Raw genomic sequence first — 56,458 nt, forward strand, 5'->3', positions numbered from 1 at the left:
TCAAAGGTAAATCGTGACGGCATCAAAATGGCATTTTAGTTTTCGCGATGTCACCTACGCCACCTGAAGATGGCCCATTGGCAATTCGCCTTGTGCGCTTGGGTGACGAAGTTCCCATAGAGTTTCTTTTGCGGAAACTCGGCGCATCCCCTGCAAATGCCTGCTCACCATTGCTCTCGGGCTCCCAAAAGCAGTCCAACCGCGGTCCTGTAATAGTGCGTTGGCACGAATGGCGGCTAAGGGCCGAAATTCCCCGTCTTCTTACTCTTTTCAGTGCGACTTCAAAATCCCCCATAAGCGCGCCCGTCCGTGAGCGGATAGAAGTGCCTCTATCGCTTCCTTTTCCTAATATGTCCCGAAGTCCCGCGCTTTCGTTAAACGACTGACTGATCCTTGTGCCATGTTTTCGCCATTGATAACAGAGGCTTGCCCTCTTTCGCCTGCACATGGGGTTTTGCGCGATGTGCAGGTAAACCGGTTGTGCAGACAAGGGGTTAGGGTGCTTTTGCACCATCACCTTTTATCTTGCCCTCACTAACCGGGCTGTTCCTGTCAAGCCCATTTCCAGTTCGGTGCGCTTTAACTCCTGCAATGCTGTCATCGCTTTTGCCTCCTTTCATTGCTGTTTCGCCTTCATTTGTCTGCACATCGGCGGCGCGTTCTGGCGGTCCATGCCCTACTTCGTGATCGGATTATCCCGTCACATGCTGTTGTTTGAGGGGTGAAAGGCCCAAGCCCTCAGCGTCGTGGTCGATCATCAAAACGATGTTTTCACATGCAAGATAACGGGCTCTTTCCTCCCGCGGCCCCGCCAGGGGACGCTCCGCACGAGGGCGGATTCGGGTGTTAAATTGTTGTCTATTTCCTCTTTTGTTTCATCAAAATCATGTTCGTCTCCACGCTCATGCGGCGGCTTTTTCAGCTGAAAATTGGAACTCCGTGCCGTCGACCCACATGCGATGCATGATCACGGCGAGCTTACGGCCAACGGCGACACAGGCGCATTTGAAGCCATTTCGGCGTTGGATTCTGAGCCCCCAGGACTTCAGTGCGGACCACTTCTGCACACGGCACAGGATGGAATTACCAGCTTCGAACAGCAGCGTTCGAACCTCGCCGTCACCACATTTTGAGATGCGTCCTTCTTGATCAACCGTGCCGGATTGAAAGCGTTGCGGCGTCATCCCGAAATAGGCGCCAACGGTTTTGGAGTGTCGAAAGCGCTTCGGATCATCGATCCCGGACATGACAGCGACGGCCGTCATCGGGCCAACACCAGGAATGGTCATGAAGCCGCGCGTCACAGGATTAGCTTTCGCCGCCAGCATTATCAGGCGCTCGCACCGGGTAAATTGAACGAGCAGAACGCTGCGCGCCTGCAGCATGGGGTCAATCATCTCGTGCAGAAATGGATCTTCATTGCACAATAACTCACGCATTCGATGATCGAACTTGGCTCGCGAGATATGACCCGTCTTGATGCCAAAGACCTTCAACGTGCCGCGAATGGTGTTCTCGATATCGAGAAACTTACGCTTCAGCATGCGCCTGTTGGCCAGCAGAATGCGCAAGCGATGGCTCTCATCGCTCTTGACGTGGACCTCGCGAAACCAGCCCGTGCGCATCATTTGCGCGATGCCCTTGGCGTCGTTCCGGTCGGTCTTGTTGCGCATGGCGCTCAGCGCCGTTTGAACGCATCTTGCCTCGAACTTCGGCAGACCTAGACCCTGGGAGATTACGTCGGCAGTCATTTGCCGAACTCTAGGTGCGGGTGCTCCCTCTTTCCAATCCCATTCGCTTTTCTGTTCGGTGAAGGTCTTGAGCAACTCCCGCACTTCTCGAGCGTCTTAGCCCGCGATCTTATCAGGAATGTCCATTTCCGCTCATATTCTTACGCCTGAGATCGACGGTGACCTATCGTGGTCAACTGGTCTCTTTCAGATGTCAGTACCGATCTGAAACTTGTCGCCAGCCACTTGGGGATGCACGCTCACGAGCTTTTCTATGAACAGATTCAGCAGCTGGCTTCTCTTATTCGCTGTTTTAGTAGTGAACTCGTAGAGACAATTGTAGCCAATCTTTTCAGGCAGGATTGGGCGTATCTCGTCCGTTTCCACCCAGTGGCGGGCGTAGTGGTAGGGAAGATAGGCAGTATACTTTCCAGACAGAATGAGAGTCACGAGCCCTTCGACGGTGGAGGCAGATGCGCCAACAAGGAACTTGCGTTCGAACGATGGAAGCTGTGTGGTAGAGACATAGCCGCGGGCAGCGTGTTCTTCGGTGAACACCTCTTCCAAGTCAATATTGTCAGGAGCCCTTTCAAACAATGGATGTTGACGGCCGCAATAGAGGTTCATTCCAGAGGTGAACAAGGGCTGATATTCCAGTCCCTGTCGTCTGGCGGGAAAGAAACCGATACCCATATCACAAGCACCATCGAGCACCATCTGCTCTACTTCGTTTGTTGCTACAACATAAAGAACAACTTCTGAGTTGTTTCCTTGCTCCTTGAAATCACGAATAGCCTCATGCAACCGAAGGTTCTCACTAAACACCGAGCCATCAACGACACTCACGTGAAGTCGACCACTCAGCCGTCCAGAGGAGGCGGCGACCGATGACCGGAACTCATCGATCGATCTAAATAGGGTCTGACAGGCTTCAAAGACGTCCTTGCCTTCGCTGGTCAACCAGAAGCCTGAACGACCTCGGTGGCAAAGCGTTACACCCAAACGCTCCTCCAGCTGTTTCATCTGCATACTAATATTGGCTTGAGAGACATTGAGTGCGGACTGCGACGCTGCAAATCCCCCACAGCGAACGACCGTCATGAACACCCGCAACAGCCGGATATCGATATCTGACACTGAACCGCGCATTCGAATCCTTACTTCAGTCAGTACTTAAGTGAGGTTAAGTTAATTTACATGGTTCGGCAATCAATCCTCCTCCAATATCTATATTGTTGCATCCGTAAGAGAGCGGATTGGCAATTCATATGCGAAGAATGGAACGAATGGACATTTTCTTTACTGTCACGCTCAATGCGATGACACTTATAAGTATCCTGATGTTGGTGGGCCTAGGCCTTGGCATCATTTACGGGTTGATGGGAGTGATCAACCTGTCCCATGGCGAGTTCGTCACTATCGGCGCGTTCAGTCTGGCATTCGTTCAGGCCATGGGTGGCAGCTTCTGGCTGGCCCTGCTCATCGCACCCATTATCGGCGGTCTGGTGGGTTTGCTGATCGAGCAATCCATCATCAGACATCTCTACACCCGGCCCCTTGCAACCATCATGGCGACCTGGGGCCTGTCGCTGATCATTCAGCAGATGCTTCAGCTCATCTTCGGCGCTTCTCCGCAGAAGGTCTTCTCGCCAATCTCCGCCACCGTCTCGATCTTCGGAGCCAACTATCCCGTTTACCGGCTGGTCCTGATTTCTCTCGCCATCTCACTGATGGTGTCGTGCTACCTTCTGATGAAGAAGACGCGTTTTGGTCTCGATCTGCGTACGGTTATTCAGAACCCGGACATGGCTGACGCCTTGGGTATCAACACCAAGCGGGTCTATGCCATCGCCTTTTCACTTGGTGCTGCGTTCGCTGCCATCGCAGGTGTGCTGATCGCGCCGCTGACCGCAGTGGTTGCTCATATGGGAGTTAACTACCTGGCGCGTTCCTTTTTTGTCGTCATCGTTGGTGGTGCAGGAAGTGTGCCCGGCGTTGTCGCTGGCAGTACCTTCGTCGGCGGTATTGAGACACTTCTCAACTACGCGATACCTGCCACACTTTCTCAAGCTCTCGTGCTCGTCTTCGCCATCGTCCTGGTCCGCATGAAGCCAACCGGCTTGGTGGAAAGGTGATGGCCATGGATCATTCTACAAACAAGTCCCGCACAACGCGGGGCCGGTATCTCGCGCTTCTCACGGTTCTTGCTCTCGCCGCCGTCCTGGCCACACCATTGTTCGTTGGCGTCTATTCAGCGTCTCTCATCCGCGATGCCCTTTTGTTCGCATTGCTGGCTCTGGCGCTGGACTTCCTTTGGGGCAAGACAGGCGTTCTCAGCTTCGGTCATGCCGCTTTCTTCGGAGCTGGAGCTTATGGCGCGGCGATCATCTCGACACGGTTTGGCCTCGACCCCGCACTGGGCTCCTGGGCCGGCCTGCTTGCTGGCATTCTGATCTCTGCGACCATTGCTCTAATCGTTGGATACTTCCTGATCTTCGGGGGCGTGCGCGATTCCTATTTCACAATCGTGACGCTCGCCCTTGCCGTGATTGCCGATCACGTTGTGACCGGCTGGTCCAGCGTCACAGGCGGAGATGCGGGCATCCTCGGAATACCGCCCCTTCACTTCCCATCGTCAGATGGTTGGGCCGCGCTGTCTCCCCTGGCACTCTACTGGTTCATCGCAGGCATCGTGAGCGTGGTCGGGTTTTCCGTCTGGTGGGCATGTCGCGGACGCTACGGCGCGGTTCTCAAATCCATCGAGGACAACGAGCAGAGGTCCCAGGCGCTCGGTCACAACACCTCTCTGCACCTGTTGATCGTCTTCGTTCTCTCCGCATCGATCGCGGCGCTCGGTGGCGGTCTCTATGCCTCGACGGTGGGCTTCGTCGCGAAGGATACCATCGGACTTTTGCTCTCGACACAGGCGATCATCTGGGTCGCGATTGGTGGCCGTGGCACCCTGATCGGACCCGTGCTTGCGACCATCCTCGTCATCTGGCTCGAACAGGAAATCACGAGCATCGACACCAAGTTCTGGCCGCTGGCGATGGGGGGCTTGTTCATCCTGGCCGTCTTCGCCTTCCCCGATGGCATCCTCAAAACACTGGAACGCCTCTTCAACCGCCTCCGCTCGTCTGCGGAGCCAAAGGAGGCAAAAGGAAATGACTGACGCATTGCTCACAGGAACCGACCTCAACAAGCGATTTGGCGGTGTTGTAGCTGTCGACAACGTGTCGATCTCGATTGCACCGCTCGAAGTCAAATGCATCATCGGCGCGAACGGGGCGGGCAAGAGCTCCCTGTTCAACGTGCTATGCGGTGCGCTGAAGCCTGATAGCGGCGAACTGCTGTTCGACGGTCAATCCATTCTGGGGCTGCCGCTCTACAAGTTCTCCCGCGTCGGCATCGCACGCAAGTTCCAAATCCCCAGTGTCTTTGACTCTCTTACGGTCGCTCAGAACCTGGAAACGGCCATTCTTGGTCGGATGTCGTCCGCCGAGGTCGCATCAAAGACTGCTGACATCCTTCGGCAGGTCGATCTGACCGATATTCAAGACCAACTCGCCGGCAACCTAGCCCATGGTCAGAAATAATGGCTCGAGATCGGCATGGCGATCATGTCGAACCCGAAGCTGCTTTTGCTGGATGAGCCGACAGCGGGGATGACTCTAGATGAAACCCAAAAGACAGCCGAGCTGATCCATCGACTGTCCGAGCGTATGGCGGTGATCGCCATTGAGCATGATATGGCCTTCGTCCGCGCGCTCGCCTGCCACACCTATGTGATGCACCAGGGCAAGATCATTGCTGAAGGTGACTTCTCCGATATCGAGAACAACGAGCTTGTTCGCGATGTCTATCTGGGGAGGGCCTGACATGCTTGCCGCGCGCGATCTCAAGGCTGGCTATGGCCATGTCCCCGTACTCCACGATGTGTCGTTTTCGCTCACAAAGGGCGAAACGTTGGTGCTCTTGGGCCGAAACGGAGTCGGCAAGACCACCCTGCTGAAATCACTCATCGGGATCACAACGCCAACTTCGGGTGAAATACTGTTGAATGATGAAAACGTCACCGGTTGGGCACCCCACAAGCTCGCCTATGCCGGCGTTGCCTACGTACCCCAGGGCCGCGGGATATTCGGAAAACTTACCGTTGAAGAAAATCTGCTGGTCGGCTTGCGCAGTCGTAATGACGGTCGCAAGACCATTCCCGACGAAATCTGGGACATGTTCCCGATCCTGCGCGAACGCATCGACCAACTGGCGGGCACGTTCTCAGGCGGTCAGCAGCAGATCCTCGCGCTTGCACGGGCGCTTTGCGGTGCACCCGAACTGATGCTGCTCGATGAGCCTTCGGAAGGCATTCAGCCATCCATCGTCCAGCAGATCGGCGACCTGCTCAAAACCTTCAATCAGGACTTGAACCTCACCGTCTTGCTCGTCGAGCAGAACCTTGAATTGGCCAAGCGCTCAGCCACCCGCTGCCTCGTGATGGAGAAAGGGAGAATCTCCGGCCAGCTCAGCAAAGAAGATCTCCAGGATGAAGACAAGGTTTTCAAGGCCTTGGCGCTTTGATCGTCCAAAACAGCAGGGAAAGGATTACCTATGACTGACAACACCAAATACAAGGGGAGCATTGGCAGACGCTCCGTTCTGAAAGCAGGCAGCGCGCTTGCAGCGGCTGGCATCGGCACACTCGCCATGCCATCTATCTTGCGCGCCGCGGAAGACAAGATCAAAATCGGCTTTCACTCGGGTCTGACGGGTCTGGAGACACTTCTCGGAGAGACACAGGTGAACTGCTTTAAGATGGCGGTTGACGAGATCAATGCCGCAGGTGGTGCTGCTGGACGCGAAATAGAGTATCTGATCGAAGACAACCAGACATCGACGCGCGGTGCGATCGATAAGACCCGCAAGTTCATCCAGCAAGACAATGTCGACGTCATAATCGGCATGATCACGAGCCTAGAGCGTTCCGCAGCGCTCAGCGTGTCGGTACCCGCAAAAAAACTTGTGATCTATCCAACCTATTATGAAGGTGGTGAATGCGAACGCTATCTCGCATGCACCGGTCAGATTCCAAACCAGTCGGTCGATCCGTTCGTGCCGTGGATCGAGAAGAATGTCGGCACATCCGTCTACATCATAGGTTCGGACTATGGGTGGCCGCGAGAAACCGCTAAGGCGATTTCCGCTGCTTTTGAAAAATCGGGTAGCACAACGCTTGGAACGGAGTTCTTCCCGTTTGGCACGCAAGACTTTGGTCCGGCACTGGATCGGGTTCGAGCGGCTAAACCGGACGTTGTCTGGGAACTCTGCGCAGGCGCTGACGCGCTGACCTTCCTCAAGCAGTTCGCCAGTTTCAAACCAGGTGGTCAGTTGCTCACGAACGGCCTGGATGAACTCTTCACGACCGCGATGGACGGGGCCGATGTGGAAGGCATCATTGTCAACCAGTCCTACTTCTCGTCGCTTGATACAGAGGCCAACAAAACCTTCCTTGCTAACTACCGCTCGAAATATGGCGCGGACAGGCACGTCAATTCGATCGCGGAATCAACCTATGTCGGCACATGGCTTTATGCGAAAGCCGTCGATAAGGCCGGAACCACCGATACGGAAAAAGTCATCGACGCCATGGCCGGACTGAAATTCGGTGCGCCGCAGGGCGAAGTCACATTTGATGGCACGAACAACCACCTGGCTGTTCACAGCATCATTGGCCGGTGCCGCAATGATGGTCTCTACGACATCATTGAAGACTTCGGTGCCATTACACCATCGGTCCCAGGCTGCAACCTAACCTAATCGAGCAAGCCTTCGACCCCTGGTCGTCCCGGACAACTCCCACCGGGACGGCCACTTCATTTTTGAACCTTCAATTCTTGCCGGATGACCTCGCCGGCAATCCCATAGGCGCGTGTTTTGACATCTGACATCCAACATAATGATTGCATTGCATCCCTACGCGTTCGTCTGGATAAACGCGAGGTCAGCGCCGCTGAAGTTTGCGACAAGGCATTGTGCCGCATCAATGACTGCAACGATCGGCTAAATGCGTTTTCGATGGTGTTTGCTGCGACCGCTAGAAGCGATGCGCATGCCGTTGATCAGATGGTTAGGGCAGAACACCCGCTCGGAGCGCTCGCGGGTGTTCCGATCGCAATCAAAGACAATATCGATACCTTGCCCGGGCCCTGCCGTGCCGGACTTGAACTCTTCAATGACCATGTGCCGGCACGGGATGCTGCAATCGTCAATTCTTTGCGCAAGGCGGGCGCCACTGTTCTTGGTGTTACCCGCACAGACGCAGGTGCGTTCGGCGTGACCACGCCGGATGTCATTAACCCCAAAAGTCCCTCGCGCATTGTCGGCGGATCGAGCGGGGGCTCAGCTGCGGCCGTCGCAGCGGGTCAGTGCTTTGCTGCCATTGGCACGGATACAGGCGGGAGTATTCGTATTCCGGCTGCTTGTTGTGGTGTCTTCGGATTCAAGCCGACCTTAGGTCGTATCTCGCTCGATGGCGTACGTCCGCTTTCGGATTCTTTTGACCATGTCGGACCGATCGCAAACTGTCTCGATGATGTGATTGCGGTTATGGACGTCATTGATCCGGACCTGACTCAAACCGACGACAAATCTCTCCAAAAACCCTTGGTTCTCGGTGTCCCTAGAAACTGGATACATGACGCTAGCAAAGAGGTTCTGGAGAACTTCCAGGCTTTCCTGAGAGCCGCTAAAGCCTTTGGCTTTGGCGTGCTGGATTTGGAGATCCCGACACCGGCCGAAGCCCTACCCATTCACATTGTGCTGTCGCTTCATGAAGCCGCCCAACACTATAGCCACCTATCCTATGACGCGCTATGTGCTCTGCCCGATCCATTGTGTGAGGGTGTTGAGGTCGGACGGGCAGTTACGCCATTTGAACTCGAAAACGCTAGAGACAAAAGAGCTGCTCTTGTAAGTCGGATCGACGCTGCCCTTGAAACGGTCGACGCATTGGCCATGCCAACACTGCCGATCGAACCTCCGGAACGTGGGTCAACAGCGGCTGTTATTGGTGCGGAAGTCTTCGACCTTCTTTCAGCTTTGATCCACTACACAGCCACCTTCGATCAAACTGGGAACCCCGCTCTTGCCTGCCCTTGGGGGCAGTTATCCTGCGGCATGCCCGGCAGCATCCAGCTGGTCGGGCGCAGGGACGAGGATCTCCGTTTACTCCGACTGGCGAAGGAATTGGGGCTATGAGCACAACCAAAAAGCAATCGCGAACCGCCTTCCTTTGGGACGAAAGGTGCTTCTGGCACTTTGGAGGTAATTACGCACAGCTTGCACCGGTTCGTGAGCATGTTCAGCCGATGGTCGCCGGCGGCCTACCCGAAGCCCCGGAAACAAAACGGCGTCTGAAAAACCTTCTCGACGTGACCGGACTCAGCGATGAGCTGATCATGCGCAGCGGAGCCCCTGCGACCTACGAAGACGCATTGCGTGTCCACACGGCAGACTATCTTGAACAGTTCAAAAACCTCTCCGATGCAAATGGTGGAGAACTCGGCTTAAGAACCCCGTTCGGACCCGGCGCATTTGAAATCGCGCTTCTGTCGGCGGGTTTGGTCAAGGATGCGATGAAAGGTGTCCTTTCTGGTGATTATCACAATGCATATGCTCTCTCGCGCCCGCCAGGACACCATAGCCTGCCCGACTGGCCCAACGGGTTTTGCCTGCTGAACAATATCGCCATCGCTGTCGAGGCGGCAAAGGCAGACAAATTGACACAGCGGGTCGCCATTCTGGATTGGGATGTTCATCACGGCAACGGAACCGAGCATATCTTTCTCGAGCGATCCGATGTGCTGACGATCTCTATTCACCAGGACCGATGCTACCCTTGGGACACCGGGTTCATTGATCAGATTGGTTCTGGTGAAGGTAAAGATGCCAATATGAACATCCCGCTCCAGCCAGGGGCCGGTCATGCCACATATTTGGAAGCCATGGAGCGGCTCGTTCTGCCAAAGCTTCGCGACTTCGCTCCGGACGTGATCGTTATCGCTTGCGGTTTTGATGCCTCGGGTGTCGATCCCCTGGCTCGAATGTTGTGCACCTCCCACACGTATCGGGAGATGACCGCGCTCCTGATGGAGTTTGATCAAGCCCGATTGGTGGCAGCCCATGAAGGCGGCTATTCCGAAGTCCATGTCCCGTTTTGCGGCCACGCAATGCTCGAGCAGATGTCCGGCAGTGCCATCCGGGCCATCGATCCGCTACAGGAGCGGCTCGAAAAGCAGCAACCGGATGCAGGCCTGCAGAACTATCACTCCGAGCAAATCACCAAAATGGTGGAGCACTTCGGAACGAGTTGAACCGACCAAAAAACACAAGACCGCATGCGCGCATCACCGTGTGATCGCGCCAGGACAATAGATATGAAGGAGACTGCCAGATGGGCACCAATGCAGCCGTTCAGGAGAGGAAGACCAATAGCATCGCCCGCGGCGTCGGGATGATGACGCAGGTTTATGCGGACCGGGCCGAGAATGCTGAGGTCTGGGATGTCGAAGGCAATCGCTATATCGATTTTGCCGCCGGTATTGCGGTTGTGAATACGGGCCATCGCCATCCCAGGGTCATTGATGCCGTCAAGGCGCAACTGGATCGATTTACGCATACCTGCCATCAGGTCGTTCCCTATGAGAACTATGTCGGGCTTGCCGAAAGACTCAATGACAGCGTGCCGGGTGACTTCGAGAAGAAGACCGTCTTTGTGACGACAGGCGCGGAAGCAACTGAAAATGCGGTCAAGATCGCCCGGGCAGCGACCGGCAGATCGGCGGTGATCGCCTTTACCGGCGGTTTTCACGGGCGCACATTCATGGGCATGGCGCTGACCGGTAAGGTGGTCCCTTATAAGAAAGGCTTTGGCGCCATGCCGGGGGACGTGTTCCATGTACCGTTCCCGGTCGAGCTTCACGGCATTTCAGTTGGCGACTCGATCGCGGCGCTCGACAAGCTGTTCAGGGCGGATGTCGATCCGGCGCGGGTTGCTGCCATTGCCATTGAACCCGTGCAGGGTGAGGGTGGTTTTTATGAAGCGCCGAAGGAACTCCTGGTCCATTTGCGCAAGATCTGCGACGAACACGGGATCCTTCTGATCGCGGACGAGGTACAGACTGGATTTGCACGGACCGGCAAGGTGTTTTGTATGGAGCACCATGATGTCGCCGCGGACCTGACCTGCATGGCCAAGGGGCTTGGCGGCGGTTTTCCGATCGCCGCCGTGACGGGGCGAGCGGACGTCATGGATGCGGCGGATCCGGGCGGGCTCGGCGGTACTTATGGCGGAAGCCCCATCGGCATTGCCGCCGCACACGCCGTTCTCGATGTCATTGAGGATGAAGGCCTGTGCGAGCGGGCAAATCAACTGGGCGCCCGTCTCAAGCAGCGCCTTGCAGCAATGCGTGAGACAACACCGGAGATTACCGACATTCGCGGTCCCGGCTTCATGAATGCGGTCGAGTTCAATCTTCCGGACGGTTCGGCGCCGCATCCCGGTTTTGCCAATGCGGTCAAGGCACACGCCCTTGAGCGAGGGCTTATCCTCCTGACCTGCGGGGTCCATGGAAATGTCATTCGTTTCCTTGCGCCTTTGACCATTCAGGACGATATTTTCAATGAGGCGCTCGACATTCTTGAAGCATCGGTTGGTGATGCCAGAGCGGAACTCGGAGGCTAGTCATGGATTTACCGCCAAAACTATCGAACGGTTCGTTGCTGTTGACCAGTGCCTTTATTGGCGGGGAATGGATGGATGCCTCTTCTTCGGGGGATCGTTTTGACGTGCGCAATCCGTCAACAGGCGATGTGATTACGTCGTTGCCGGATATGGGTGTTGAAGAAACCCGGGCCGCGATTGATGCCGCCCATGACGCTCAAAGGGACTGGGCCGCCAGGACAGGCAAGGAACGCGCCGCAGTCCTGCGCAAATGGCACGATCTGATGGTGGCCAATGCGGATGATCTCGGCGCCATCTTATGTGCCGAGATGGGAAAACCGCTGGCCGAGGCCAAGGGTGAGATCCTCTATGGTGCGAGCTTCATCGAGTGGTTTGCCGAGGAAGCCAAACGCGTCTACGGCGATGTCATCCCCGGCCATCAGCCCGACAAACGCATCATCGTGCTGAAACAGCCTGTCGGTGTGGTTGCCTCGATTACGCCATGGAACTTCCCGAACGCCATGATCGCGCGAAAGGTCGGACCGGCGCTGGCGGTCGGCTGTGCGTTCATTGCCAAGCCTGCCGCCGAAACACCGCTTTCCGCGCTGGCAATGGCCTATCTTGCAGAACAGGCCGGCCTTCCGAAAGGTTTGCTGTCGGTTGTTACATCCAAGCGGTCCTCGGTGATCGGTAAAGAGTTCTGCGAGAATGAAAAGGTCCGCAAGCTGACCTTCACCGGTTCGACGGAGGTGGGCCGGATCCTGATGAAGCAATCCGCCGACCAGATCATGAAGACATCGATGGAGCTCGGCGGCAACGCACCCTTTATCGTGTTTGATGATGCCGATCTCGATGCGGCCGTTGAAGGGGCGATGATCTCCAAATACCGCAACAATGGCCAGACCTGTGTGTGTGCCAATCGCATCTATGTGCAAGCAGGCATCTACGATGCCTTTGCCGAGAAGCTGGTCAAAGCCGTCAAGGCCATGAAAATCGGCGACGGGTTTGAGGAAGGGGTCACGGCTGGCCCGCTCATCAGCGATGATGCTGTGGCCAAGGTGGAAGAGCATATTGCGGATGCCACCTCCAAGGGCGCATCGATCATAACCGGTGGCAGGAAACATGCGCTTGGGGGCACGTTCTTTGAGCCGACCGTTCTTACGGGCGTCACCAAGGACATGCTGATCGCGTCAGACGAGACCTTCGGTCCCGTCGCCCCGCTGTTCAAATTCGATACGGTCGACGATGTCATCGAACAGGCCAACGATACGATCTTCGGCCTTGCGTCCTATTTCTATGCCAAGGATCTTTCCAGGGTCTGGCAAGTTGCCGAGGCGCTGGAATACGGCATGGTGGGTGTCAATACGGGTCTGATCTCCACGGAGGTCGCGCCGTTCGGTGGTGTGAAGCAATCCGGGACGGGCCGCGAAGGATCGAAATATGGCTGCGACGATTATCTGGAGATGAAATATGTGTGTTTGAGCGGCGTCTAACTCGAAGGCAGCAAGCAATTGTATCCCAGATGCTGGTGACGGATTCTTATAGAGGGAATAGCGTTGTTTGATGGGATAAGACAGGTGTAAACACCTCATTCCTGTTTGCCTCCGGCGGACGGCGCTCGACGTTTCGCGCAGCGGTGGCGCCCAACCACCGCGCCTGCGCGTCATTTCACTCGGTGCCGGCGTTCAAAGTACGACACTTGCCCTGATGGCGGCCCACGGTGAGATCGGCGCAATGCCGGACTGTGCGATCTTCGCTGATACCGGCTGGAAGCCGCGCGCCGTCTATGACCATCTCGTATGGCTCAGCTCGGGAAACGTCCTTCCGTTCCCCGTCCATATTGTCTCGGCCGGCAACATCCGCACCGTTCTTCAGCCGTGAGATTTTTCCGGCCGGATCCAAGCAACCAGTCTTCGATGAGGATGAAAACGGCGATCGCATTCAGGTTGGAACACGGACCTTGACGCGCGACGAATATCGCGACGGCATGGGCAAGTGTCAGTGCACCTACGAATTCGACATAGCGCCGATCGCCAGGTGTCAAGATGCCCTTAATTGCTGGACGCTCGCTCTAAAAAGCTGAGCAAAATCAGTTCATGGCTGTGCCGTTAATCTCTGGACTGTATCGTTATTTGCAGGACTGTGCCCATTATTCCCGGACTGTATACATTGCAGAGACTTGATCCGGAGTTTCTCCAACGAGCTGATTTTGTGACTGTTTGGCTCGCGTGATCCTTGCTGCTGTCCAGCAAATACGGGCACAAATCGCAGCAAAACCTGCCTGAATGTGTCTACGTCCGAGAAATAGCGGCACAGTGACAGCGAGATAAGCTTGTAACTGGCGACCAGGCGAAGTTCAAAAGTCCAAGACGCCGGCTCTCGCTTTAACTAGAAGCCAGAGTTGAAGGGATTGACTGTCAGGCATTCTTCAGAAGCCACTTCTCCAAAAGTAACGCACCTCTCGATGCGGTGGAGGGTTTGTTGACATCCATATAGTATTGCTCCCTTGAGCGGATGGGGCGCACAATTGGAATGGTCGCCAATCCCAAAGACTCGGCAAGCGGTTCGCACACGTCTCCAAGGGAAATTGCCAGCCCCAGACCTTCACGCGCCATGGAAAATGCGATTGGGGTGTTGTCGACCGGCATGAGGTCGACGTCACTGACCTCCGCATGAATTGGCAGCTCTGTCAGAATATGCTGCCAACCGATGGAATGAGACGCCACATCCAGAAGACGATACTTCAAAATGTCCTCGATCTCGAAGATACTACCAACGACTTCCGGCGCACCCACAACGACATAGTTCACGGGTATCAGCGGTTTTGCATTCGCACTGAACTCACTCTTTCTTCCGAACGTGATGGTTATGTCCGCTACGTCCTCGCCGTCTGGTTTTACGAAATCGTCGGAGCGTACAGATATTCTGATATTTTCATTCTGAGCTTCAAATTTCGCTATCTTCTGTGGCAACCAACTCATCGTCAAAAGCTGGCTGCTCTCCAAAATCACATGTTGATGAGACTTGGTGTGAAAGAGGCTGGTGAGCTTAGCTTCAATGTTTGACAAAGAACGTTCAACCGTCGGCAATAAGGAGCGTCCGGCGTTGTTCAACTCGATGCGATTGCCTTTCCGAATAAAGAGAGCCTCTCCAAGATGTGTCTCCAACGCGAGGATCTGCTGACTGACAGCGGCCGGCGACACAGCCAGTTCAACACTAGCTTTTGCGAAACTCTCATGCCTGGCGGCGGCTTCGAAAACACGAAGCCAATTCATGGATGGCAGTTTATATCTCTTCATGTCACTGATTAATCAAAACTTACGCTGAGTGGCAAGAACAATAACTTTTCTAATTGCAAAGCGTCATGGATAATCTCGGAGTATCGCTCTGCCAATCATGGCTTGCCAACTCCGGGAGGTTTACGTGAAATTAAGAAAAACAATCCTTGCCATTGCAGCAATAGCTTGCGTCTCAATTACGGGTGCTGTGTCTGCTGAAGACCGGCCGACTTCGATCACCATCGCGACAGAGGGCGCCTACCCTCCATGGAACTACACCGAGGCTGACGGCACACTTGTCGGCTACGAGATCGAACTGATTGATGAAATCTGCGGGCGGCTGAAAGTCGAATGCGAGGTTGTTGCCCAAGACTGGAATGGGATCATACCTGGCCTTACAGCTGGAAAATATGACGCCATCATCGCATCGATGGGTGCAACTGATGAACGGCGGAAAGTAGTCGATTTTTCTGATCCATATGCGCGTGCACCCAATGGTTTCCTCGTCTCATCAAGCGGAAGCCTGGCGGATCTGCCTTTTGCAGGACAGACGTTCAACCTAGGTGGTGACACGTCGGAACTTGAGGGCGCCCTGGCTGAACTCAAACCGTTCGTGCAAGGCAAAACTCTGGGCGTTCAGGGTGGATCGACCGCCGCGAATTTCGCAAATGAAGTCCTGAAGGGCATCGTTGAGATCAAGGAATACGGCACTGTCGATCAACACAATCTCGACCTCACAGCAGGCAGGATTGACTTGGTCGTTGGCAACGTCACATCCCTCGCCGCTGCCGCGGAAGACATCGGCGATACCGTCAAGATCGCAGGACCAAGTTTCACTGGTGGCGTCCTTGGAGCCGGGACGACTCATGTAGCGGTTCGAAAGTCTGAGCCGGCGCTTCTCGAGATGATGAACGAAGCAGTGGCGTCCATCATTGCGGATGGAACCAATTCCAAACTTACCAAGAAATGGTTTGGCGTTGATATCGGTAATCCGAACTAACGAAACGCCAGCCTTCGGAGGCGGCGAGATTGCCCGCCGCCTCCCGCTTCCAAAACACAAAATGAATCTGGTCCATGTAATTGGCGGCCGGGGAGGCTTAATGTTCACGCGCGCGAAAATTGCCGATGCTCCTGCAGTTTCCTTCTACTTCGAAGGCGAGCTCATGTCGGGCCGAGAAGGCGACACAATTGCTGCAGCTCTGCTTCTGGCTGATGAACCTGTTCTTCGCAATTCGTTCGTTTCTCATTCGCCGCGCGCGCCCTTCTGCATGATCGGCAACTGCTTTGAATGTGCGGTTGAAGTCGACGGTATCGACGGCGTTCAAGCATGTCTGACGCCGTTGCGTGAAGGCATGCGGATCAACCGCTCGCCGACACAACCTATAAAGGCCAAGACGGCATGACCAAAAAAACGCCTCGATTGAACTATGAGCTCGTTGTGATCGGTGCAGGCCCTGCCGGCATGTCTGCGGCAGTCGAAGCGGCAAATCATAGACTGGATGTCGCTGTTTTCGACATGCAACCGGCACCGGGCGGCCAGATTTATCGCAATCTTGAGGGAAATAGCGCCTACCAATCAAACCTAACGGGGATATTGGGCTCATCCTATTTCGACGGCGCGCCCCTCATCTCAGAATTCCGTTCTGCAAAGATAGACTACTTTCCGCGCTCAACCGTTTGGCACCTGCGGGCCGACGGCGCTGTTGGTGTAACCGTGAACGAAGCCTGCCATTTGATCCGAGCGAAATATGTCCTTGTCGCGAGCGGTGCGATGGAACGACCAGCCCCATTTCCCGGATGGACACTTCCGGGCGTCATGGGAGCTGGCGCGGCACAAACCTTGATCAAAGCAAGCCACGCTATACCGTCTGGTCCAACAGCGATCGCAGGCACCGGGCCATTGGCCATCTTGGTTGCTTACCAACTCATGAAAATGGGGTTAGACCTCCGCGGCCTCCTGCTGACGTCTAACTTCAGCATGCGGCCCGGGAAATCCGTAGCCCTACTCCAGGCGTGGCCCGAGATCCGCGAGGTGTTCAAAGGCCTTAAGTGGTTGGGAGCACTGTCTCGCCACGTCCCGATCTACACTGGGGTCGATAATCTTGTTGCCAGTGGAGAGGACCGCATTGAAAACGTCACCTTTCAGTCAAGAGGCAAAAACCACACGCTAAGCGTCGGAACACTGCTTGTGCACGACGGCATTGTCCCTTTGTTTGAACTTATGGCTGATGCCGGATGCCAACTGGACTGGTTCAGTGGCGAAACCTATTGGATGCCTCACACGAACGCGTGGGGTCAAACAACCTGCGCCAGGATTTTTGCGGCTGGAGACGCTCAAGGTGTTGGAGGTGCAAAGGCCGCGCGGATCCGCGGAGCCCTATCAGCCTTGGAAATCGCGAGGCTAGCGAACCAACTTTCGCAGGATCGGAGAGATTTCCAGGCCAAGCGTCTGCGACACCAACTCAAGAAGTTCCTCTCGCTCCGTCCCTTGATGCGGGCGCAATTTCCAGAAGGTCTATCGGCGACACTGCTGCCTCCTGAGACCATCGTCTGCCGCTGTGAAGAAATCACGTCCAAAACGATCCTCGATGCTCATCGTGCCGGAGCCACCACCATCAATCAGATGAAGGCGTTGACAAGATGCGGGATGGGACCGTGCCAGGGTAAGATGTGCGCACCAACCGCAACCCGCGTTCTTTCGAGCGTTGATCAGATACCCATCGAAGAGATCCAGTCTTACCGCGCCCGTTTTCCTGGCAGACCGCTATCCTTGGGGCAGCTGGCCCAGATGAATGTTTCGCCTGAGTTCCTGCAGAATGCAAAAATCGATCAGGAGATCGACAAACCGCAGCTGACAGGGACCGCCCAATGACGAGATCGAGCGATATCATTGTCATTGGCGCAGGGATCCATGGCCTCAGTTGTGCGTTCCACCTGGCTTGCGAAAAGCGTGCTGTGACAATCTTGGAAAAAGACGTTGTCGGTCAGCACGCATCAAGCGTCAATGCCGGTGGCTTAAGAACATTGCTGCGCGATATTCCTGAGATTCCGCTGTCGCTGGAATCGCAAAAGCGTTGGGAGAATCTTGACCAGATCTTGGGATCAAAATTGGCAAAACCCGCAAAGGTGACAACCAACGTCGGACAAATCGGGATCGCAGTTGAAGCCTCTGAAATGGAATGGTGCAAATCTCGCGCAAACGAGACCAAGAGACTGGGATACGATTACGAGGAAATCATCGATCGCAAGGAACTCGATAAGCTCATCGACAATTTGAGCAGCGAATGCCTAGGCGGCATCATTGCTCGCAAAGACGGTCACGCGAGCCCAGCCAACGCGACACAAGCGTATCGCTCCGCCGCCTCAGCCGCTGGCGTGCGTATTCACGAACGGGTTGTGATCGACAGGATCACCAGGAAAGACCAACAATGGATTGTCCACACTGACGACGGCGCATTTGAAGCTCCGGTAGTCGTCAATTGTTCGGGAGCCTGGGGACACAAGGTTGCTGAAAGTGTGGGTGATCGGCTCCCGATTGAGTGCCAGGCGCTTTCTATGATGGTTACCAAGAGGGTCGGCTTCAACATAACGCCAGTCGTGATCGGCATTGACCAACCGCTCTCCTTCAAACAGACGGATATCGGAACACTTGTCATTGGCGGTGGAATCCCCGCCAAACCGGAACCTGATCTTTCTACGTCAAAACCATACGCTGAGCGTCTCATCGAGAGTGCCAAAACGCTAACGCGATTCTTCCCAAGCTTTTCAGATGTTCAGATCGTGAGAACCTGGTCGGGCTTGGAGGGTTTTACGCCAGATCGAATGCCGATAATTGGCCCAAGCACCGACGCAGAGAACTTTTGGCATGTGTGCGGGTTCAGCGCGCATGGCTTCCAACTTGCACCTGAAACAGGATTTCGCGTTGCCCGATCAATCGTCAACAACCAAGTTGACAACTTGATTGCTCCCTTCACGCCTTCCCGCTTCCAAATCATCAAGAAGGTGAGCTGATGGACTATTTTGAGCTTATGGGATTTGGAGCCGGTGGATGGGGCCCACTGATGCTGAAAGCGGCAGGGATGACGGTCAGCATTGCAGTCGCCGGCTTCACCGTCGGAATATTCTTCGGTATAATCGGCGCCGCGCTCAAGCTGTCTCGCGACCCCGTAGCGATGACCATCGCTGAGACTTACACCACGATCTTTCGCGGTATTCCGGAACTTCTCATCATCTACCTGTTTTATTTCGGCGGAAGTCTGGCGTTCTCAAACTTTCTGCACCTCTTCGGATATCAGGGGTTCTTTTCCATACCGTCTTTTGTGATCGGCAGCATTGCGATTGGAACAGTATCCGGAGCCTATCAAACCGAAGTCTATCGATCAGCATTCCTCGCCATTGATCGAGGACAGATCGAAGCTGCGCGCGCTTGCGGGATGAAGGGGTTCTTGATCCTGCGAAGGATCATCGCACCACAAGTCCTGAGAATTGCTTTGCCGGGGCTCGGTAACGTCTGGCAATCGGCGCTCAAGGAAACCACTCTCTTGTCGGTCACGGGTTTGGTCGAATTGCTCCGCCAGGCCTCAGTCGGTGCTGGATCGACGCGCGAACCCTTCGCTTTCTACCTGACCGCTGGCGCTATTTTCCTCGTCATCACCAGCATCTCAGGCTGGGGTTTCGAAAAGATGGAGAAACACTTTTCACGATCGGTGAGGAAGTAATTCATGGACCTCACCTTTCTAAAAACGACAACCATCTCTCTATTATCCAGTGTTCCACTCACGGTGAGCCTGGTCGCCATATCCCTGGCTTGCGGACTGGTCTTGGCAATCATCCTGACCACAGCGCGCATGCTCGGTCCGGCGCCGATCGTTTGGTTTGTAAAGTCCTACATCTTTGTCTTTCGCGGAACGCCGCTCCTGGTGCAGATCTTTTTGATTTACTATGGGCTTGGGCAATTTGAAGCGGTCCGGGGCAGTGTGTTTTGGGTCGTGCTGCGCGAACCGTTTTGGTGTGCGTCTCTCGCCTTAATGCTCAACACGGCCGCCTACACCACCGAGATCATTCGAGGCGGAATTCAGGCCGTTCCAAGCGGACAAATTGAAGCTGCTCGCGCTTGCGGAATGTCCAATCTGACCTTGGTTCGTCGAATCCTGGCGCCGATTGCACTGCGTCAGGCATTACCAATCTATGGCAGCGAGGTAATTTTGATGATCAAGGCAACATCGCTTGCCAGCGTTATCACAATCCTGGAAGTCACGGGCGTTGCGCACAAAATCATCTCGGCATCTTACCGGCCTGTCGAGGTCTTCATGTGTGCCGGTGCCATCTACCTGTCGCTCAATTTCCTCGTCACGCGCGCAGTCTCGGCTTTTGAGAAAAAGCTCAACAAACATCTTTCCCATACATGAAGAAGGGGAGGGGAAACGAATATGAAAAAAGCCAATGCCATAAGCCTCGACAAGCTCTGTAAAAGTTTCGGCGCGCTCGAAGTCCTAAAAGACATCACATTCGATGCCCTTGAGGGGGATGTGATCTCAATTTTGGGATCCTCAGGATCTGGAAAATCCACGATGCTGAGATGCATCAATATGCTCGAAACACCCACGTCGGGTGACATCTCGATCTTTGGAGAGAAGATCAAAATGAAAGCGTCGAGCCGCGGAATCAAACCAGCTGACAACAAGCAAATCGAACGCATCCGAACTGATGTTGCAATGGTCTTCCAAAGCTTCAATCTCTGGAGCCACATGACCGTTCTGGAGAATGTGATTGAAGCCCCTATTCACGTACAAGGCATTGCGAAAAATGAAGCCGTGGACATCGCTGAATCCGTTCTGAACAGGGTCGGGTTAGCGGAAAAGTTAGACAACTATCCAAGCCAACTTTCCGGAGGACAACAGCAGCGTGTCGCCATTGCCCGAGCCCTTGCGATGAACCCGCGCGCAATGCTGTTCGATGAACCGACCTCAGCGCTCGACCCGGAATTGGTTGGCGAAGTTCTCAAAGTCATGCGGTCGCTGGCTGAAGAGGGACGCACCATGTTAGTCGTCACACATGAGATGGGATTTGCGCGCAATGTGTCAAACCGCGTGCTCTTCCTGGATAAGGGCACAGTTGTAGCAGATGCAAGCCCGGAAAGAATGTTCTCCGGTGATGAAAACGAGCGATTCAATCAGTTTGTCGCCAATGCCCAGCATTAGGATTCGACGAACCAATGGAAACAGACATGATCAACAACGCATCATTCAGAATCATCGGTCGCATCGGCAACATCAACGCCCGAGAACAGGTCACCCACATCTCAATCGCTTCAGACCGACAGATCAAAAAGGACGACGAATGGGTCACTAAAACCGACTGGAACACTGTCACAGTTTTCAATTCCAGCCTTCGCAAGCGCCTCACAAACGCCAAGGTCGGCCAGAAGGGCAATCTGGTGATTTTCGAAGGCAACATCCAGTCCAATGCCCACAAATAGGACACCGACAAGCTCTACCAGACGACCCTCGAAACCATCACACTCAGGCCCGCTGGCTGGATGTGAGGATGTTTGCTCATGTTAATGGTCGGGAGCGCTCAGGTGTCGTTAGCGATTCCATTAATGCTCGATCAGGACACTCTTTTGACGACGCGACGATTTGTACGCTTCACGGCCGAGGTCTTTCCCAATTCCTGAAGCCTTGAATCCACCCGTGGGAAGAATGTGATCACGTGACCGTCCGTATCGATTGACCCAAACCGTACCAGCCTCAATGCGCTTGGTTGCCCGAAGACACTCTTTCAGGTCGCTAGAGTAAACGCCTGCCGCCAGTCCAAACGTTGGATGGTTGGCGAGTTCGTAGGCTTCTTCCTCATCGACGAAGGTTTGGATCGTAACGACTGGGCCAAAGATTTCATTACTCAATGCCGGCGAAGAGGAGTCGAGATTGGTGAGAATTGTTGGTTCATAGAAATAGCCGGGATGATCCAATTGCTTGCCACCGATTGCACAACTTGCACCCTTGGCAATTGCCGCTTTCACGATTCCGTCTATACGCTGGAGTTGCGTCTCGGAGATGATGGGCGAATAGTTCGTATCGTCGACCCATGTTGCGCCGATCCTATAGTCAGACAGCTTGGTCGTGACCCGCTCCAGGATTTCTGGGGCAACACTCTCTTGAACAATGATGCGAGAGCCAGCGACGCAGGTTTGGCCGGCATTGACTTGAATGCCTCTGGCGATCGCAGTCGCAGTACGCTCGATATCAGCCGATCTAAATACGACCTGTGGACTCTTGCCGCCAAGTTCGAGGGTCATGGGTTTGATGCCGGTATCAGCTATTCGCTTGAGTATAGCCCCACCTGCCACCGTCGAACCCGTGAAACTGATTTTTGCGATATCCGAGTGACCAACCAAGCTCGCACCTGTCGTCGGACCGTCGCCTAGAACGATATTGACAATGCCGGAAGGTATACCTGCGCGAGTGGCAAGCTCTGCAAGATAGAGTGTGGAAAATGGCGTCATCTCGGATGGTTTGAGCACCACCGCATTTCCAGCGGCCAGCGCCGGACCCAGTTTCCAGCCCGCCATCGAAAGCGGAACATTCCAAGGCGTGATGGCACCGACAATCCCGTATGGCTCGGTGAGAATCATGCCCAGATGGTTCCCATCGGTAGGAACGACATCTCCGCCTTCCTTATCGGCGAACTCGGCAAAGAACCGGATCTGCTCCGCCGTGACCGCAACATCGACAGAAATCGCCTGACTGATTGGTCGTGTCGAAGCCAGAGCTTCAAGCTGACCAAGCCTTTCCGATTCCTCTTCCATAAGGTCTGCCCAACGCTGCAATAGCTGCGCGCGTTCTCTCGGGCGACAAGTCGCCCATTGACTGGTCTTCAAGGCGTGTTTTGCGCTCTGCACGGCACGGTCGACCATGCCTGGATCGGCGATTGGACAGGCGGCATAGGTTGCGCCGTTCGAAGGGTACCTTAGCTCGATATGTTCGCGATCATCCACGTATGCACCATCGATCCAGTGTCCTTTGGGCAGGTCTACATCTGCTGGGTCGAAGGAAATTGTCGAGTTTTGATTGCGTAGCATGATTACATCATTTCGGATGGCGTTATGGCAGATCCGTCGCTAAAGCGACTGAGCCTGTAAGGTTTTGGATCGACGAAGGGTTTCTCGTTAAGGATGAGTTCAGCCGCGAGACGACCGGCTCCAGGACCAAGAGCAAACCCATGGCCGCTGAAGCTGGACGCGATCACGAGCCCCTCGAGTTTTTCAGTCTTGGAGATAACAGGAATTAGGTCTGGGGACGTATCAATCATGCCACCCCAGGATCGTTCCACGCGGATCCCATTGAGAGCCGGAAATTCACTTAGCGCGGCTGCTAGCGCCCGCTTGACCAATTGCAGATCCGGTGCCGGATCGAGAACCCTGACCTTCTCAAACGGAGAAGTTTCGTCATTGAGCCAACTCCCCCAGGCCTCAGGGCCGTTCAAGAAGCTATGGTTCAGCCGGTACTTGATTTTTTTGGCGACCCTCTTTCGGTACATCTTGTAGAACTTCGTTGCGTAACGCATCCCCTGCGGTGTGATAAACAGGGTTCCATGCCCCATGACTGCAAGGGTGTAGCCTCCATCAATCCGCCGACGGAGGGCTAACCCCGGAATGGTGAGACAACCGGCACCGAGAACGTCAGGTGCGGACGTTGTTTGAAGAGCGGTACCGCCGATATTGGCAACCGGGAGTTCAATGCCGTGATGGCGGCATAATCTGGATGTCCACGCACCCCCCGCAAACACAGCGGCATTGGTCTTGATCAAGCCGCGTTCTGTCCAAACACCAGCCACCCGCCTGTTAGTGACCTCAACGCCTCGCGCTGCGCAATTTTGGTGAAGGGAGACACCGATCTCCTTTGCACCTGCGGCAATGTTTGGTGCTGCAAGACCCGGCTCAGCACGCCCATCTGTGGGCGACCATACGCCACCGAGCCAAGACGATGATTTAGTTAATGCCCGTTCATTTGCTTGGGCCGACGTTAGTATCTGGTTCTGGAAACCGTATTCTTGTGCGCCTTGGCTCCATTTTGACCATTGATCGAGATCAGCCTGTTCATTGGTGCAGTACAAAATACCCGTGCGGCGGAACCCCAGTTCCTGCTGCAATTCGGGCCCGAGCTCTTCCCATCTTTGCATGCTGTATTGCGCGAGAGGGAGTTCGTGCAAATCACGGTTTTGCTGCCTCACCCAGCCCCAGTTACGACCTGATTGTTCGCCGCCAGCAGTGCCTTTTTCCACCAGTGCTACGGAAACGCCCTTTCGTGCCAATTCGTAAGCCGTGCAAACTCCGATGATGCCCGCTCCTACGACAACAACGTCTGCCTGGTTAGGAAAGTTCGGGCTGTCTTCGATCTTTTTGATTTCTATGGACATCTATCTTGCTTGTACAACTGGAGGCATCGAGCGGCTTTACGCCTCATCAAGGAACAACGACGTAGATCTTCCGAACGGTCTCAAGTGTGCGCCACACACCTTCGAAGCCTGGCTTCATGACAAAGCTGTCGCCTGACTTGAAGACATGCGTATCACCTCCAATCTCGGAGATCTCAACGACGCCAGACAGGATGTGACAGAATTCAAAAGTTGCTCCCTTGACCGAACGAGTCTCCCCCGGCGTTGCCTCCCAAACGCCGGTTTGAACGGCTGCGTCCTTGGACTCATCTTGAGACCAGGTCTTGAACGCTGGCCTCCCACTGATCAAGCGTTCGGGGAGAGCAGTGGACTCCTTTGGAGGAAACGATGGAGCAGTGTCGATGGAGACAAGAAGGGACATGAATTACCTCTAAAATGTGAAGATAAGAGCCCAAAGTTCGCAACGGGCCGGCTCACTCGGAAAGCCTCTCGCCAATGGCTTCAATGAGCACGAGACAGTTCTCGAGTTCGGGAAGAGTTATGTACTCGTTGGGTCGATGAGCACGGCCAATCTCGCCAGGGCCGCAAACAATGGCGTCTAGGCCGGCCTCTTGGAAAAGACCGGCTTCCGTCCCAAAGCTGACTGCGGGCAGCGGTCGTTTTCCCGTCAGTCCTGCCAATTGCGTGGCAAGCGGGGTGGACGCATCGAGCCGAAGCGCAGGATATGAGCTCACGATTTCCCAGCTGGTCTCGAAACCTTCTGACCGCAGACGATCTAGAGCCGCTTCGACAGGGTCCAGTAACCGCTTCGGTAAGACACCGAACATCGCGCGGGCTTCCATCTCCAGTATGCAGTTTTCGGGAACAATGTTTATTGCCTCTCCGCCTCTAATCGTGCCGATCTGCAGAGTTGAATATGGTGGTTCAAAATTTGGGTCGTGGGGGCCTTTGATGAGGTTTTGTGCTTCTTTTACAGCGGTGTCGAGAACTGGGAGAATGGCGTGAATTGCGTTCAAGCCAAGATCCGGCCGGGAGGAATGTCCTGCCTTACCTCGGACAACAGCGCGTGCGGCGACTTTTCCCTTGTGAGCGAGCACAGGAACAAGGCCGGTTGGCTCTCCAACAATGACGCTCTCTGGAGGCGCGCATAGCCTCGGCAGCTTCGCAATAAGATGGGGGACTCCTTTACAGCCCGCCTCCTCGTCGTAGGATAAAGCGATATGGACGGGTCGAGTAAGCCTCTTGGAGCGCAGATTTGCTAGTGCGGCGAGAGCACATGCGACGAATCCCTTCATGTCGACCGTGCCGCGGCCATAAAGACGCTCTCCCTTGCGGCGAAGGATGAAGGGGTCACCCTCCCAACCGGCCTCGACCGCTGGCACTACATCCAAATGCCCAGAAAGGACGATACCGGGCACATTTCTTGGCCCGATAGAAATGAAAAGATTTGCCCGGTCACCCTCTGGTCCAGGAACGATAGAGACATCAGCGCCATGGGAGTTTGCGAACTCTCGGACCCATTCGACAATGTCTAAATTCGATCGCCCAACGATCGATCGAAACGACACAAGTCTTTCAAGAATTCTGAGAGGGTTCAACTCTAGTTCCATGGTGCATCAACTTCCCCATTCGCCTTAGCGCTTTGAAGCGCGATATCTTTCGGAACTGCCGCTTCGTGGATGCGTCTATAGGTGTGTGTCCAGGACGCTCATGATCCAAAGGACCTTCGCTTCAGAATCGGAGCGGTTGACAATTTCATGGGGAATGTCGCTGGGGAATTGGAAACTGTCCCCTTCTCCCAACAGTGCGGTTTGTGAGCCAACTTTGAGGCTAACTTCCCCGGAGATTACATATCCGCCCTTCTGTCCTGTCCCGACGAGCACATCTTCACTAACGCCACCGGGTGGCAACGTGACAAACATGAAACGAAGATTCTCATCCGGTCGAGGTGAAAGTAGCTCCTTAACCAGACGCGTCTCACCAACCAGAATTCGTGGACGTTCGGCAGCCCGCCGCACAAAATTCAACTCCGGAGTAGCTGTGGTATCCGGTGGAGGTTGCAAAAACTCCCACAAATTTACGCCAAGCGCCGCGCGAAGTCTCTGCAGGGTTTTCACTGATGGATTTGAACCGCCCCGCTCAATCTGACTCACAATCCCCGCAGAAACCTTAGCTTTGGACGCCAGTTCATTGATCGTGAGATTCTGCTCGTTACGCAGAGCGCGAAGACGCTCTCCGATGATTCTTGTGTCACCGTCCACTGGCAGGGCATCCGCAGTATCGGGCTCCATACTCTTTTCTTTAGCCGACATCGATTCCATCCATACAATATAATGAATTCCGTACAACACGCTCAACGAAGCGTCAAGATGAAGACGATCAAAGAAAGTAGGCCAAGAGCACTATTTCCTCCCAAAAAAGTAGCAAATAAGCATTTCATCCGAGATTCGCCGCATCGCTGCTGCAAAACAGAAGGCTTGACACAAAATTCAATATAGTGAATATCCTTCATTTAATCGAGATCGGGAACGTCGAGATCGAAACCGACAGGCAATAATGGGACTGCGATAGTGCTGGGATACGTGCTCAAGAGAGCGATACAGGGAGTGCTCCTGGTATGGCTCATGTCAATCGTTGCTTTCGTGGCGATTTACGCGCTCGGTGATCCCCTCGCTTTGCTCATAGACCCGAACTCACCCGCCGAGGTGGTTGAACGAATAAGGCGAGACCTCGGTTTGGACCTTCCGCTTTATGAACAATATCTACGCTTCGCGGCAGGTCTCTTGCGGGGTGACTTCGGAAACTCCTACGTGACAGGACAACCCGCGCTCGGATATATCCTCGAACGATTTCCAGCCACTCTTGAACTGACCCTTGTTGCAATGGTCATCGCCGCAACCGTGGGCTTGCCGCTCGGTCTTCTGGCGGGATACAAGCCAGATTCCATAGTTGGTCGCGGAGCCAATGCTCTCGGAATGCTCTTTCTTAGCGTTCCCGCGTTTTGGGTGGCTCTTGCCCTGATCATCGTGTTCAGTATTGAATTGCGTTTGCTTCCAACCGGCGGACGGGGCGAGGTTGGATCGTTCCTTGGAATTAAAACCAGCCTGGTCACATTGGATGGCTTGCGTCATCTACTTCTGCCCGCAATTAATCTTGCTCTCTTTCCGACAGCGTTGTTCATCCGCTTAACCGCCTCAGGAACCCAGGACGCGCTGCAATCCGTTAGTACCAAGTTCGCTCGCGCCAAAGGCCTAAACACGAGACGCATCCTTTCGGTTTATGTGCTGCGGAGCATATTGGTACCGATCATCACGGTCATCGGGATCGTCTTCGGCATCCTATTGGCATTCGCAGTGGTTACCGAAACTATCTTCGCATGGCCGGGCAGCGGGCGCCTCATCATCGATAGTATTCGTTCATCGGATCGCCCCGTCATTATTGCGTATTTGATGTTCACGGTGACTCTTTTCGTCATCATCAACTTCACGGTCGATCTTCTGTGCGCCCTTCTGGATCCTCGAATCTCCATCAAAGGGGGCAAGTGATGCATAGATACTTCAAACGCCTCTTGTCCAAACCAAGCGCTGTGATCAGTTTTGCCATTTTGGTCATTCTCATTTTGGGCGCCGTTGCCGCGCCCTTGATTGCCTATCAAGACCCGTATGACCTAGCGGTGATAGACATTATGTCGTCCCGCCTTCCCCCAGGGACCCCCAGTGTCGACGGTTACATCCATTGGATGGGCACCGATGATCAGGGGCGCGATCTCTTTTCGGCCGTCGTTTATGGCCTGAGGGTGAGCCTGATGGTTGCGACCATCGCCACGTCGATTGCCTTGGTCGTGGGTGTGTTGGTTGCCCTCGTGGCGGCTCACTTCGGCGGTATCGTCGACGCATTTCTGATGCGCCTTGTCGATCTGCAGCTGGCATTTCCGAGCATTCTTACAGCGCTGGTTCTGGTCGCATTGTTGGGGTCCGGCCTCGATAAGGTGATCTTCGCGATCATCTTGGCCCAATGGGCCTACTTTGCCAGAACGCTGCGCAGCGCTGCGATGGTCGAGCGCACTAAGGAATACATCGACGCCGCGCGCGTCATGCGGTTCTCCAACCTCAGGATCATGTTCAAGCATCTTCTGCCAAATTCGGTGGCGCCACTGGCCGTGGTGGTCGTCGTGGAGATTGCAGCCGCTATCGCGCTCGAAGCAACTTTGTCCTTTCTTGGAGTTGGTCTTCCTATCACAGAACCATCGCTTGGGCTGCTGATAGCGAATGGCTACTCTTACATGCTTGCGCAGCAATACTGGCTCAGCCTGTTTCCCGGTTTGGTCCTCTTGTTGCTGCTGCTCAGCATCAACCTCTTGGGCGAACGAATGCGCCAAATCAATAGTTCCAAGGGGTGATTGTCGATGCCGCACTCTCAAAAAAACATACACCCAAGCGAAACTGTCCTCTCGGTCCAAAACCTTGTCACCGAGTTCGGCATCGAAGATGGCGTACTGCGCGCCATTGATGATGTCAGCCTGGAAGTAAAGCAGGGAGAGGTCCTCGGAATCGTTGGCGAGAGTGGGTCCGGCAAATCAGTAACCGGCTATTCAATCCTTGGACTGATCGATGCACCCGGTGACGTCGTGGATGGCAAGGTCATGTTTCACGACACCGACCTGCGCAAGGCTGATGAGGAGACTCTTCGCCAGATTCGGGGCGATGGTATTGCCATGGTTTTCCAGGATCCGACTGCCTCCCTTCATCCAATGCTGACGATCGGTGTTCAAATGGTCGACGCCGTGCTGGCGCATCGATCCATCAGTCGTCGCGACGCGTGGGTGCAATCTCGCGACACGCTTGCTCGCGTTGGAATACCCTCACCGGGCGAGCGCATGCGGGCATATCCGCATGAATTGTCAGGCGGCATGCGCCAACGCGTCGCGATAGCGATCGCTTTGTTGAACCAGCCAGATGTGATGATCGCTGATGAGCCCACGACGGGCCTTGATGTCACAATACAAGCGCAGATTCTCTACGAAGTTCAGAAACTGGTCGAAGACACCGGAACAGCGGTGATTTGGATCACCCATGATCTGTCAATCGTTGCCGGGCTCGCTGACCGTGTTGCAGTAATGTATGCGGGGCGAATTGTGGAAGAGGGCAGAATTGCCGACGTGATCGATCGGCCGGCTCATCCCTACACAGCAGGGTTGCTCGCCTCAGTTCCCGATAGCAACCGCGATCGCCGCAGACTTCCACAAATTACCGGGTCAATCGGCGAGGCACACAAGCTTCCTGGGTGTCGCTTCGCACCACGTTGCAAGTTTGCCAGCGAAGCATGTGAAGTCCGGCCCGTTTTTGAAGAAATCGCTCCAGGCCACAAAGTCGCGTGCGTCGAAACACACCGTTTGGCTTCGGAATTCGCGGAGGGCGCCAATGTCTGAGATCGCTCCCTACGATAATCAGCCTGTCCTCTTGAGGATTGCAAATGTCAGCAAGACTTTCGAGCTTGGGCGAAGTCATATGGGACTTGGCCCAAAACGCAGGCTTCAGGCGCTTGACAACATCAATTTGGAGATCAGGCGTGGCGAAATTTTGGGGCTGGTTGGAGAGTCCGGTTCTGGAAAATCAACGCTCGGTCGGACTGTCGTCGGGTTGACCGCTCCGACTGAAGGCCAGATCAAATTCGTAAGCTCAAACGACACATCAGAGCTCCGCTCCAAGCGGTTCGGTGCTCAGATGGTTTTCCAAAACCCCTATTTGTCGCTCAATCCGCGCCAAAAGGTGAAAAACATAATCGGCGAGCCGATTGAGGTACACCACATCGAAGGGGATGTTCACCAGCGCGTATCCGAATTGATGGCCCAAGTAGGGCTTTCGCCGCAATTTGCTGAACGTCGACCGAGCGAAATGTCAGGCGGTCAGGCGCAGCGGGTTGGTATTGCACGCGCCTTGGCGTTGTCGCCCGAGTTGATCGTCTGTGACGAAGCCATCTCAGCACTGGACGTTTCCATTCAAGCACAAGTGCTGAACCTGTTTTCAGAGATCCAGGAACAAACCGGCTGCAGCTATCTCTTCATCAGCCATGACCTGCCGGTCGTTGAGCGACTGAGCCACAGAGTAGCGATAATGTATCTGGGCCGCATCGTCGAGGTGGCCGAGACGACCGACTTGTTTGCACATCCAAGGCATCCATACACACGCGCGCTCATCGGAAGCGCGCCACGCCTTGAAGCCAAGAAGCTCAAATTCGAACCAATCAAGGGCGAAATCCCTTCTCCCATAAACCCACCGATCGGTTGCCACTTTCACCCGCGCTGTCCACTGGCGATCGACCGTTGCCGTGTCGAAAGGCCGGCACTCGTTGCAAGTGAAGCTGGACACCTAGCCGCCTGTCATCGTGCCGAAGAAGTCGTCAAGCTTCCCCACCCAAACGAGGCACAGTCCGGCGACGCTGCCAGTTCTTCCTCCTTCAGCGAAAGGCACCAAAAATGATGCTGCAGGAGAACGAAACCGGCGTCGTAGAATGGTACATGGGGCCATACACACTCAGCACCGATCGAGCTCGGATTGATTTGAACCACGTCTATAGGTTTCTCGCAGAAGATTCCTACTGGGCTCGCGACGTGTCGAAGGATTTCATCGTCCGCTCCGCTTATCTCCTGGATGTCTACGTCGATCAGGCGCATCGCGGCCTTGGACTGGGAACCTGGCTGGCCCAGGTCATCCAAACTCATCCCGATCTTAAGAGTGTCACCCGCTGGCTCCTAACCACGATCGATGCCCACGCGGTTTATGGAAATGCTGGCTTCAAGCCTATCGCACATCCTGAATGGTTGATGGAGGTCGTCTTGCCCATGCCCGAAGACGGCGCCGAGCTCCGGTCAGCTCACGCCGAGAACAGAAAGTAGTCGACTTATGGTCTATCGAATAGGTGTCGATATTGGCGGTTCATTCACGGATTTTGCAGTGCTGGATGAGCGTGACAACTCGATCCGCACGCTGAAGGTCCTGTCTCGCCCTGACCAACCTGGCAATGAGATTAGAACCGGCCTGAGTTCCTTGCAGGAACGTTATCATATCGCTCCTGGCGAAGTGAGTTACTTCACCCATGGCACCACGGTGGGCATTAACTCGGTCATCCAACGTCATGGTGTGAAACTCGCTTTGTTTACCACCGAGAATTTTCAGGATGTGCTGGAGGTGGCACGTCTAAAGATCCCGCATATCCATGACTTGTTCAGCCGCCGTCCCGCGCCGTTGATCCCACGTGACATGGTGTTCCCCATAGCGGAACGGACGGATCGCAATGGTAGGATTCTTAAGTCAGTTGATCGTGACAGCGTTGTTGCTGCTGTAGAGGGCGCACTAGACGCAGGCGCTGAGGGCATCGTTGTCTCCTTGCTGCACAGCTATCGCAACGGTGAGAATGAAGCCCGCGTGCGGGACATCGTAGCAGAATTTGCGCCACAGCTGCTGACATCCTGTTCCGCGGAGATATGGCCCATTATCCGCGAATATGAGCGAACCATCACAGCAACGATCAACGCATATGTCCAACCCAAGGTCATCTCTTATCTGGAGTCCTTCGAGACGGCGCTGACCGAAATGGGCGTATCGGCCCCTCCGCTGATCACCAAATCCAACGGTGGTGTCATGGCCGTCCAACAAGCCAAGGCCGAGTGTGTGCAGATGATCTTGTCTGGCACAGCCTCCGGAGTGATTGGTGCGAGCTTTATCGCTGAAGCCTGTGACTTTCCCAAGCTGTTGAGTATGGACATTGGCGGCACGTCAGCTGATGTCGCGGTGATCGAAAATGGCGAGGCGCAATATGGCACAGGCGAGATCATCGGGGATTTTCAGATTCATATCCCGTCCGTTTCGGTCACTTCGGTCGGACAAGGTGGGGGGTCCATCGCCTGGATTGATGATCTAGGCGTGTTGTGTGTCGGGCCCGATAGCGCAGGCTCGTTACCTGGTCCTGTTTGCTATCAGCGAGGTGGTACCCGTCCGACGGTGACTGACGCATTCGTCGTGTGCGGCATGATTGGACACGGCGACCTAGGATACAACGCGGTGAAGGTCGATGTCGACGCCTCCCGTCGTGCCATGGCTGACCTTGCCGGTCCGCTTGGAATTTCGATCGAAGAGACCGCCGAAAACATTATCCAAATCGCGACATCGTCCATGTACACCGGAGTTTCCGGGCTGTTATCGCGATTTGGTATCGATCCCCGCGAGTATCATTTTTTAGCGTTTGGCGGTGCAGGACCAATGATGACCTGCTTTCTCGCCCGCGAAATGAACATGAAGGGTGTCATTGTCCCACCCACGCCAGGTGTTCTCTCGGCGCTTGGCGGGCTCGTCGCAGATCTGAAAAATGACTTTATTCAGACCCTCTTTGCCGACCTGACCCCAGAGCTCTCTGGCGAATTGAGAGACATTGCAAAAAAACTGGCCGACGATGCGATCAGTTGGCTCGAGCGTGAGCATGGCAAAGGTTTAGACTATAGGCTGAGCTTCTTGAGCGACATGCGTTATCGCGGTCAGAGCTTCGAAATTGAGGTGCCGCTTGAACAAAACTGGATCGAGCAAGATGATTTTGCAGCAATCCGCTCAGCATTCGATGCACAACATGAAAAGCTCTTTGGTCATGCCGACAGCACCGCACCTGTGCAGATTATCAGTCTTCGCTTGGTGATTGCGTCACCCACTCCCAAGCCACGACTGCTCCAAATTGCGACGGGAATTGGCCGTCCGGAGCCGCACGGCAATGTCAATTGCCGCATGGATGGGCAGAGCCTGAATGTTCCACTCTATTTGCGCGAGAAAGTTCTGGCCGCGCAGGTCATTCCGGGCCCAGCCATCATCGCACAGGACGATACGACCACATGCGTTCCACCAGGAATGCAGGTTGATGTCGATCCCTTCGGCAATCTCATCATCACTCCGAAAACGAACTGAGCGCAACGACCATGGCTATTGACGGACGTAACCTACAGATCCTCGCCAACTACTGCGCTGCAGCCGCAGATGCCATGGCCTTCACCTTGATGCGCACCGCACATTCGACCTTTGTCAAGGAGACCGAGGACTTTTCGTGCCAGATTGTAACACCTGATGGCTTGGCCTTCGCCTCGCCTCGCAGCTTTGGTGCGCCTTGGTACAGCGGCATCAACTACAAGCCTGTCATTGATCTGATCGAAGAGTATCAAGAAGGTGATATCTGTATCACCAACGATAGCTATGCTGGAAACGTCGCAACACACTCTCCGGACATTCACATCTGGAAGCCCGTCTATTTCGAAGGGCGAATTGTTTGCTTTGTCGTTGGGCACATTCACAACACGGACGTGGGCGGTGCGGTACCGGCTTCTCTGTCACGCTCGCTGACGGAAATCGTCCAGGAAGGTATCCGTATTCCGCCGTTGAAGATCGTTTCCGGTGGAAAAATGGACGAGAACGTTGCGTGCATCATGCGGTTAAATGTGCGTGCGCCCGAGCAAAACTGGGGTGACTTCAACGCTCAGATCGCTTCGGTGAACATTGGTGAACGTAAGATCAAGGAGATCGTCGAGAGATTTGGAGTTGATGACTTCTGCTCAGGCATTGAAGACATTCTAAACTATGGTGAGGCGCAAGCTCGCCGCATCATCGCAACAATCCCAGACGGCGAATATTTCTACGCCGATTATGCCGATGAGGACAGTGATAACGGCTATCCATGTCGCATTGCCATCACCATGCGGATCGAGGGGGGCCAGCTTGAGCTTGACTACACAGGCTCAGATCCGCAACTGACGTCATCCCTCAATATGCCTACCGGCGGCCGTGAGCGGCATCCGCTTGCCTTGATCGGTGTAACTTATGCCCTGTCGACGCTCGATCCCGATCTTCTGCTGAATGCAGGCACACTGCGTCCGACACGGGCCATTCTGCCCGAAGGCACTGTAATGAATTGCGAGGCACCCGCTGCGGTTGGCATGCGCTCATTAACAAGTGTTGTTGCGCAGATCGCAACGTTGGGCTGCTTCTCACTTGCAGTTCCTGACCGGATGCCTTCGCCTTCGCCTGGTGGCAATTCAATCATGAATGTTCGGACTGTGGATGAGAAGAACCGCGTCGTAGTTGCATCAATCGGCCCGGTTGGTGGCGGGGGTGGCGGCACACCGAAACACGACGGTCCGGATGGTTCTGGTGGTCTTTCAGGCTTTCTCAAGAACACGCCCGTCGAAATCAATGAGGCTGAAGTCCCCATCCTCTTCAATCGCTATGGCTTACAGCCCGATACGGCAGGAGCCGGGCGTTACCGCGGCGGACTGGCGACAGTAATGGAGTTTTCCGTTTCTGCGCCAAACACGATCGTAACAGCGCGGAATCGAGATCGCTCGCATTTTGCCTCGGCTGGTGTCCTGGGCGGGCACTCTGGCGCCAATTCGTCCTTCACGATCAATCCCGACACGGCACAGGAAGTACAGCTCGACAACACGGATCTGGTGAAATGCGAACCAGGCGATGTGGTGCGTGTGATTGGGCCGGGTGCCGGTGGATACGGCGCCCCAATCGAGCGCGACCCGCAAGCGGTCTTGTATGACTGGCATTGCGGCTTTGTCAGCATCGAAACCGCTCGAGACGACTATGGCGTAGCCATTGTCGCCGGCATGGTCGATGTCGCTCAGACTGCGCGTCTGCGCTCCCAAATGCAGAGCCAACCAACAGGCCATTTCGAATTTGGACCCACCCGAACGGAGTTTGAAAACATTTGGACACCAGAGCGCTACGGCACTCTGACCACTTTCCTCGCTCAGAGCCCCATCGTATGGCGCCATTTTCTCAAACACCAGGTGTTCTCGGCAGTAGAGGCTCAAAAGGGCACTCAAGTGCCGATTGAAACACAGATGCAAAGGATCTTCTCCGATCTGCGTGATCGGTACCCTGCAATCACAAAGGAGGCTCTCTTGAACCAATGAGGTTCAAATGTGCCTCCTGCGCAATCAGCGGGGTGCGGGGCAGGTGCCACCCATCGCGGCCGATGCCCGATGAGAAACAGGAAATATGCCAATTCAAGAGGAAACCAACAATTAGGAGGAACGACAAAATGACAACACTTAGAAAATGGATTGCAGCTGCAGTCATCGCAGTAGCGCCTTGCACTGCGATGGCCGAAGATCTCACAATAGGGATGCCAATCGAACCTGTGATGGATCCCCACTATTTTTGGTCAAGCAAGTACCTGCAATACTATCGGCACTACCTCGGATTTCTCGTGACTCTTGACCTTGATGCACAGGTCTCGCCGGCATTGGCCGAAAGTTGGGAAGCTGCCGAGGATGGGTGGACGTTCAAACTTCGCCCGGATGTCCGCTTTTCCGATGGCTCATCTGTCGATGCAGAAGATGTCGTGGCGTCCTACGAGCGTGCCCGCAATTATCCGCAGGCCGCCGGATCATACGCTGGACTGTTCAACAATGTTGACGACATTGTAGCCGTGGACGCCAATACGGTAAGGCTTGAGACCAGCAGCCCTTACCCCTCTCTCGGCTTTGCGATGACGCAAGTCCCGATTATTCCATCAGAAATTGCGAAAAGTGCAGAACAGGCTGATTTCAACGATATTGCGACATCGGTTTCGGCCGGTCCGTACAAGCTGGCCAGTTACCTGGCGGGGCAGAATATCGTGCTTGAGCGGAACCCCGACTATTGGGGCGAACCTGCCAAGTTTGACAATGTTACGCTTCGGATACTCCCGGAAAACTCAGCTCGCATGGCTGCTTTGTTGGCCGGAGATGTGGACGTAATTGGTGAGGTGCCGCCGGAGTTTGTCGATCGAATCCGTGAGAACGAAGCCCTTGAGGTTCATGCTGGTCCGTCGATGCGTACCGTTTATCTCGTCGTTGATCAAGCGAGCGAGGACACAACACCGTTTGCAACGGACATGGATGGCGCACCACTGTCTCAGAACCCGTTCGCGGACAAACGAGTGCGCGAAGCACTGTCCTTGGCGATTGATCGTGAAGCGATCAGGGATCGCGTAATGAACGGATTGTCGTTTCCGACCGGGCAGCTCGTTGCAAAGGGTGTTGGCGGTTATTCCGACGACATCGCAATTCCACCATATGACCCAGAAAAGGCCAAGGCGCTGTTGGCTGAGGCAGGTTATCCAAATGGGTTCAAGACAAAGATTCACTGCACAAATGACCGCTATGTGAATGACGGGAAGATCTGTCAGGCACTTGGCCAGATGTTTTCACGCATCGGTGTTTTGACCGAAGTCGAGACCTTGCCAAGTTCCGCCTTTTTCCCAATTGTCAACCAGCATCCCTCTGGTGCGAGCATGCTTCTGTTGGCGTGGAGTTCAGCTGGCAGCGGAGAGGCCGACGTTCTGGCTCAGACTCTGCGCACCTATGATGCCGACGAAAAGAAGGGTGTTTGGAACCTCGCCAGCTATAGCAACCCAGAGCTCGATGCACTCATTGCTCGTTATGAAACGACCATCGACAAGGACGAGCGTTGGGCACTTGCAAGGGAAGCCATGCAGCTTGCGGTAGAAGACTTCGCGCAGATTCCAATTCATGACCAAAGCGTGATTGTGGGTACGCGCCGGGATATCGAATACAAGACAACGCCAGAAGAACTGACAACAGCAATATCCGTCCAATAGTCTGTTCAATTCGCTGTTGATGCGCCGAGGAGAACAACCTCGGCGCATTACCACCAGTTTTTAGAAGCGCTCAGCCGTTAAATGGTTACCTCCCAAGCCGCTCGCGGCGACTCGGGTCAGTAGGCGGAACGAGATTTTCACTCACCGCCTGCTGACCTTCTTTCTTAGTATTGTTTGCGCATCAAGACCGCGGACCAGGCGCAACCGATCGATTGGTAGCACAGAAGGAAATCTTGCGATGTCGCTGACGCGCCGTGATTTGACCCTGAGAATTGCGCGGGAGTTCGCGATTTCGAATACGGAGGCGAAGCGACTTGTAGATGGCATGTTCGATCTGATCGCTGATGCGCTTGGCAATAGGTCGTCAAATTTGGAATAATCACCAAGGTGCACGTCGTAACAATCTGATCACCGCGTTCGACAATGAGCACCGTGCCCGCCCCTCGTATTTCTTGAGCACGGAAATGTTGTTTTTGGCGCGATCGATTGGACATCTCTCGTTGTCAGAAGGAAGATGTGTGTAGAGATCCAGAAGCGCCTCTATATCACTTGTCGATGCGGCACGAAACAACACGTCTGCTTTCATCGGCGGGAAATACACATTATTGCCCTTGCACAATTGAACAACTGGGCGCTGTCGGGTCCGTCGTTGCGTGATGGATGAACCCACAGAATTCTATATGAATTACTGTGCGATGGTCTCTTCATGATCATCACATTACCGCTTGGAAAAGAACCCGCTAACAGTGTTAGTTGCGGGCCCCCGCAACCACTGAGACCGACATTCCCGAAGAGGGCATGTCGGTTTTTTGGTTTTTGTCGTTATTTACCGCCCATTCAAGGATCGTCCTGAAGTCACCGTGTAAGGTGGCGTCGATCTCGCCACGCTTAGGACCCGGACTGAGCGTGATGCGCTCAATCAGACCACGAATGGCTGCTGCCGCCTCGTCTCGCTCTTGAGGATTCTGGAGTGCCTCAGCAAGCCGCTCCACCTTACGCCGGTAAACGCCGGCAACGTTCGGATGAATGTCCGGGATGTCAGTATGGATGTTTGAGAGCCGCTCGGTCAGTTCGTCCTGCTCGGCCTCCAGCTTGCGGAGCCGGTCCGCTAGGGCGCGGCTATAGCCTCCGTCTTCAATGACAGCGACGATCTCCTCAAGCTTCTTCTCGATGTTCACCAGGGTCTTGCGATCTGCTTCCTCGGAAGCACGTCGTTCCCGGTTCAGCCGATTGGTCTCCTCGACATAGGCACGCATTGCTTCGGCTGCGACCTCCGGGGCCATGAGTCTGTCGCGAAGTCCGACCAGCATGCGCTCCTCCAACGACTTTCGAGCAATGGTGCGGCTGTTCTTGCAGCTGCCGTTCATGATGTGGTTGGAGCAGGCATATCGATCCTGGCCCCGCAGGGAATAGGTTCCGCCGCAGCAACCGCAGAAGATCAGGCCAGAAAGCAAAGCGCGGGGCCGATGGGTTTGGTTCAGCCGATTGGCATGGGCAGCACGGGTGGCGTTAATAACCTTGGCATATTTGCTTGCCAGATTTTTCTGTTGGTCTTTGACGGATTGCCACAACTCATCATCGATGATGCGCAATTCCGGCACCTCTTTTACAATCCACTCTTCGGGTGGATTGATGCGCGAGACCCGCTTTCCGGTCGCTGGGTTCTTTATGTAGCGCAGTCGGTTCCAGACTAATCGTCCGATATAGAGCTCGTTGTTGATAAGGCCGGTACCGCGTTTGGCATGACCGCGTATGGTCGAATCCGTCCAAAGAGTTCCGGTTGGCCCTTGTACACCGTCCTCATTGAGACGGCGGGCCAGGGCGCGTGGACTGATCCCGGCGGCAAAGTCCCGGAAGACACGGCGGACGATCTCGGCCTCGGCCTGATTGATTGTTCTTCCGCCCCGGAGCGGCTCTCCATTGGTATCCAAGTCCTTTACGACATCATAGCCGTAGCAGAGACCTCCGCCGGACTTGCCCTGTTCTACTCGACCTCTCAAGCCTCGATGGGTCTTGGCGGCAAGATCTTTCAAGAAGAGGGCATTCATGGTGCCTTTCAAACCGACATGAAGCTCGGAGATTGCACCCTCAGCCACAGTGACGATCTCAACACCCGCAAAGCGCAAATGCTTGAAGAGGGTTGCGACATCCGCCTGATCGCGGCTTATCCTATCGAGCGCCTCAGCAAGCACCACATCGAAACGACCTGCCTGGGCCTCTTGAAGAAGCGCCTGCATGCCCGGCCTCAAGGTGACGCTTGCGCCGGAGATGGCTGCGTCCTGGTATGTCGCAGCAACTGTCCAGCCCTCACGCTCGGCTTGCTCGCGGCAAAGGCGGAACTGATCTTCGATAGAGGCAGCATTCTGATTGTCCGAAGAATAGCGGGCGTAAAAGGCAACACGGGTCATAAGATCAGGCTTCCTATTCCTCATCGGCCCTGGGCGCAGGACGGTTGTCGTTATCCGGGCTTGGCTGCTCGAATGCTTCACGTGCGATCTGTCGCCCGATAAGACGAGCGAGCGTCAGGACCGTCGCGTTACACCGCGTTGCTGCATCACCGTTGTCGTTTGCTGCAGAACTCCGGCTGCTGCCAATCGGTCTGTCCTCGTCTTCGACCATCACTGACCCTTTCCCAAGAGGCTCTTGGTTGCGTGTCAGATTTAAGTCCGGAAATTCGACCGATCAACGGCAAAACCTGCTTAAAAATATACACTTACGTCCATCATCAACCAGCTTAACTCCTTTCAGGGAAAGCCCCGAACACTCCAGCAATTTCCATCTAATATTCTTTTTTCAATGCTTAAAGAGATTCTCGCCGGGCCGAAGAAGGCGGGCTGTCAAGGGCGGGCCACAGGACCGCCGCCTTTGGCGGGCGCAGCCCCTTGACTGACCGCTGCGGCCCGGCAGGCTTGCTTGCAAGCAGCAAAAACAGTCTTCTGATCCACCGAAAGATTCTGCCAATATCGACATGCGGCCTGACAAGGGCGCTATTCACGATCTGCAATGCGCCTAAGGTCCGTAAGGACGGCATCCAACCACGCGCGGTCCTCGTACATGTAGACCCGCGCTGCATCTTGCCGCGTTGCAATTGCTCCAAGACTGAGCTTGGCATGGACGCCAGCTACCGTCAGTGCCGGAACGGCAACGGCTTCACGTACGGCCTTCGCGTAGCCTTCAAAGGATTTCCAGCATTCAAGCCATGCATCCGCATGATTGTCCCTGATAGGGCGGGGCATGAGATCGTTTCGTCTACCTGCGGCGCGAAGACGCTTCAGTATTCGCCGTGCCCTGGCGTTCTGATTTCGAAATTGTACAGCTACCGCGATACGGCGGAACAACTCGGCATCGAGATCGAAGTCGGGTGATGGAAGGCTTGGTGCATCTATGGCGTTGAATACCGGAACCGCCAATGCCGGCGCTGCGATGCTACCGGCCAGTATGGCACGGCGGGAAAGTCTTGTGTTAAGGGTAGGGGTAGCCATGACCAGACTCCTCTAAGTCAGGTTGTGGTCAGGCGTGGGAGGGTGTACCAGCACCCTCTCTCGCCGTTTTGAGCGTGATTGCATCTACTTCTATATTAGACTATTACATTGACTTGAGCTCATTTGAAAGTCAATGAAAAAGTAAGGTTTTTCCAAATTGATCACTCGAGATCAGTGTAGGGCCGCACGTGCGTTGGTCCAGATGAGTCAAGTCGACCTTGCGACAGCGGCAGGACTTTCAAAGCAAACTGTTATTGATTTCGAACGCGGCGCCCGAAATCCGCATAAAAAAAATCTTATGACTATACGCACCGTCCTTGAGGCCGCCGGAGTGGAGTTCATTGACCCGAATGGCGGTGGGCCCGGTGTGCGATTGCGTGAATGATGTCTACAGGACGGAACTATTCCACCATAAGTATTTTACACCCTATGCTATTGTGGTGCTGAACGGATAACTCAGTCAGTTTTGGTAAGGCCTTGAATGAAGGGTTGCACCGACTGTTTGATGGTTACACCCATCGTTGCAGGTAATGACACCTTGTCCACCCACAGTTTGGGTCACGATAAGAGGTTGTTATGACGAGTTAGATTTTAAGGAGTTTACCAGCGCAAAAAATGAGAGCTTAAATGTTTTAAGAACGTAAGCGCGATGCAGCCTTGTTGTTCGGCCCTGCGTTGCTGCTAATCGTTGCATCTGCAATTTGGACATTCAGCAAAGTGAGCGGGACACGCAATCGCGTTAGGGGTTTCTAAGGGTTCATATGCCAATTTGGGGTATTTCATATCCCAGGGCCAATACTATGAACGAAGACCTGATTGAAACACTGCCGGCCGCCCTCTCGGTAAAGGTGCGCGAAACAATTGATAGTGGCGAAACCATAATCGTAGCGCTGAAAGGTTCATTCAAAGAGGCGCTCGTTTGTACAGATAGAAGGGTCATAATTGTAAAAACTGGTTTTATGACCGGCAATTCCTTTGGCGTTAATGTATTTCAACTTCCCTATAAAAACATAAGCAGTGTCGAAGTTAAATATGGGGCGCTGACGGGGTATTTTGAGCTTTCGGCCAGCGGCGTAGCGAACACGATAAAAAGCTACTGGACAATCGGCGGAGAGGGTGACGCTACACAAGCGCCTAACAGCGTATCTCTTAATACAAGACAAATGGCCGAGCGTTTTCAGGCCGCGTGCAATCTCATTACGTCAAAAATGTCCAGCGGCGATACACACCAGTCCGGGCCCGCCTGTGCGCCCGCCTCTTTGGCTGATGAAATTTCCAAGCTAGCAGCACTGGTACGTGATGGATTTCTCACACAGGCGGAATTTGAAACCCAAAAGGAAGCGTTACTTGGGGCGGGTAGTGCGCCTGCTGCAGCTCTACCCGAAGCCACACCGACGGCAACCGATCGCCTAGATGACGATCCTCAGGATGAGGTTGATGCCAAGTGGGGGCGATTTGACAAGATAATTGCCGCAGAGGTCGAAAAACGAAAAGAAATGGCTGAACAGCCCTCACACTCCACATCTCGTCCAGCGTTTGGCAAACGCCGATAACCGATCACTGCTTTTCGCTTGGCGCTTCGCACATAGGCAGATGCGTTCAATTAACCGATTGCCGTCGTGTCTTCTCATCTGAGAAAATTCGGGAAGTGCCGCCTTTATCAAGCGACCGTTTTTCCCTGCACCATAAATTTCCCTACATAAACAGCGCTTTGACACTACCCGCCTGCACATGGCTCATAACGACATGTGCAGGTAAACCGGTTGTGCAGACAAGGGGTTAGGGTGCTTTTGCACCATGACCTTTTATCTTGCCCTCTTAAATGCACTCCCAACCCGCTGTTTCTTCATGGCTATTCTTTCCTCTATTTGGATACTTCGTTTCAGAACTGAGGACATACTCCCAGACTACTTCGGTGATTGTCTAGCCCCCAATTCAGTGGTGCTGAAACTGGGGGCTAGACAATAACACCCCTTGTCTGGATCGCCGCTTCGGCAAATGTCTCGATTCCCAACGGCATGACGTAGGCATCATCGCGCTTGGCTGGAGGGATAATATCGCGATCGGCCACATAGCCGTTGTAGAAGCACAACTGTGGTTCACCCGTGCCGGTCAGATCGAACTCATAGCCAATATGAGCGAGGCTGTCCCACTGCGTTGAATACTGAGTACTCAACGTGACCCGGTCATCACAACCCCCAACGCAGCAGCCAGGAGTTTCGTCTCTAAAGCGATAGTTGAAGTAGGGGCGACCTTAGGACCGGCCCTCAGTAACCGATTGCGTCGCTTCCACTACGCGTTCTGGCGTAATGTAGTTCAGGCTCCCCAGTTGATCATCTTCGCCGAAGTCACCCCAGTTGGATCCCTTCGGACGATGCGTCCAACGTTTACTCATCGTGCACTCCTCAAACCGCAACGCCACCGATCGTCAGGCCGCCACAGACAAACAATGTCTGCCCGGTCACAAATCCGCTTTCCCGTGACAGAAAATAGTCCGCTGCGGATGCTACATCCTCAGGCTTTCCAAGCCTCTTGACGGGAACGGATGCGACAACTTGCTTCGTTACGTCGCTGTCTGGCGGGTTCGCGGCGCGATACAATTCGGTTTCGATCGGACCCGGTCCAATCGCGTTGACCGTAATGCCGTGCTCGCCAAGCTCGAGCGCCCAGACGCGGGTGGCGGAAATCAGGGCACCTTTTGACGCGGCATAGGACGTGCGCAAACCTCGGCCAAGAGCGGAGCGGCTGGAAACATTGACCACTCGGCCGAAACCGGCGTGGATCATTGCCGGAACCGCGGCTTTCACGATCAGAGAGGGAGCAAGGACGTTGATCTCCATCGTTCTCGAAAAATCACCTTCGTTGAGTTCGGTCAGGGGAGACAAGGCGGCAATGCCCGCGCAGTTGACGACCCGTGTGACCGAGTGCTTTGAAACCACATCTTCCAGAGTTGCCTTCAAGGCCGGTAGGTCGCCGAGATCGGTTTCGAAATAGACCCCACCGCATTGGTCGTCAGGTGCCACCCGATCGAGATTGATGACAGTTTCATCCTTCTTCAGTCTCGATTGAACGATCGCCGCACCAATCCCGTTTGATCCTCCGGTGACAAGGGTTGCCTCAGGCTCTCGCATTCCTCGGTGCCTTTCTCGATAGTCTCTTGGCAAAGGGCGTATCCAACAATGGCCCCGCCGTTTTTTGAATTAGTTCGACCTCGACTTTCAGCGCATCGATTGCCTCATCAAGGCGCTCGCCCGAAATCCTCGAATTAATTGCCGCGACGGTTACCGCGGCCACACCTTGTCCTGTCGACCGACATATCGGCACGGCCACAGCGGACATGCCCTCAATGACCCGTGCATCGTTGAGCGCGTAGCCGTTGTTCCGCACCGCATCGATGCTCATTTCCAACCAGTTCTGGTTGATGCCAAACTCCATACGACGATCCCGATCTTCCCTAAGTATGGTTTCCACGACCTCGTCGCTTTGTGTGGCCAACAGCGCGAGGCTTGCGGCGCCGACGCCCAACGGCCGATGATCGCCAATTTCCAGGGTTAGCGTTTTGATCGGGTATGTGCCTTCTCGGCGGTCGACACAGATAGAGTCACGCCCCGAAAGCAGGCTGAAGAAAATGGTGTCTTCCGTCTGCTCGCAAAGCCGATCCAGACTTTCGTCAACAAATGGCGCGAGACCGTAGCGTTCGCTCGCTGTAGCGCTCCAAGACAACATCCTCATTCCCAGAAAGTAGCGGTTGTTGTCCGCATCCTGATCCACAAACCCATGCGCGGTGAGGCCCGACAAAAGCCGGAAAATAACGGCCGTGCCGAGGCCGGTTTTTTCAACCAGGTCAATCTGTCTTAACCCACGTTCTTTTGCTTGCGCCAAAGCTTCCAGGACCATGGCCACACGCGCCACGTTCTGATGCTCACCTTTTCCTGACTGCCCGGTTTTCTTCATTTCTGTCTCCTCACCTGCGCCTCTCTTTCTAACGCAAACCGGGCTCGCCTTGACAGCCAAGCCATATCATGGGAAATTCCGATTAACAATAGATAAATTCCGTTTATCGGAAATTAAGGGAGAGAATGGGTTCAGTAATGCTGGGATCGATCACTGATCTGACGTCTAAGAGTTTCGACCAGATCGTTTTGGCTGGCTCGCATTGCGGGCTGGCAACGGGTCAGTTTGCGTTGTCGTGTAATGTCCGTGCGCTGGTGTGCAGCGATGCCGGAATCGGTCTGGATCAGGCAGGTATCTCAGGGCTTCAACTACTGAACGGCCACAAAATACCGGCCGTCAGCGTATCTCACATGTCCGCGAGGATCGGTGACCCGCACGATATGCTCAGACGCGGCAGGATCTCCCATGTGAATGGCGCTGCCGCTGAACTCGGTATCAAGCCCGGGCATGCGGTTTCAACCACTGTCAGGACACTCACGGATACCGCTCCACGGCGTAAAGAGGGTCAACTCAAAAATCATCACGGTAAGGATTTTACGCGGCGTTTACTGACAGACCCAAACGGCGGCATCGATGTTGTGATCATGGATTCTGCTTCACTCATCGGATCGAGTGACGATGGGTGTATCGTGGTCACCGGGTCTCACGGCAGCCTTCCTGACAACAACAAAGAGCGGGCTTTGAAAGCTCGTCCCATTTTGGCCGTCTTCAATGACGCCGGCGTCGGCATCGACAAGGCCGGGATCAGTCGTATCCGTGCGCTCAACGCAATAGGTGTTGCCGCAGTTTGCGTCGATGCGGACAGCGCAAGGATTGGAGATGGATCGTCGACCTATGAAACCGGTGTGATCTCGCATCTCAACGAAGAAGCCAAGGCCTTGTTCCTTGAAGTGGGAATGTCCGTCCGAACCGCAATCGAACTCATCCAAAAAGGCTCTTCTGCTGGCGAAGTCCACTCGCCCCATGGCGCCTAGTCATCTGCATGCAATTGGGAAAACGAATACATGACCACCATCCAAGCAGTCGATCCTTCCGCGACTAACAATACGATGTCTCTGACCGGTGCGGAGGCGATTGTTGAAATTCTGGAGCAAGCAAATGTCGGTCCGATGTTCGGCATGGGCGGGTTTCAGCTGCTCCCCTTCTATGAAGCTGTTCGTGTTAAAGGTCTCACACATTTTCTGATCAACGATGAGAGATGCGGTGTGTTCGCATCGGATGCCTATGCGCGTGTCGCCGGAAAACCCGGGGTTTGCGATGCGACGCTCGGTCCGGGCGCAACGAACCTCGTCACCGGTTTGGTCGAGAGTCTGAACGCGGGCATTCCGCAGGTGGTTTTTGTAGGCAACACCCACCGCGATCATTCCTGGAAAAATATGACTCAGGAATCTCGCCAGATCGATATTCTGCGACCCGCCGTCAAGGAAGTCATCCGCATAGAGCGTTCTTCCAGGGTTCCCGAACTGGTGCGCCGTGCCTTTGCCGTTGCGACATCGGGCCGGCCTGGCCCGGTCGTTGTCGACGTGCCGGAGGATATCGCCCACGATGTCTATGACTATCCTGTCGATGACTTCTGGATCGATCCCGTAACAACAGCATCTCCCGCATACCGCTCCCACCCGGCAGCGGAGGACGTCGCCAAAGCTGCCCAGGCGATCGCGAAAGCAAAACGTCCTCTGCTGCTGGTCGGAGGCGGCATTCACAATGCCGGCGCCTACAAGGAACTACTGAACCTTGCCGAAGCGCAAGCCATTCCGGTTGCGCATACACTCTCAGGCAAAGGGGCAATTGCCTGCACACATGAGCTTTCGGCCGGTCTGTTCGGTCGTTATTCGCGGATCGCCAACGATCTTATCGATACCGCGGATTGCCTGATCGTTGTTGGGTGCAAACTCGGTGAGATCGCCACCAAACGGTTTGCTCTGTTCAACAAAAACGTCCCGCTGATTCATCTCGATGTCCTGCCTGAGGAAATCGGGCGAACAACGCCCGCCGACGTAGCCCTGATTGGCGACGCAAAGTGTGGGCTTGGCGATCTCAGCACTGCACTTTGTGACGAGAGTGGCAAGGCGATCCGCGACCGCGCGTCCTATGTACAGGAAATTCCGGCTCGCATGACCAAATGGCGTGAGGGCGCGAAGGATAAGCTGACGGATACCAGCAGTCCCATTGGCATGGGACGCATGCTGACAGAACTCAACAAAGCCATGCCGGCTGAATCGGTGTTGATCGCCGATGGCGGCTTTGCGGCTCACTGGGGTGGCCTTCTCTATGATACGAAAAGAGCCGGCCGGCGCTTTGTGGCCGACCGCGGTTTTGCATCCATCGGCTACGGCCTTCCCGGCGCAATGGGTGTTCAGCTGGCAGTGCCCGAGCAGCCCGTCGTCGCCATCACCGGCGATGGCGGATTCAACATGGTGATCGGGGAACTGGAGACCGCACTGCGCGCCAAGACGCCGTTCACCCTGATGATCGTGAACAATGCTGCATCCGGTTACATCAAATCGCTACAGCACGCGATGTACGGCAACTACCAGTCCTCAGATCTCGTTGAAATGAACTATGCCAACATCGCCGAGAGCTTTGGCTGCCATGGCGTTCGGGTCGAGGATCCGGAGGAGTTGGGGCCGGCCATAAGGGTCGCCAACGCGGAGCGCTCGAAACCGTCCGTCGTGGATGTCGTGGTCACGCGCGACCCGGCCAAGATGTTGCCCGGCGTCGACAGCAGAACCTTGAAAATCAAGAAAGGCGATCGACCGGTCTGATCCCGGTGGAAGGAGTCATTCTTGAAATAGTGGAGCTTGCCACCTGAAGATTTTTCGCTGAACCGAAGGGAGGAACATATGCGAAATTTACTCAAGACACTCACCTGTGCAGTAACAGCCGCATTTCTGTCCGGTACGGCTTCCATCACACCGCCCATCGGCATCAACATCTTCACCATCGCCAGCATTGGAGACGTCGACATTCGGCGGATCGCTCTTCAGATCGCACCATTCCTTCTCATGATCGTTGCTCTGATGTTCATCGTCATTTTCTTCGAGGAGATTGCGGCATGGCTGCCAAGCATGATGTAGCGGCGAAGCTTCGCGCCTTCGACGATAAACACCTTGGGAAAGGACCTTGATTGAATGAAGGGCCTATTTTTAGCTTTCAGGCGTTTTGAGGACGGCCTAACAGCCGTCGCCGCCGCAGCCGTGTTCTTTGTCATGTCCTTGGGTGTCGCGGAAATTGCAGGGCGCAGTGTCTTCAACGCACCAATCCAGGGGCACACCGATCTCGTGATTGTTGCGATGCCGGTTATCGTCTTCCTTGGCATCTCCCAGTGTCTTCGCAAAGACAGCCACATCCAGATGTCTCTGATCATCGACATGTTGCCGTACCGCGCAGCCGCTGCAGTCAAATCGATCGGGTGCCTGATCAGTTCGGTGACGATCCTCTGTATTTCGATTGGTGCCTATCGAAACTTCGAACGGGCTCTCACTTTCAATGACAACACCGCAGACCTGCGCTTGATAACATGGCCGTTCAAACTGATCGTGGCCGGCAGTCTCTTGTTGCTCGCGATCCGATTTGCAGTTTTTGCGATTGGGTACACCCGCGAGGCCTTCGCGATGAAGACGGAGGCCGACGGAAACCTCCTCCCGGAAGCACACGACGAGCTTGATCTGGAGACTGTCCGCGATGACTGATCTGGATACCTCAACACTCGGACTCTTGAGTGTCGTCTTTCTCATGGCCCTCGTTGCGGGCGGGATTCGTATTTTCGTCGCCGCGGCGCTTGTCGGTTTCCTTGGACTGGCTTCACTCAGAGGATGGGATGCCGCAATCGGATTGGCCGGACTTACACCCTATGCGAAGGCGGCCTCATATCAGTTCAGTGTCCTGCCGATGTTCATTCTTATTGGCTTCTTGGCCTTCCACGCCGGTCTTACGAGAAATGTCTTTGAGGCCGCCAGGATCTGGGTCGGTAGGCTTCCAGGAGGATTGGCTGTCGCGACAATTCTTGCAACGGCGGGCTTTTCGGCGGTCTCCGGAGCAAGCACGGCGACGTCGGCCGTCTTTTCCAGGATCGCTCTGCCCGAGATGCTTGGCCGCGGCTACAAGGTCGCGATTTCCGCCGGCGTCGTAGCCGCTGGCGGCACACTGGCCTCGCTCATCCCGCCGAGCGGTATTTTGGTTATCTACGGGATCATTGCGGAAACATCGATTGGAAAGCTCCTCATTGCAGGTTTTGTCCCGGGCTTTCTGTCTGCCGCGATCTACGTGCTTTTGCTCGTCTTCCTGTTTAAACGAAACCCCGGCCTGGGACCGGCGGGCACAGCCTTTCCTCTGCGCGAAAAGATCGCGTCCATTCGCAAGGTGAGCGGCATCGCTGTCGTCATCATGATCGTGCTCGGGGGTCTCTATACCGGCCTCCTGACGCCGACAGAAACCGGCGCCGCCGGCGCCTTCGTGATGTTGCTTTTTTGCGTCTTTCGAGCCGATTTCAAACTCGAAAACATGGCCCATGCCTTCATGGAAACCGTGAAGGTATCCTCGATGATTTTCGCGGTGATTTGGGCCGTCCTCATATATGTCCGGTTTCTCGGTTTCACAGGTTTGCCCAACGACATCGCAGCCTATGTGCTGAGCTTTGATGTCAATCGCTACGTCATCCTAATCGCGATCCTGCTGTTTTATGTCGTCCTCGGCATGTTCATGGATGCGATCGGCATGTTGCTCCTCACCTTGCCGATCGTCATCCCGACGATCATCGGTCTGGGTTTTAACGAAATCTGGTTCGGCATCATCCTCGTTAAAATGGCCGAGATTTGCCTGATAACTCCCCCGATCGGGCTGAACTGCTTCGTGGTCCACGGGGTGCGGCCGGACATTCCCATGAACAAAATCTTTCAAGGAGCGGCTCCGTTTTTCGTCGCCGACGTCGCTACCGTCGGCCTTCTGATCGCAGTTCCTGAAATCGTCCTCTGGTTGCCTAACCAGATGGCGAACTGAGCAATAGAGAGAGCACCTAACAGGAGGAATTACTATGGGTATGAAATCACTAATCATTGCTGCGGTTGCCACTTTATGTATCGCCGTTGCGCCGGCGGTTGCGGCAGACACCGTCGATGGTCCCGAAGTCAATTGGAAGCTGTCCCTTTGGGGCAAACCTCGCGCATTTACTGCCGGCATTGATAAGTTCAGCGAGCTTGTCTCCGAACGCACGGGTGGAAGATTCAAGATCGAGGTCGTCTATGGCGGGCAGCTCGCATCTCCGCGCGAAAACCTTGATGGCTTACAGATCGGCGCTTTTGAATCCGCTGTTCTGGCTGCTGCCTTCCATCCAGGTAAGATGCCGCTTTCACTCGGATTGGATCTTCCCTTCCTGCCGGTGCCGGACCTTGAGACCCGGCAAAAAGTGGTTGAAGCATATTTCGCCCATCCGGCGATGAAGGAAGAACTCAAGAACCTTGGCGTTCGTCACCTCTACACAGTCCTCGCTCCACAGTTCGAATTCATGGGGGGCGGGGAGCCGCCGGAAACCCTTGACGACTGGAACGGCAAGCGCGTTCGAGCTCTGGCCGGTATCGGCGAGGCTATGGCGATATTAGGGGCTGTACCGATCTCGATTTCCCCGACCGAAGTCTATACCGGTCTGGAGCGCGGAACAGTGGATGCCGCCTCCTTTCCATTCAGCTACGCTCATGGTGCCTACGGCTTGCATGAGATTTCGAACTGGTACACGTCAAACCTCAATCCGGGTGTGACGCACGCGCAACTTCTTGTGAGTCTGGGTGCGTATGGAGCCCTTCCTGAGCAATATCGGAAGGTCTTGGAGGAGGTGAAAGCGGAAGCCTATGCGTTCAATATCCAAGCCATGGCTGACGCTGATGCCAAGTGGATCCCATTGTTCAAGGAAGCCGGTCTAAAGGATGTGACCTACACCGACGAAGAGCGTCAGCAATGGATCGATTCCGCTGCCAAACCCGTTTGGACCAATTGGCTGAAAGAAGGCGCAGATGCGGGCAAACCAAGTCAGGAACTACTCGATCTGATTTTGACTACGGCCAAGCAGTAGTGCGGTCGTGACTGGCCGGCGCTCTCATCGTCGGCCGGTTACGCGTGATCAAACGAAGTCGGGTAGCAAATCTTGCCGGAATGAGGCACTCCAGATATGCAGTTGGCTTTTGCGATGTTTTTCCTGCCCGAAAACCACGCCCATGCAGGTGGGTCGATGGGAAAGCTATAGGCGTACCCACTAAGATCTTTCCGAGGCCCGATGCGCGTGTGTGAAACAGGTGATTTCCGCATTCGGTCCTTTTGGCCTCAAGGGTCTTTCTCCAAAGTCGGGACGTCTGGCACCAACGAGCCCAGCCTGTCTCCAACACCAGGCACTATCTCCGGACATCAAACACCACTTTGCCGGATTGCCCCGACCGGGCCATCTGGATCGCGTACTCGAAGTCTTCCAAGTCGTAGGTGTCTGTAATCAAAGGTGAGATGTCCAGACCAGCCTCCAGGAGCGATGTGGTTCTGTCCCACGTCTCCGCCAGCAGGCGGCCATATATTCCCTTGAGGGTTATTTCCCGCAGCACAATTTGCCCGGCGATATCAACGGAAACGGCGCCCGCCGGCAATCCGGCCATAACAGCGGTCCCGCCTACAGCCGTCGCTTGAAGTGCCGCGGTGATGGCATTTGAAGCACCGGACGTTTCAATTGTCGCCCCAACACCTTCGCCATTCGTCTCTTTTTGAACGGTTTCGATCGGGTTTTCCTCCCGGGGATCAATTGCTATCCGAGCGCCAGCCTTCAATGCCAATTTTCGTCTCGACTTCGAGAGATCTGAAGCAATAATCAGTTCCGCACCAAGGGCCTTTAGGGCAGCAACTGCGAAGAGGCCTATCGGCCCGCAACCTGAGACCAATACAGAACCGGCAACATTATGGGCCAGGGTCGCAGCACGAACCGAAATTCCAAGCGGCTCCATACAGGCTCCAACACTATCTGAAACTTCACGCGGAACTTTGCGCAGGAGTGGAAATGGCACAGCGGTGTAATCGCAAAATGCGCCGGCCCCGATTCTGCTGAAGGTCTTCAGGCGAATACAGGTATGCCCGCGTCCGGCGACGCACTGACTGCAAGTGCCGCATGCCAGGTGCGTTTCGCAGCTTACGCGGTCACCGATACGAAAGTCCGCGTCTCCCTGAATATCGCATATCTCACCGCATAGCTCATGTCCAAGCGCGAATGGTGGCTTGTACACCTTGGACGCCCATTCATTCCATCCGACGATATGTAAGTCCGTTCCGCAAATCCCAGCCTTCTCAACCCGGACCAAGGCTTCGCCTTCACCAAGAACAGGAAGTGGCTTGCGGACTAACTCGACAGCATCCGGCTGGGGGGCGGCCATGAGCAGCACACGATTTTTTCTATCGACTTTCATTCAAAATGCTCTTTGTAGATTCGGCTTCAATGAAACGAATTGCATATTGAACAATTAGCCAATCACTGTAAACTTTTGATTATCGATATCATTTTTTCGTTTAACGGAAAATAAGAAAACAACGCTTATGCAGCCAGCTTTCTTCTCAAATCAGTTGAAAATTACCGGACGACCGATACTTTGCTTCGGCGATTCCAACACCTGGGGCTACGAGCCGGGCTCAGCTCGGCAAATCAAGAAAGCCGACCGATGGCCCACGCAGCTCGGTCGGCTCATTGGTAAAGCCGTTGTTCAGGACGGTGTTTGCGGACGGACGGCGACCGTCGAAGACACGGTTGGCGGGCGGCCCACAGCCGAGCCAGCCCTTACGCGCGTGCTTGAAGCACAGGGTCCATTCGACACAGTGTTCCTTATGCTCGGGACCAATGACCTCAAGGCGCATCTCGACCAATCAGCAGATGAGATCGTGAGCGCCATGTTGATTCATGCATCAAAAGCTAAATAATACGCCGAGCGTACCATCATTTTGACCCCACCTCGGATTTCGCGGTTGGTCGGACATCGGCAAGTCCTGTTTGCAGGAGCGCTTAAAAAATCAGTCGCCTTAGAACACGGTTTGCTGTCCTCGTCCAAGACCCGAGGCGTTCGAGTTGCCAGGACATCCCAATGCGTCTCACCCAGCACCATCAACGGCATCCATTTGGATCAGGCAGCTCATTGCAAACTTGCGGTGTTTTTGTCTGAGTCTTTTGAGAACTGACACACCGAAATCATATGGGCGGTAGTGTGAAGTTCCCTACTGAAACGATTTCACACAAGCTGCGACCGACTTAAGACTTCTAACGTAGAGCATTGGTCGTTTCGTCACGATGCGTAGAAAGGACAGGCAAATGAAGAATGGGTTCTCGCTTCGTGAAGTGCTTCACCGTCGTGAGCTTTTGATTGAGGCTGCGTACATTGGTGGAGAGTGGAGGCAAGCAGAACACAACCGTAGCAATTTCTGTCTAGCCCCCAGTTTCAGCACCACTGAATTGGGGGTTTCTCTAATAAGGTTTCAGGCACTGGTGGGCGCATCCCAAGCGCATGATGTGGCCGGATTTGGTTATATTGTCTGAGCCAGATGTTGATGGCGACCTGGGCTTGTTTTGTGCTGTGGAACCATTCTGCATTGAGGACTTCGCGACGGAGTGTTCCGTTAAATCGCTCGTTGTATCCATTCTCCCAGGGAAAGCCGGGATAGATCTGCATCGGTTGGATGCCGACGCGTCTGAGCCAGTCCTGAAGCGGTGCGGCGATGAACTCCGGGCCGTTGTCCGAACGTATGTATTCCGGCTTGCCGTGCTTCATCAGCAGCCGGTGTAGAATATCCAGAACATCGCTTGCATTCATCTTGGGCCGTACCGCCACGCAGAGCGCTTCACGGGTGTACTCATCGAGCACAGTCAGCATCTTGTAGGAGCGTCCGTTGCTCAGTTTGTCATGCACGAAGTCTATCGCCCAGACGTGGTTGAGATGCGTAGGCCTCAGCCTAATGACAGAGCTGTCCTTGTGATAGAGCCGCCGTCGCTTCTTGTGTCGGTGTGGAAGCTGCAGACCTTCTTCGTCCCACAAAGGCTCAACCTTCTTGTGATTGACCTGCCAGCCTTCCATGCGAAGTAGAGCGGTGACTTTCCGGTAGCCATATCGCCCATATTGTTTAGCCAGCCGGATCATTGCCAGGCGCAGAACATCGTCATTTGCTGGTTTGGACTGGTAGCGATGACTGGACCGGGACACACCCAACACGGTACAGGTGCGGCGCTCGGAGGTATCCAGCTTTTGGCGGGTATGAATGACCGCCTGACGAAGTTGCTCCCGCGTCAGGCCTTAGGCTTTAAATGATCCAGGCTCTCCTTCAGGATCAACTTGTCGAACTGCAGATCGGCCACGATCTTCTTGAGCCGTTCATTCTCTTTCTGAAGCGCCCGCATCTCCGACAGTTGAGGCCGCCCCATCCCGCCAAACTTCTTACGCCAGTAGTAATACGTCTTGTCCGAAATCCCTGCTTTCCGACACGCACTCACAACATCCAGCCCATCATGCAAATGCACGTCGACTTCGCGCAAAAGCTTCAACGCATCTTCATCCGAATACCGCTTCCGAGCCATTTCCAATCCCTCCTGTGGCACCAAAATAGTGGCACAGTTTTACGGGGCTAAGACATTTAAGCAGTCATGGTTTCGGTCTTGCTGGCTAAAACGCGATTTTCATGCCTTTACTAGGATGTTCCACTTTATAAAAACTGGGTTAAGCAGCTATTTTAGAACGGAATTTTAACGGAACTAAGTTTCGGTATTGAGTTGACATGTTTATCAAGATCGTAGATTTTTTGGTTTCATCGAGCCAACGATGCAAATCCTGACTTAATATCAGACGTTGCTCAATGGCTACGAAACGGCGAGAGACGATCAGAACGATATGACTATGCGGAACCTCCATGAAGAAAAAGGTGCACACCAAAACGTTGCACGAGTTACGCTCGTTTTGTCCATCCTCGCGGATGCTTCAAGGGAAGGTATGAGATTTAAGGATGTTGTGACAATATCTGGTCTTAGTAAGACCGCAGCACATCGGTTGTTGGCTGGAATGGTACAATACGGTCTGGTTGATTTTGAGGAAGCTACGGCTCGTTACTATCTTGGTCTGGACATGGCTGTCTGGTCTTCAGAAGCCAATAATAGATATGGCTTGGCTAAGATTTCCGAAGATGAACTGCGGGAGCTTTCCGAAGAGACGGAAGACACCGTTTATTTGATGGTACGAAGTAATTCCAAGTGCATGTGTGTAGCCCGTGTTGAAGGTTCATATCCGATCAAGACATTGACGATTGATGTCGGAGCGTATCGCCCGTTGGGTGCTGGCGCTGGACCGCTCGCAATCCTGGCGCATCAACCCGATCCCGAAATCGACAAGATACTCAAAGAAAACGAGGTCAGTATTCGCGAGTACGGGTTTTCGATAGCAGAATTAAAAAAAATGGTGACGGATACGAGATCGCATGGCTATGCGACAATCGACAACCGTATCGTTCCAGGCATGTCCGGCGTCTCAGTCCCAATCAAGCGTCACGATGGTGTGGCATTTGCGGCGATCAACATCGTCGCTGTTCAAGATCGTATGAACTCAGAGCGTCGTCAGTGGATTGCGTCCACAATCAAGACGAAGGTGAGCAAGATTGAGGAAAAACTGAGTAACATCCTAACAGTCGATGGCTCGGAGTTTATCATAAGCAATTCGATCGCAGAAAAGGCTCAGTAGTTAAAAGCCAATTCAACTTTGCGGTCCTTGACGATCAATTTTTGCATCTTTGATCTCATGCCGTGCTGACCACACAAGCGACGCGACAAACAGCACTATGAACACCCAGCAAATCGGACTGCGGAAAAAGTAAGTCCAATCGTCAGCTATCAACAAGCTTCGACGCAGGTTGTCTTCAAACTTGGGTGCCAAAATGAATGCTAGAATAAATGGTGCAATTGGGATCTGTGTCTTCTTGAATGCAAAACCAATGACACCGAAAAACAGCATCACACCGACATCAAATAGATTGTTTGCAACCGCATAGCTGCCAAACAGACAGAACAAGAAGACTATTGGCATAAGCAACTCGCCCGGTACACGCGTGATAACTGCAAACGACTTCATAACGAAACGGCCAGCAATCAGCAGCACGATTGAACTGAACATCACACCCAAAAAGATAGCGTAGACAATGTCGGCGTTCGTTTGAAACAGGAGGGGGCCGGGAGCCAAATTATGTATCGTGAAAGCCCCAAGGATCACTGCGGTAACAACATCGCCTGGCACTCCAAGGGCCAATAAAGGGATCATTGTTGCGCCAGCGACACCGTTGTTTCCTGCTTCTGAAGCACAAACGCCCTCCACCTCACCCTTACCGAATTTGTCGCCATTCGGAGAAAACCTCTTCGCCAAACCGTAAGAAAGAAAGGCCGCAGCTGTCGCTCCCGCACCCGGAATGGCTCCGACAATGACCCCAATAAAACTGCCTCTAAAGATTGAAGGTGCACACTTACGGTAGTCCTCAAGAGTGAACTTGGACCTATCCAATGCGCGAGCCGAATGTTCCTGTGCCCTTTTGTGATAGAATTCTAGGATTTCTGGCAAGGCAAACAAACCGACCAGCATCGGGATGAAACTTATACCGCTCATCAGGTTCAGATTGCCGAACGTCAGACGTTCAGTTCCATAAACAAGATCCAGACCTACCAAAGAAAATATCACGCCAATCAATGCAGATATCATTCCTTTCACTTGTGACCCCGATGAAATCGCAATGACAATCGTGAGTGAAAACGCGATAAGCCACAGAAATTCCGGTGGACCAAATTTTAAGGCTATCGAAGCCAAAACCCCTGCGAACAATATCAGGCAGATGTTTGAGACCAGATCGGCAGTACAGGAAGCGTAAAGTGCGCCCATTAATGCGCGCGTTGCTTGCCCATTCTGTGTCATCGGGTATCCATCAAGCGTGGTACATGCGGCCGCGGGTGTTCCGGGTGTGCGAATGAGAATTGCGGAAATAGATCCTCCAAGAACGCCACCTTTGTAAATCCCAACAAGCAGCAGGATGGATGTCACCGGGTCCATATGGAACGTGAACGGAAGGACAAGGGCCACACCCATGACCGCAGATAATCCTGGAATAGCCCCGATGAACAACCCGATGAGGACACCCGCTGCTATGGCCAGGAAATTTTGCAGCTGGAAGAAAACATCAACTGCGCCTTGAAGGTTAGCAAGCATGCCGAAAAGTTCCTAGAATAGA

At 54.4% G+C, this 56,458-nt stretch carries 57 protein-coding genes (1 of these 57 running past the window's edge); 37 read left to right on the plus strand and 20 right to left on the minus strand.

The features are described from left to right. Window positions 1-902 precede the first annotated feature (902 nt). The gene (locus tag OQ273_RS01090; protein WP_267988621.1) at window positions 903-1,826 is read right to left on the minus strand and encodes an IS110 family RNA-guided transposase; all 924 of its coding nucleotides are present in this window, start codon (window positions 1,824-1,826) and stop codon (window positions 903-905) included. A gap of 111 nt (window positions 1,827-1,937) precedes the next feature. Next, window positions 1,938-2,879 (minus strand): LysR family transcriptional regulator, encoded by a 942-nt coding sequence (locus OQ273_RS01095; RefSeq protein ID WP_267988622.1) that lies wholly within the window; start codon window positions 2,877-2,879, stop codon window positions 1,938-1,940. A 137-nt stretch (window positions 2,880-3,016) separates the two neighbouring features. On the opposite strand from OQ273_RS01095, the gene urtB reads away from it, so the two are divergent. From urtB to OQ273_RS23725, 11 genes are all read left to right on the plus strand, one after another. Continuing rightward, the gene (gene urtB, locus OQ273_RS01100; protein ID WP_267988623.1) at window positions 3,017-3,865 is read left to right on the plus strand and encodes an urea ABC transporter permease subunit UrtB; all 849 of its coding nucleotides are present in this window, start codon (window positions 3,017-3,019) and stop codon (window positions 3,863-3,865) included. Window positions 3,866-3,870: 5 nt separating this feature from the next. Beyond that, window positions 3,871-4,902: a branched-chain amino acid ABC transporter permease gene (locus OQ273_RS01105; RefSeq protein ID WP_267988624.1), complete on the plus strand. Its 1,032-nt coding sequence runs from the start codon at window positions 3,871-3,873 to the stop codon at window positions 4,900-4,902. Then, entirely contained in the window at window positions 4,895-5,326 is a 432-nt protein-coding gene (locus OQ273_RS01110; RefSeq protein WP_267988625.1) for an ATP-binding cassette domain-containing protein, read from the plus strand. The genes OQ273_RS01105 and OQ273_RS01110 overlap by 8 nt, the downstream gene beginning before the upstream one ends. Window positions 5,327-5,341: 15 nt before the next feature. Further along, a complete protein-coding gene (locus OQ273_RS01115; protein ID WP_267988626.1) occupies window positions 5,342-5,608 on the plus strand; it encodes a hypothetical protein in 267 nt (88 codons plus the stop codon). A gap of 1 nt (window position 5,609) precedes the next feature. Continuing rightward, a complete protein-coding gene (locus OQ273_RS01120) occupies window positions 5,610-6,308 on the plus strand; it encodes an ABC transporter ATP-binding protein (protein ID WP_267988627.1) in 699 nt (232 codons plus the stop codon). Between the two features lie 30 nt (window positions 6,309-6,338). Continuing rightward, complete coding sequence (locus OQ273_RS01125) at window positions 6,339-7,544, plus strand: substrate-binding protein (RefSeq protein ID WP_267988628.1); 1,206 nt, start codon at window positions 6,339-6,341, stop codon at window positions 7,542-7,544. 117 nt (window positions 7,545-7,661) lie between these two features. Next, on the plus strand, window positions 7,662-8,984 hold the full coding sequence (locus tag OQ273_RS01130; RefSeq protein ID WP_267988629.1) for an amidase: 1,323 nt from the start codon (window positions 7,662-7,664) through the stop codon (window positions 8,982-8,984). Further along, the gene (locus OQ273_RS01135) at window positions 8,981-10,099 is read left to right on the plus strand and encodes a class II histone deacetylase (protein ID WP_267988630.1); all 1,119 of its coding nucleotides are present in this window, start codon (window positions 8,981-8,983) and stop codon (window positions 10,097-10,099) included. The genes OQ273_RS01130 and OQ273_RS01135 overlap by 4 nt, the downstream gene beginning before the upstream one ends. An 80-nt stretch (window positions 10,100-10,179) precedes the next feature. Beyond that, window positions 10,180-11,469, plus strand: coding sequence for a 4-aminobutyrate--2-oxoglutarate transaminase (locus tag OQ273_RS01140; RefSeq protein WP_267988631.1), 1,290 nt, complete (start codon window positions 10,180-10,182; stop codon window positions 11,467-11,469). A 2-nt stretch (window positions 11,470-11,471) separates the two neighbouring features. After that, the gene (locus tag OQ273_RS01145; RefSeq protein WP_267988632.1) at window positions 11,472-12,941 is read left to right on the plus strand and encodes an NAD-dependent succinate-semialdehyde dehydrogenase; all 1,470 of its coding nucleotides are present in this window, start codon (window positions 11,472-11,474) and stop codon (window positions 12,939-12,941) included. Window positions 12,942-13,155: 214 nt separating this feature from the next. Further along, entirely contained in the window at window positions 13,156-13,329 is a 174-nt protein-coding gene (locus OQ273_RS23725; RefSeq protein WP_425493319.1) for a hypothetical protein, read from the plus strand. Between the two features lie 536 nt (window positions 13,330-13,865). On the opposite strand, the gene OQ273_RS01155 is transcribed toward OQ273_RS23725, so the two are convergent. Further along, window positions 13,866-14,723, minus strand: a complete 858-nt coding sequence (locus OQ273_RS01155; RefSeq protein ID WP_267988633.1) for a LysR family transcriptional regulator — start codon at window positions 14,721-14,723, stop codon at window positions 13,866-13,868. Between the two features lie 148 nt (window positions 14,724-14,871). On the opposite strand from OQ273_RS01155, the gene OQ273_RS01160 reads away from it, so the two are divergent. The 8 genes from OQ273_RS01160 (at window position 14,872) to OQ273_RS01195 (ending at window position 21,204) form a co-directional block, all read left to right on the plus strand. Further along, entirely contained in the window at window positions 14,872-15,726 is an 855-nt protein-coding gene (locus tag OQ273_RS01160; protein ID WP_267988634.1) for a transporter substrate-binding domain-containing protein, read from the plus strand. A gap of 61 nt (window positions 15,727-15,787) precedes the next feature. After that, window positions 15,788-16,129 (plus strand): (2Fe-2S)-binding protein, encoded by a 342-nt coding sequence (locus OQ273_RS01165; RefSeq protein ID WP_271292081.1) that lies wholly within the window; start codon window positions 15,788-15,790, stop codon window positions 16,127-16,129. Next, complete coding sequence (locus tag OQ273_RS01170; protein ID WP_267988636.1) at window positions 16,126-17,598, plus strand: FAD-dependent oxidoreductase; 1,473 nt, start codon at window positions 16,126-16,128, stop codon at window positions 17,596-17,598. The genes OQ273_RS01165 and OQ273_RS01170 overlap by 4 nt, the downstream gene beginning before the upstream one ends. Next, window positions 17,595-18,737 carry an NAD(P)/FAD-dependent oxidoreductase gene (locus OQ273_RS01175; protein WP_267988637.1) on the plus strand — a complete coding sequence of 381 codons (1,143 nt, stop codon included), beginning with the start codon at window positions 17,595-17,597 and terminating at the stop codon, window positions 18,735-18,737. Before OQ273_RS01170 ends, OQ273_RS01175 begins: the two co-directional genes overlap by 4 nt. Further along, a complete protein-coding gene (locus OQ273_RS01180; RefSeq protein WP_267988638.1) occupies window positions 18,737-19,444 on the plus strand; it encodes an ABC transporter permease in 708 nt (235 codons plus the stop codon). The genes OQ273_RS01175 and OQ273_RS01180 overlap by 1 nt, the downstream gene beginning before the upstream one ends. Before the next feature lie 3 nt (window positions 19,445-19,447). Beyond that, window positions 19,448-20,134 carry an ABC transporter permease gene (locus OQ273_RS01185; protein WP_267988639.1) on the plus strand — a complete coding sequence of 229 codons (687 nt, stop codon included), beginning with the start codon at window positions 19,448-19,450 and terminating at the stop codon, window positions 20,132-20,134. Between the two features lie 21 nt (window positions 20,135-20,155). Then, window positions 20,156-20,926, plus strand: coding sequence for an ABC transporter ATP-binding protein (locus OQ273_RS01190; RefSeq protein WP_267988640.1), 771 nt, complete (start codon window positions 20,156-20,158; stop codon window positions 20,924-20,926). Window positions 20,927-20,952: 26 nt separating this feature from the next. Beyond that, complete coding sequence (locus OQ273_RS01195) at window positions 20,953-21,204, plus strand: single-stranded DNA-binding protein (protein ID WP_267988641.1); 252 nt, start codon at window positions 20,953-20,955, stop codon at window positions 21,202-21,204. A 120-nt stretch (window positions 21,205-21,324) separates the two neighbouring features. On the opposite strand, the gene OQ273_RS01200 is transcribed toward OQ273_RS01195, so the two are convergent. The 5 genes from OQ273_RS01200 to OQ273_RS01220 form a co-directional block, all read right to left on the minus strand. Beyond that, a complete protein-coding gene (locus OQ273_RS01200; RefSeq protein WP_267988642.1) occupies window positions 21,325-22,806 on the minus strand; it encodes an aldehyde dehydrogenase family protein in 1,482 nt (493 codons plus the stop codon). A 2-nt stretch (window positions 22,807-22,808) separates the two neighbouring features. Further along, the gene (locus OQ273_RS01205) at window positions 22,809-24,143 is read right to left on the minus strand and encodes an NAD(P)/FAD-dependent oxidoreductase (protein ID WP_267988643.1); all 1,335 of its coding nucleotides are present in this window, start codon (window positions 24,141-24,143) and stop codon (window positions 22,809-22,811) included. Between the two features lie 46 nt (window positions 24,144-24,189). Then, window positions 24,190-24,543 carry a cupin domain-containing protein gene (locus OQ273_RS01210; RefSeq protein WP_267988644.1) on the minus strand — a complete coding sequence of 118 codons (354 nt, stop codon included), beginning with the start codon at window positions 24,541-24,543 and terminating at the stop codon, window positions 24,190-24,192. A 52-nt stretch (window positions 24,544-24,595) separates the two neighbouring features. Then, on the minus strand, window positions 24,596-25,732 hold the full coding sequence (gene argE / locus OQ273_RS01215; protein WP_267988645.1) for an acetylornithine deacetylase: 1,137 nt from the start codon (window positions 25,730-25,732) through the stop codon (window positions 24,596-24,598). 75 nt (window positions 25,733-25,807) lie between these two features. Beyond that, window positions 25,808-26,434, minus strand: a complete 627-nt coding sequence (locus OQ273_RS01220; protein ID WP_267988646.1) for a helix-turn-helix domain-containing protein — start codon at window positions 26,432-26,434, stop codon at window positions 25,808-25,810. 258 nt (window positions 26,435-26,692) lie between these two features. Here OQ273_RS01220 and OQ273_RS01225 point away from each other — a divergent pair, with 258 nt between their 5' ends. The 8 genes from OQ273_RS01225 (at window position 26,693) to OQ273_RS01260 (ending at window position 36,767) form a co-directional block, all read left to right on the plus strand. Then, a complete protein-coding gene (locus tag OQ273_RS01225) occupies window positions 26,693-27,667 on the plus strand; it encodes an ABC transporter permease (protein WP_267988647.1) in 975 nt (324 codons plus the stop codon). Continuing rightward, entirely contained in the window at window positions 27,667-28,521 is an 855-nt protein-coding gene (locus OQ273_RS01230) for an ABC transporter permease (protein WP_267988648.1), read from the plus strand. The genes OQ273_RS01225 and OQ273_RS01230 overlap by 1 nt, the downstream gene beginning before the upstream one ends. Window positions 28,522-28,527: 6 nt before the next feature. Further along, a complete protein-coding gene (locus OQ273_RS01235) occupies window positions 28,528-29,550 on the plus strand; it encodes an ABC transporter ATP-binding protein (protein WP_267993004.1) in 1,023 nt (340 codons plus the stop codon). 79 nt (window positions 29,551-29,629) lie between these two features. Next, the gene (locus OQ273_RS01240; RefSeq protein WP_267993005.1) at window positions 29,630-30,601 is read left to right on the plus strand and encodes an ABC transporter ATP-binding protein; all 972 of its coding nucleotides are present in this window, start codon (window positions 29,630-29,632) and stop codon (window positions 30,599-30,601) included. Next, a complete protein-coding gene (locus OQ273_RS01245; protein WP_267988649.1) occupies window positions 30,598-31,017 on the plus strand; it encodes a GNAT family N-acetyltransferase in 420 nt (139 codons plus the stop codon). Before OQ273_RS01240 ends, OQ273_RS01245 begins: the two co-directional genes overlap by 4 nt. 7 nt (window positions 31,018-31,024) lie before the next feature. Then, the gene (locus OQ273_RS01250; RefSeq protein WP_267988650.1) at window positions 31,025-33,070 is read left to right on the plus strand and encodes a hydantoinase/oxoprolinase family protein; all 2,046 of its coding nucleotides are present in this window, start codon (window positions 31,025-31,027) and stop codon (window positions 33,068-33,070) included. An 11-nt stretch (window positions 33,071-33,081) separates the two neighbouring features. Continuing rightward, window positions 33,082-35,076, plus strand: a complete 1,995-nt coding sequence (locus OQ273_RS01255; RefSeq protein ID WP_267988651.1) for a hydantoinase B/oxoprolinase family protein — start codon at window positions 33,082-33,084, stop codon at window positions 35,074-35,076. 128 nt (window positions 35,077-35,204) lie between these two features. Continuing rightward, complete coding sequence (locus OQ273_RS01260) at window positions 35,205-36,767, plus strand: ABC transporter substrate-binding protein (RefSeq protein WP_267988652.1); 1,563 nt, start codon at window positions 35,205-35,207, stop codon at window positions 36,765-36,767. A gap of 749 nt (window positions 36,768-37,516) precedes the next feature. Here the strand turns inward: OQ273_RS01260 and OQ273_RS01265 are convergent. The 3 genes from OQ273_RS01265 to OQ273_RS01275 all read right to left on the minus strand — a co-directional run bounded on the left by OQ273_RS01265 (window position 37,517) and on the right by OQ273_RS01275 (window position 40,249). Continuing rightward, window positions 37,517-39,199: a recombinase family protein gene (locus tag OQ273_RS01265; protein WP_333781677.1), complete on the minus strand. Its 1,683-nt coding sequence runs from the start codon at window positions 39,197-39,199 to the stop codon at window positions 37,517-37,519. Further along, window positions 39,189-39,386 (minus strand): hypothetical protein, encoded by a 198-nt coding sequence (locus OQ273_RS01270; RefSeq protein WP_267988654.1) that lies wholly within the window; start codon window positions 39,384-39,386, stop codon window positions 39,189-39,191. The genes OQ273_RS01265 and OQ273_RS01270 overlap by 11 nt, the downstream gene beginning before the upstream one ends. Window positions 39,387-39,754: 368 nt before the next feature. Next, on the minus strand, window positions 39,755-40,249 hold the full coding sequence (locus OQ273_RS01275; protein ID WP_267988655.1) for a hypothetical protein: 495 nt from the start codon (window positions 40,247-40,249) through the stop codon (window positions 39,755-39,757). A gap of 157 nt (window positions 40,250-40,406) precedes the next feature. Here OQ273_RS01275 and OQ273_RS01280 point away from each other — a divergent pair, with 157 nt between their 5' ends. Together OQ273_RS01280 and OQ273_RS01285 are read left to right on the plus strand one after the other, a co-directional pair. Next, complete coding sequence (locus OQ273_RS01280) at window positions 40,407-40,634, plus strand: helix-turn-helix transcriptional regulator (RefSeq protein ID WP_267988656.1); 228 nt, start codon at window positions 40,407-40,409, stop codon at window positions 40,632-40,634. Between the two features lie 415 nt (window positions 40,635-41,049). After that, window positions 41,050-41,802, plus strand: coding sequence for a PH domain-containing protein (locus OQ273_RS01285; RefSeq protein WP_267988657.1), 753 nt, complete (start codon window positions 41,050-41,052; stop codon window positions 41,800-41,802). A gap of 404 nt (window positions 41,803-42,206) precedes the next feature. On the opposite strand, the gene OQ273_RS01290 is transcribed toward OQ273_RS01285, so the two are convergent. The 4 genes from OQ273_RS01290 to OQ273_RS01305 all read right to left on the minus strand — a co-directional run bounded on the left by OQ273_RS01290 (window position 42,207) and on the right by OQ273_RS01305 (window position 44,203). Beyond that, window positions 42,207-42,425, minus strand: coding sequence for a hypothetical protein (locus OQ273_RS01290; RefSeq protein ID WP_267988658.1), 219 nt, complete (start codon window positions 42,423-42,425; stop codon window positions 42,207-42,209). Between the two features lie 78 nt (window positions 42,426-42,503). Further along, window positions 42,504-42,644 carry a hypothetical protein gene (locus OQ273_RS01295; protein ID WP_267988659.1) on the minus strand — a complete coding sequence of 47 codons (141 nt, stop codon included), beginning with the start codon at window positions 42,642-42,644 and terminating at the stop codon, window positions 42,504-42,506. 10 nt (window positions 42,645-42,654) lie between these two features. Continuing rightward, window positions 42,655-43,380, minus strand: coding sequence for an SDR family oxidoreductase (locus tag OQ273_RS01300; protein WP_267988660.1), 726 nt, complete (start codon window positions 43,378-43,380; stop codon window positions 42,655-42,657). Further along, a complete protein-coding gene (locus tag OQ273_RS01305; RefSeq protein ID WP_267988661.1) occupies window positions 43,367-44,203 on the minus strand; it encodes an IclR family transcriptional regulator in 837 nt (278 codons plus the stop codon). Before OQ273_RS01305 ends, OQ273_RS01300 begins: the two co-directional genes overlap by 14 nt. A gap of 125 nt (window positions 44,204-44,328) precedes the next feature. On the opposite strand from OQ273_RS01305, the gene OQ273_RS01310 reads away from it, so the two are divergent. From OQ273_RS01310 to dctP, 6 genes are all read left to right on the plus strand, one after another. Then, window positions 44,329-45,177 (plus strand): hypothetical protein, encoded by an 849-nt coding sequence (locus tag OQ273_RS01310; RefSeq protein WP_267988662.1) that lies wholly within the window; start codon window positions 44,329-44,331, stop codon window positions 45,175-45,177. A 30-nt stretch (window positions 45,178-45,207) separates the two neighbouring features. Further along, window positions 45,208-46,968 carry a thiamine pyrophosphate-binding protein gene (locus OQ273_RS01315; RefSeq protein WP_267988663.1) on the plus strand — a complete coding sequence of 587 codons (1,761 nt, stop codon included), beginning with the start codon at window positions 45,208-45,210 and terminating at the stop codon, window positions 46,966-46,968. A 78-nt stretch (window positions 46,969-47,046) separates the two neighbouring features. Next, the gene (locus tag OQ273_RS01320) at window positions 47,047-47,280 is read left to right on the plus strand and encodes a TRAP transporter large permease subunit (RefSeq protein ID WP_267988664.1); all 234 of its coding nucleotides are present in this window, start codon (window positions 47,047-47,049) and stop codon (window positions 47,278-47,280) included. 54 nt (window positions 47,281-47,334) lie between these two features. After that, on the plus strand, window positions 47,335-47,895 hold the full coding sequence (locus OQ273_RS01325) for a TRAP transporter small permease (protein WP_267988665.1): 561 nt from the start codon (window positions 47,335-47,337) through the stop codon (window positions 47,893-47,895). Then, window positions 47,888-49,201: a TRAP transporter large permease gene (locus tag OQ273_RS01330; RefSeq protein WP_267988666.1), complete on the plus strand. Its 1,314-nt coding sequence runs from the start codon at window positions 47,888-47,890 to the stop codon at window positions 49,199-49,201. Before OQ273_RS01325 ends, OQ273_RS01330 begins: the two co-directional genes overlap by 8 nt. A 40-nt stretch (window positions 49,202-49,241) precedes the next feature. Next, window positions 49,242-50,267 (plus strand): TRAP transporter substrate-binding protein DctP, encoded by a 1,026-nt coding sequence (gene dctP / locus OQ273_RS01335; protein ID WP_267988667.1) that lies wholly within the window; start codon window positions 49,242-49,244, stop codon window positions 50,265-50,267. Window positions 50,268-50,583: 316 nt separating this feature from the next. Here the strand turns inward: dctP and OQ273_RS01340 are convergent, their stop codons facing one another. Continuing rightward, window positions 50,584-51,633 carry a zinc-binding dehydrogenase gene (locus OQ273_RS01340; RefSeq protein WP_267988668.1) on the minus strand — a complete coding sequence of 350 codons (1,050 nt, stop codon included), beginning with the start codon at window positions 51,631-51,633 and terminating at the stop codon, window positions 50,584-50,586. A gap of 127 nt (window positions 51,634-51,760) precedes the next feature. Between OQ273_RS01340 and OQ273_RS01345 the strand changes: the two genes are divergently transcribed. Continuing rightward, complete coding sequence (locus tag OQ273_RS01345; RefSeq protein ID WP_267988669.1) at window positions 51,761-52,138, plus strand: GDSL-type esterase/lipase family protein; 378 nt, start codon at window positions 51,761-51,763, stop codon at window positions 52,136-52,138. A 512-nt stretch (window positions 52,139-52,650) separates the two neighbouring features. On the opposite strand, the gene OQ273_RS01350 is transcribed toward OQ273_RS01345, so the two are convergent. Then, the gene (locus tag OQ273_RS01350) at window positions 52,651-53,496 is read right to left on the minus strand and encodes an IS3 family transposase (protein WP_276562354.1); all 846 of its coding nucleotides are present in this window, start codon (window positions 53,494-53,496) and stop codon (window positions 52,651-52,653) included. Further along, window positions 53,493-53,780, minus strand: a complete 288-nt coding sequence (locus tag OQ273_RS01355) for a transposase (protein ID WP_267988670.1) — start codon at window positions 53,778-53,780, stop codon at window positions 53,493-53,495. Before OQ273_RS01355 ends, OQ273_RS01350 begins: the two co-directional genes overlap by 4 nt. Before the next feature lie 310 nt (window positions 53,781-54,090). Here OQ273_RS01355 and OQ273_RS01360 point away from each other — a divergent pair, with 310 nt between their 5' ends. After that, on the plus strand, window positions 54,091-54,930 hold the full coding sequence (locus OQ273_RS01360) for an IclR family transcriptional regulator (RefSeq protein WP_267988671.1): 840 nt from the start codon (window positions 54,091-54,093) through the stop codon (window positions 54,928-54,930). Between the two features lie 12 nt (window positions 54,931-54,942). On the opposite strand, the gene OQ273_RS01365 is transcribed toward OQ273_RS01360, so the two are convergent. Together OQ273_RS01365 and OQ273_RS01370 are read right to left on the minus strand one after the other, a co-directional pair. After that, window positions 54,943-56,436 (minus strand): tripartite tricarboxylate transporter permease, encoded by a 1,494-nt coding sequence (locus OQ273_RS01365; protein ID WP_267988672.1) that lies wholly within the window; start codon window positions 56,434-56,436, stop codon window positions 54,943-54,945. A gap of 12 nt (window positions 56,437-56,448) precedes the next feature. Beyond that, a protein-coding gene (locus OQ273_RS01370; protein ID WP_267988673.1) for a hypothetical protein crosses the window boundary here: on the minus strand, window positions 56,449-56,458 show its 3' portion. It continues 473 nt past the right edge of the window; the window shows 10 of its 483 coding nt (coding positions 474-483); the start codon falls outside the window, past its right edge — the gene reads right to left on this strand; its stop codon occupies window positions 56,449-56,451.

This window comes from Hoeflea prorocentri, from assembly GCF_027944115.1.
GTDB classification, from domain to species: domain Bacteria; phylum Pseudomonadota; class Alphaproteobacteria; order Rhizobiales; family Rhizobiaceae; genus Hoeflea_A; species Hoeflea_A prorocentri.

Excerpts from the sequence above, each read along its gene's own strand:
- OQ273_RS01195 (WP_267988641.1), top strand. The coding sequence starts at position 20,953 with ATGATCAACAACGCATCATTCAGAATCATCGGTCGCATCGGCAACATC.
- dctP (WP_267988667.1), top strand. The coding sequence starts at position 49,242 with ATGAAATCACTAATCATTGCTGCGGTTGCCACTTTATGTATCGCCGTT.
- OQ273_RS01355 (WP_267988670.1), bottom strand. The coding sequence starts at position 53,780 with ATGGCTCGGAAGCGGTATTCGGATGAAGATGCGTTGAAGCTTTTGCGC.
- OQ273_RS01300 (WP_267988660.1), bottom strand. The coding sequence starts at position 43,380 with ATGCGAGAGCCTGAGGCAACCCTTGTCACCGGAGGATCAAACGGGATT.
- OQ273_RS01265 (WP_333781677.1), bottom strand. The coding sequence starts at position 39,199 with ATGAGGAATAGGAAGCCTGATCTTATGACCCGTGTTGCCTTTTACGCC.
- OQ273_RS01260 (WP_267988652.1), top strand. The coding sequence starts at position 35,205 with ATGACAACACTTAGAAAATGGATTGCAGCTGCAGTCATCGCAGTAGCG.
- OQ273_RS01230 (WP_267988648.1), top strand. The coding sequence starts at position 27,667 with ATGCATAGATACTTCAAACGCCTCTTGTCCAAACCAAGCGCTGTGATC.
- OQ273_RS01140 (WP_267988631.1), top strand. The coding sequence starts at position 10,180 with ATGGGCACCAATGCAGCCGTTCAGGAGAGGAAGACCAATAGCATCGCC.
- OQ273_RS01320 (WP_267988664.1), top strand. The coding sequence starts at position 47,047 with ATGCGAAATTTACTCAAGACACTCACCTGTGCAGTAACAGCCGCATTT.
- OQ273_RS01165 (WP_271292081.1), top strand. The coding sequence starts at position 15,788 with ATGAATCTGGTCCATGTAATTGGCGGCCGGGGAGGCTTAATGTTCACG.
- OQ273_RS01285 (WP_267988657.1), top strand. The coding sequence starts at position 41,050 with ATGAACGAAGACCTGATTGAAACACTGCCGGCCGCCCTCTCGGTAAAG.
- OQ273_RS01315 (WP_267988663.1), top strand. The coding sequence starts at position 45,208 with ATGACCACCATCCAAGCAGTCGATCCTTCCGCGACTAACAATACGATG.
- OQ273_RS01105 (WP_267988624.1), top strand. The coding sequence starts at position 3,871 with ATGGATCATTCTACAAACAAGTCCCGCACAACGCGGGGCCGGTATCTC.
- OQ273_RS01135 (WP_267988630.1), top strand. The coding sequence starts at position 8,981 with ATGAGCACAACCAAAAAGCAATCGCGAACCGCCTTCCTTTGGGACGAA.
- OQ273_RS01145 (WP_267988632.1), top strand. The coding sequence starts at position 11,472 with ATGGATTTACCGCCAAAACTATCGAACGGTTCGTTGCTGTTGACCAGT.
- OQ273_RS01155 (WP_267988633.1), bottom strand. The coding sequence starts at position 14,723 with ATGAATTGGCTTCGTGTTTTCGAAGCCGCCGCCAGGCATGAGAGTTTC.
- OQ273_RS01240 (WP_267993005.1), top strand. The coding sequence starts at position 29,630 with ATGGGACTTGGCCCAAAACGCAGGCTTCAGGCGCTTGACAACATCAAT.
- OQ273_RS01360 (WP_267988671.1), top strand. The coding sequence starts at position 54,091 with ATGACTATGCGGAACCTCCATGAAGAAAAAGGTGCACACCAAAACGTT.
- OQ273_RS01120 (WP_267988627.1), top strand. The coding sequence starts at position 5,610 with ATGCTTGCCGCGCGCGATCTCAAGGCTGGCTATGGCCATGTCCCCGTA.
- OQ273_RS01180 (WP_267988638.1), top strand. The coding sequence starts at position 18,737 with ATGGACTATTTTGAGCTTATGGGATTTGGAGCCGGTGGATGGGGCCCA.
- OQ273_RS01095 (WP_267988622.1), bottom strand. The coding sequence starts at position 2,879 with ATGCGCGGTTCAGTGTCAGATATCGATATCCGGCTGTTGCGGGTGTTC.
- OQ273_RS01340 (WP_267988668.1), bottom strand. The coding sequence starts at position 51,633 with ATGAAAGTCGATAGAAAAAATCGTGTGCTGCTCATGGCCGCCCCCCAG.
- OQ273_RS01235 (WP_267993004.1), top strand. The coding sequence starts at position 28,528 with ATGCCGCACTCTCAAAAAAACATACACCCAAGCGAAACTGTCCTCTCG.
- OQ273_RS01245 (WP_267988649.1), top strand. The coding sequence starts at position 30,598 with ATGATGCTGCAGGAGAACGAAACCGGCGTCGTAGAATGGTACATGGGG.
- OQ273_RS01250 (WP_267988650.1), top strand. The coding sequence starts at position 31,025 with ATGGTCTATCGAATAGGTGTCGATATTGGCGGTTCATTCACGGATTTT.
- OQ273_RS01200 (WP_267988642.1), bottom strand. The coding sequence starts at position 22,806 with ATGCTACGCAATCAAAACTCGACAATTTCCTTCGACCCAGCAGATGTA.
- OQ273_RS01270 (WP_267988654.1), bottom strand. The coding sequence starts at position 39,386 with ATGGTCGAAGACGAGGACAGACCGATTGGCAGCAGCCGGAGTTCTGCA.
- OQ273_RS01190 (WP_267988640.1), top strand. The coding sequence starts at position 20,156 with ATGAAAAAAGCCAATGCCATAAGCCTCGACAAGCTCTGTAAAAGTTTC.
- OQ273_RS23725 (WP_425493319.1), top strand. The coding sequence starts at position 13,156 with ATGGCGGCCCACGGTGAGATCGGCGCAATGCCGGACTGTGCGATCTTC.
- OQ273_RS01325 (WP_267988665.1), top strand. The coding sequence starts at position 47,335 with ATGAAGGGCCTATTTTTAGCTTTCAGGCGTTTTGAGGACGGCCTAACA.
- argE (WP_267988645.1), bottom strand. The coding sequence starts at position 25,732 with ATGGAACTAGAGTTGAACCCTCTCAGAATTCTTGAAAGACTTGTGTCG.
- OQ273_RS01220 (WP_267988646.1), bottom strand. The coding sequence starts at position 26,434 with ATGTCGGCTAAAGAAAAGAGTATGGAGCCCGATACTGCGGATGCCCTG.
- OQ273_RS01255 (WP_267988651.1), top strand. The coding sequence starts at position 33,082 with ATGGCTATTGACGGACGTAACCTACAGATCCTCGCCAACTACTGCGCT.
- OQ273_RS01115 (WP_267988626.1), top strand. The coding sequence starts at position 5,342 with ATGGCGATCATGTCGAACCCGAAGCTGCTTTTGCTGGATGAGCCGACA.
- OQ273_RS01305 (WP_267988661.1), bottom strand. The coding sequence starts at position 44,203 with ATGAAGAAAACCGGGCAGTCAGGAAAAGGTGAGCATCAGAACGTGGCG.
- OQ273_RS01170 (WP_267988636.1), top strand. The coding sequence starts at position 16,126 with ATGACCAAAAAAACGCCTCGATTGAACTATGAGCTCGTTGTGATCGGT.
- OQ273_RS01205 (WP_267988643.1), bottom strand. The coding sequence starts at position 24,143 with ATGTCCATAGAAATCAAAAAGATCGAAGACAGCCCGAACTTTCCTAAC.
- OQ273_RS01175 (WP_267988637.1), top strand. The coding sequence starts at position 17,595 with ATGACGAGATCGAGCGATATCATTGTCATTGGCGCAGGGATCCATGGC.
- OQ273_RS01185 (WP_267988639.1), top strand. The coding sequence starts at position 19,448 with ATGGACCTCACCTTTCTAAAAACGACAACCATCTCTCTATTATCCAGT.
- OQ273_RS01110 (WP_267988625.1), top strand. The coding sequence starts at position 4,895 with ATGACTGACGCATTGCTCACAGGAACCGACCTCAACAAGCGATTTGGC.
- OQ273_RS01310 (WP_267988662.1), top strand. The coding sequence starts at position 44,329 with ATGGGTTCAGTAATGCTGGGATCGATCACTGATCTGACGTCTAAGAGT.
- OQ273_RS01345 (WP_267988669.1), top strand. The coding sequence starts at position 51,761 with ATGCAGCCAGCTTTCTTCTCAAATCAGTTGAAAATTACCGGACGACCG.
- OQ273_RS01295 (WP_267988659.1), bottom strand. The coding sequence starts at position 42,644 with ATGAGTAAACGTTGGACGCATCGTCCGAAGGGATCCAACTGGGGTGAC.
- OQ273_RS01210 (WP_267988644.1), bottom strand. The coding sequence starts at position 24,543 with ATGTCCCTTCTTGTCTCCATCGACACTGCTCCATCGTTTCCTCCAAAG.
- OQ273_RS01330 (WP_267988666.1), top strand. The coding sequence starts at position 47,888 with ATGACTGATCTGGATACCTCAACACTCGGACTCTTGAGTGTCGTCTTT.
- urtB (WP_267988623.1), top strand. The coding sequence starts at position 3,017 with ATGGACATTTTCTTTACTGTCACGCTCAATGCGATGACACTTATAAGT.
- OQ273_RS01125 (WP_267988628.1), top strand. The coding sequence starts at position 6,339 with ATGACTGACAACACCAAATACAAGGGGAGCATTGGCAGACGCTCCGTT.
- OQ273_RS01275 (WP_267988655.1), bottom strand. The coding sequence starts at position 40,249 with ATGGCTACCCCTACCCTTAACACAAGACTTTCCCGCCGTGCCATACTG.
- OQ273_RS01365 (WP_267988672.1), bottom strand. The coding sequence starts at position 56,436 with ATGCTTGCTAACCTTCAAGGCGCAGTTGATGTTTTCTTCCAGCTGCAA.